The sequence below is a fragment of the Haloferula sargassicola genome, from assembly GCF_040362925.1.
GTDB lineage: Bacteria > Verrucomicrobiota > Verrucomicrobiia > Verrucomicrobiales > Akkermansiaceae > Haloferula > Haloferula sargassicola.
Genome location: NZ_BAABRI010000001.1, coordinates 171322 through 226169 on the forward strand (window position 1 = coordinate 171322; position 54848 = coordinate 226169).

At 65.3% G+C, this 54848-nt stretch carries 55 protein-coding genes (2 of these 55 only partly in view); 26 read left to right on the forward strand and 29 right to left on the reverse strand.

Annotated features, from left to right (window positions below; genetic code table 11):
• From ABXH26_RS00705 to thiD, 5 genes are all read right to left on the reverse strand, one after another.
• Positions 1–331, reverse strand: the 5' portion of a protein-coding gene (locus ABXH26_RS00705; RefSeq protein WP_353565097.1) for a four helix bundle protein. It extends 65 nt beyond the left edge of the window; only the first 331 of its 396 coding nucleotides appear in the window; the start codon lies at positions 329–331; the stop codon falls past the left edge of the window.
• Between the two features lie 44 nt (positions 332–375).
• The gene (pheS, locus tag ABXH26_RS00710) at positions 376–1392 is read right to left on the reverse strand and encodes a phenylalanine--tRNA ligase subunit alpha (RefSeq protein WP_353565098.1); all 1017 of its coding nucleotides are present in this window, start codon (positions 1390–1392) and stop codon (positions 376–378) included.
• 183 nt (positions 1393–1575) lie between these two features.
• Complete coding sequence (rplT, locus tag ABXH26_RS00715; RefSeq protein ID WP_353565099.1) at positions 1576–1944, reverse strand: 50S ribosomal protein L20; 369 nt, start codon at positions 1942–1944, stop codon at positions 1576–1578.
• A gap of 145 nt (positions 1945–2089) precedes the next feature.
• Positions 2090–2299 (reverse strand): 50S ribosomal protein L35, encoded by a 210-nt coding sequence (gene rpmI / locus ABXH26_RS00720; RefSeq protein WP_353565100.1) that lies wholly within the window; start codon positions 2297–2299, stop codon positions 2090–2092.
• 140 nt (positions 2300–2439) lie between these two features.
• Positions 2440–3234, reverse strand: coding sequence for a bifunctional hydroxymethylpyrimidine kinase/phosphomethylpyrimidine kinase (gene thiD, locus ABXH26_RS00725; RefSeq protein ID WP_353565101.1), 795 nt, complete (start codon positions 3232–3234; stop codon positions 2440–2442).
• A 57-nt stretch (positions 3235–3291) separates the two neighbouring features.
• Between thiD and ABXH26_RS00730 the strand changes: the two genes are divergently transcribed.
• Positions 3292–3666, forward strand: coding sequence for an ApaG domain-containing protein (locus ABXH26_RS00730; protein WP_353565102.1), 375 nt, complete (start codon positions 3292–3294; stop codon positions 3664–3666).
• A gap of 11 nt (positions 3667–3677) precedes the next feature.
• On the opposite strand, the gene ABXH26_RS00735 is transcribed toward ABXH26_RS00730, so the two are convergent.
• Complete coding sequence (locus ABXH26_RS00735; RefSeq protein WP_353565103.1) at positions 3678–4223, reverse strand: 5-formyltetrahydrofolate cyclo-ligase; 546 nt, start codon at positions 4221–4223, stop codon at positions 3678–3680.
• Positions 4224–4287: 64 nt separating this feature from the next.
• Here ABXH26_RS00735 and ABXH26_RS00740 point away from each other — a divergent pair, with 64 nt between their 5' ends.
• The 5 genes from ABXH26_RS00740 (at position 4288) to ABXH26_RS00760 (ending at position 9996) form a co-directional block, all read left to right on the forward strand.
• Positions 4288–4824 carry a hypothetical protein gene (locus ABXH26_RS00740; protein WP_353565104.1) on the forward strand — a complete coding sequence of 179 codons (537 nt, stop codon included), beginning with the start codon at positions 4288–4290 and terminating at the stop codon, positions 4822–4824.
• An 80-nt stretch (positions 4825–4904) separates the two neighbouring features.
• Positions 4905–5774, forward strand: a complete 870-nt coding sequence (ilvE, locus tag ABXH26_RS00745; RefSeq protein WP_353565105.1) for a branched-chain-amino-acid transaminase — start codon at positions 4905–4907, stop codon at positions 5772–5774.
• A 69-nt stretch (positions 5775–5843) separates the two neighbouring features.
• Positions 5844–6359: a UvrB/UvrC motif-containing protein gene (locus tag ABXH26_RS00750; RefSeq protein WP_353565106.1), complete on the forward strand. Its 516-nt coding sequence runs from the start codon at positions 5844–5846 to the stop codon at positions 6357–6359.
• Between the two features lie 17 nt (positions 6360–6376).
• Positions 6377–7483 (forward strand): protein arginine kinase, encoded by a 1107-nt coding sequence (locus ABXH26_RS00755; protein WP_353565107.1) that lies wholly within the window; start codon positions 6377–6379, stop codon positions 7481–7483.
• A complete protein-coding gene (locus ABXH26_RS00760) occupies positions 7480–9996 on the forward strand; it encodes an ATP-dependent Clp protease ATP-binding subunit (RefSeq protein WP_353565108.1) in 2517 nt (838 codons plus the stop codon). Before ABXH26_RS00755 ends, ABXH26_RS00760 begins: the two co-directional genes overlap by 4 nt.
• Positions 9997–10052: 56 nt before the next feature.
• On the opposite strand, the gene ABXH26_RS00765 is transcribed toward ABXH26_RS00760, so the two are convergent.
• From ABXH26_RS00765 to ABXH26_RS00800, 8 genes are all read right to left on the reverse strand, one after another.
• Positions 10053–10430 carry a hypothetical protein gene (locus ABXH26_RS00765; protein WP_353565109.1) on the reverse strand — a complete coding sequence of 126 codons (378 nt, stop codon included), beginning with the start codon at positions 10428–10430 and terminating at the stop codon, positions 10053–10055.
• Complete coding sequence (locus tag ABXH26_RS00770) at positions 10427–11611, reverse strand: mandelate racemase/muconate lactonizing enzyme family protein (protein ID WP_353565110.1); 1185 nt, start codon at positions 11609–11611, stop codon at positions 10427–10429. Before ABXH26_RS00770 ends, ABXH26_RS00765 begins: the two co-directional genes overlap by 4 nt.
• Positions 11612–11667: 56 nt before the next feature.
• Complete coding sequence (locus ABXH26_RS00775) at positions 11668–13038, reverse strand: sulfatase family protein (RefSeq protein WP_353565111.1); 1371 nt, start codon at positions 13036–13038, stop codon at positions 11668–11670.
• 5 nt (positions 13039–13043) lie between these two features.
• Entirely contained in the window at positions 13044–14159 is a 1116-nt protein-coding gene (locus ABXH26_RS00780) for a family 43 glycosylhydrolase (RefSeq protein ID WP_353565112.1), read from the reverse strand.
• A gap of 10 nt (positions 14160–14169) precedes the next feature.
• Complete coding sequence (locus ABXH26_RS00785; RefSeq protein WP_353565113.1) at positions 14170–15780, reverse strand: arylsulfatase; 1611 nt, start codon at positions 15778–15780, stop codon at positions 14170–14172.
• A 92-nt stretch (positions 15781–15872) separates the two neighbouring features.
• On the reverse strand, positions 15873–17267 hold the full coding sequence (locus tag ABXH26_RS00790; RefSeq protein WP_353565114.1) for a FecR domain-containing protein: 1395 nt from the start codon (positions 17265–17267) through the stop codon (positions 15873–15875).
• Positions 17267–17812, reverse strand: coding sequence for a sigma-70 family RNA polymerase sigma factor (locus ABXH26_RS00795; RefSeq protein WP_353565115.1), 546 nt, complete (start codon positions 17810–17812; stop codon positions 17267–17269). Before ABXH26_RS00795 ends, ABXH26_RS00790 begins: the two co-directional genes overlap by 1 nt.
• A 30-nt stretch (positions 17813–17842) precedes the next feature.
• Positions 17843–19306, reverse strand: a complete 1464-nt coding sequence (locus tag ABXH26_RS00800) for a sulfatase (RefSeq protein WP_353565274.1) — start codon at positions 19304–19306, stop codon at positions 17843–17845.
• Positions 19307–19441: 135 nt separating this feature from the next.
• On the opposite strand from ABXH26_RS00800, the gene ABXH26_RS00805 reads away from it, so the two are divergent.
• Positions 19442–20191, forward strand: coding sequence for a DUF502 domain-containing protein (locus ABXH26_RS00805; RefSeq protein WP_353565116.1), 750 nt, complete (start codon positions 19442–19444; stop codon positions 20189–20191).
• Here ABXH26_RS00805 and ABXH26_RS00810 read toward each other — a convergent pair.
• Positions 20188–21267 carry a hypothetical protein gene (locus ABXH26_RS00810; RefSeq protein ID WP_353565117.1) on the reverse strand — a complete coding sequence of 360 codons (1080 nt, stop codon included), beginning with the start codon at positions 21265–21267 and terminating at the stop codon, positions 20188–20190. The two genes, ABXH26_RS00805 and ABXH26_RS00810, sit on opposite strands and share 4 nt — an antisense overlap.
• On the reverse strand, positions 21264–22514 hold the full coding sequence (locus ABXH26_RS00815; protein ID WP_353565118.1) for an APC family permease: 1251 nt from the start codon (positions 22512–22514) through the stop codon (positions 21264–21266). Before ABXH26_RS00815 ends, ABXH26_RS00810 begins: the two co-directional genes overlap by 4 nt.
• Positions 22515–22976: 462 nt before the next feature.
• On the opposite strand from ABXH26_RS00815, the gene ABXH26_RS00820 reads away from it, so the two are divergent.
• Positions 22977–24017 (forward strand): PA0069 family radical SAM protein, encoded by a 1041-nt coding sequence (locus ABXH26_RS00820; RefSeq protein WP_353565119.1) that lies wholly within the window; start codon positions 22977–22979, stop codon positions 24015–24017.
• Here ABXH26_RS00820 and ABXH26_RS00825 read toward each other — a convergent pair.
• A complete protein-coding gene (locus ABXH26_RS00825; protein WP_353565120.1) occupies positions 24009–24653 on the reverse strand; it encodes a protein-L-isoaspartate(D-aspartate) O-methyltransferase in 645 nt (214 codons plus the stop codon). The genes ABXH26_RS00820 and ABXH26_RS00825 overlap by 9 nt on opposite strands.
• A 68-nt stretch (positions 24654–24721) precedes the next feature.
• On the opposite strand from ABXH26_RS00825, the gene ABXH26_RS00830 reads away from it, so the two are divergent.
• Positions 24722–25186 carry an EVE domain-containing protein gene (locus ABXH26_RS00830; protein ID WP_353565121.1) on the forward strand — a complete coding sequence of 155 codons (465 nt, stop codon included), beginning with the start codon at positions 24722–24724 and terminating at the stop codon, positions 25184–25186.
• A gap of 684 nt (positions 25187–25870) precedes the next feature.
• Here ABXH26_RS00830 and ABXH26_RS00835 read toward each other — a convergent pair.
• Positions 25871–26803, reverse strand: a complete 933-nt coding sequence (locus ABXH26_RS00835) for a type I phosphomannose isomerase catalytic subunit (RefSeq protein ID WP_353565122.1) — start codon at positions 26801–26803, stop codon at positions 25871–25873.
• Positions 26804–26943: 140 nt separating this feature from the next.
• On the opposite strand from ABXH26_RS00835, the gene ABXH26_RS00840 reads away from it, so the two are divergent.
• Positions 26944–29382 carry an FtsK/SpoIIIE family DNA translocase gene (locus ABXH26_RS00840; RefSeq protein ID WP_353565123.1) on the forward strand — a complete coding sequence of 813 codons (2439 nt, stop codon included), beginning with the start codon at positions 26944–26946 and terminating at the stop codon, positions 29380–29382.
• Positions 29383–29412: 30 nt separating this feature from the next.
• Here the strand turns inward: ABXH26_RS00840 and tmk are convergent, their stop codons facing one another.
• A complete protein-coding gene (gene tmk / locus ABXH26_RS00845; protein WP_353565124.1) occupies positions 29413–29994 on the reverse strand; it encodes a dTMP kinase in 582 nt (193 codons plus the stop codon).
• A 115-nt stretch (positions 29995–30109) separates the two neighbouring features.
• On the opposite strand from tmk, the gene ABXH26_RS00850 reads away from it, so the two are divergent.
• The 5 genes from ABXH26_RS00850 to ABXH26_RS00870 all read left to right on the forward strand — a co-directional run bounded on the left by ABXH26_RS00850 (position 30110) and on the right by ABXH26_RS00870 (position 33597).
• On the forward strand, positions 30110–30364 hold the full coding sequence (locus tag ABXH26_RS00850; protein WP_353565125.1) for a hypothetical protein: 255 nt from the start codon (positions 30110–30112) through the stop codon (positions 30362–30364).
• Positions 30325–31356 (forward strand): DUF4982 domain-containing protein, encoded by a 1032-nt coding sequence (locus tag ABXH26_RS00855; protein WP_353565126.1) that lies wholly within the window; start codon positions 30325–30327, stop codon positions 31354–31356. Before ABXH26_RS00850 ends, ABXH26_RS00855 begins: the two co-directional genes overlap by 40 nt.
• Before the next feature lie 176 nt (positions 31357–31532).
• On the forward strand, positions 31533–32258 hold the full coding sequence (locus tag ABXH26_RS00860; RefSeq protein ID WP_353565127.1) for an SDR family oxidoreductase: 726 nt from the start codon (positions 31533–31535) through the stop codon (positions 32256–32258).
• Between the two features lie 24 nt (positions 32259–32282).
• Positions 32283–32540, forward strand: coding sequence for a phosphopantetheine-binding protein (locus tag ABXH26_RS00865; RefSeq protein WP_353565128.1), 258 nt, complete (start codon positions 32283–32285; stop codon positions 32538–32540).
• A gap of 34 nt (positions 32541–32574) precedes the next feature.
• On the forward strand, positions 32575–33597 hold the full coding sequence (locus ABXH26_RS00870) for a lysylphosphatidylglycerol synthase transmembrane domain-containing protein (RefSeq protein WP_353565129.1): 1023 nt from the start codon (positions 32575–32577) through the stop codon (positions 33595–33597).
• Here the strand turns inward: ABXH26_RS00870 and ABXH26_RS00875 are convergent.
• Complete coding sequence (locus tag ABXH26_RS00875; protein ID WP_353565130.1) at positions 33594–34304, reverse strand: hypothetical protein; 711 nt, start codon at positions 34302–34304, stop codon at positions 33594–33596. The genes ABXH26_RS00870 and ABXH26_RS00875 overlap by 4 nt on opposite strands.
• Positions 34305–34390: 86 nt before the next feature.
• Positions 34391–38098 (reverse strand): glycoside hydrolase family 2 TIM barrel-domain containing protein, encoded by a 3708-nt coding sequence (locus ABXH26_RS00880; protein WP_353565131.1) that lies wholly within the window; start codon positions 38096–38098, stop codon positions 34391–34393.
• Positions 38099–38259: 161 nt separating this feature from the next.
• Here ABXH26_RS00880 and ABXH26_RS00885 point away from each other — a divergent pair, with 161 nt between their 5' ends.
• Positions 38260–39099: a formate/nitrite transporter family protein gene (locus ABXH26_RS00885; RefSeq protein ID WP_353565132.1), complete on the forward strand. Its 840-nt coding sequence runs from the start codon at positions 38260–38262 to the stop codon at positions 39097–39099.
• 9 nt (positions 39100–39108) lie between these two features.
• Here ABXH26_RS00885 and galK read toward each other — a convergent pair whose 3' ends face one another.
• The 3 genes from galK to ABXH26_RS00900 all read right to left on the reverse strand — a co-directional run bounded on the left by galK (position 39109) and on the right by ABXH26_RS00900 (position 43462).
• Positions 39109–40284: a galactokinase gene (gene galK / locus ABXH26_RS00890; protein WP_353565133.1), complete on the reverse strand. Its 1176-nt coding sequence runs from the start codon at positions 40282–40284 to the stop codon at positions 39109–39111.
• A gap of 155 nt (positions 40285–40439) precedes the next feature.
• Positions 40440–42140: a sodium:solute symporter family transporter gene (locus ABXH26_RS00895; RefSeq protein WP_353565134.1), complete on the reverse strand. Its 1701-nt coding sequence runs from the start codon at positions 42138–42140 to the stop codon at positions 40440–40442.
• Positions 42141–42295: 155 nt separating this feature from the next.
• On the reverse strand, positions 42296–43462 hold the full coding sequence (locus tag ABXH26_RS00900) for an aldose epimerase family protein (protein WP_353565135.1): 1167 nt from the start codon (positions 43460–43462) through the stop codon (positions 42296–42298).
• A 146-nt stretch (positions 43463–43608) separates the two neighbouring features.
• Between ABXH26_RS00900 and ABXH26_RS00905 the strand changes: the two genes are divergently transcribed.
• From ABXH26_RS00905 to ABXH26_RS00920, 4 genes are read left to right on the forward strand one after another with little or no spacing between them, the layout of a single operon-like run.
• Positions 43609–44052 (forward strand): GAF domain-containing protein, encoded by a 444-nt coding sequence (locus ABXH26_RS00905; protein WP_353565136.1) that lies wholly within the window; start codon positions 43609–43611, stop codon positions 44050–44052.
• Positions 44053–44083: 31 nt separating this feature from the next.
• Positions 44084–44551, forward strand: a complete 468-nt coding sequence (locus ABXH26_RS00910) for a Jag family protein (protein ID WP_353565137.1) — start codon at positions 44084–44086, stop codon at positions 44549–44551.
• Positions 44548–45015 carry a DoxX family protein gene (locus ABXH26_RS00915; protein ID WP_353565138.1) on the forward strand — a complete coding sequence of 156 codons (468 nt, stop codon included), beginning with the start codon at positions 44548–44550 and terminating at the stop codon, positions 45013–45015. Before ABXH26_RS00910 ends, ABXH26_RS00915 begins: the two co-directional genes overlap by 4 nt.
• A gap of 6 nt (positions 45016–45021) precedes the next feature.
• Positions 45022–45369, forward strand: a complete 348-nt coding sequence (locus ABXH26_RS00920) for an acyl-CoA thioesterase (protein ID WP_353565139.1) — start codon at positions 45022–45024, stop codon at positions 45367–45369.
• Here the strand turns inward: ABXH26_RS00920 and ABXH26_RS00925 are convergent, their stop codons facing one another.
• The gene (locus ABXH26_RS00925; RefSeq protein ID WP_353565140.1) at positions 45370–47106 is read right to left on the reverse strand and encodes an ABC transporter ATP-binding protein; all 1737 of its coding nucleotides are present in this window, start codon (positions 47104–47106) and stop codon (positions 45370–45372) included.
• A 138-nt stretch (positions 47107–47244) separates the two neighbouring features.
• Between ABXH26_RS00925 and ABXH26_RS00930 the strand changes: the two genes are divergently transcribed.
• The 3 genes from ABXH26_RS00930 (at position 47245) to ABXH26_RS00940 (ending at position 49147) form a co-directional block, all read left to right on the forward strand.
• The gene (locus ABXH26_RS00930; RefSeq protein ID WP_353565141.1) at positions 47245–48045 is read left to right on the forward strand and encodes a hypothetical protein; all 801 of its coding nucleotides are present in this window, start codon (positions 47245–47247) and stop codon (positions 48043–48045) included.
• A gap of 32 nt (positions 48046–48077) precedes the next feature.
• Positions 48078–48893, forward strand: coding sequence for a hypothetical protein (locus ABXH26_RS00935; protein ID WP_353565142.1), 816 nt, complete (start codon positions 48078–48080; stop codon positions 48891–48893).
• A gap of 65 nt (positions 48894–48958) precedes the next feature.
• Positions 48959–49147, forward strand: a complete 189-nt coding sequence (locus ABXH26_RS00940; RefSeq protein WP_353565143.1) for a hypothetical protein — start codon at positions 48959–48961, stop codon at positions 49145–49147.
• 14 nt (positions 49148–49161) lie between these two features.
• Here ABXH26_RS00940 and ABXH26_RS00945 read toward each other — a convergent pair whose 3' ends face one another.
• Entirely contained in the window at positions 49162–49602 is a 441-nt protein-coding gene (locus ABXH26_RS00945) for a 23S rRNA (pseudouridine(1915)-N(3))-methyltransferase RlmH (RefSeq protein ID WP_353565144.1), read from the reverse strand.
• 80 nt (positions 49603–49682) lie between these two features.
• On the opposite strand from ABXH26_RS00945, the gene ABXH26_RS00950 reads away from it, so the two are divergent.
• Complete coding sequence (locus ABXH26_RS00950) at positions 49683–50006, forward strand: EF-hand domain-containing protein (RefSeq protein WP_353565145.1); 324 nt, start codon at positions 49683–49685, stop codon at positions 50004–50006.
• Positions 50007–50015: 9 nt separating this feature from the next.
• Here the strand turns inward: ABXH26_RS00950 and ABXH26_RS00955 are convergent, their stop codons facing one another.
• Together ABXH26_RS00955 and ABXH26_RS00960 are read right to left on the reverse strand one after the other, a co-directional pair.
• The gene (locus ABXH26_RS00955; protein WP_353565146.1) at positions 50016–51404 is read right to left on the reverse strand and encodes a glycine--tRNA ligase; all 1389 of its coding nucleotides are present in this window, start codon (positions 51402–51404) and stop codon (positions 50016–50018) included.
• Between the two features lie 372 nt (positions 51405–51776).
• Positions 51777–52835, reverse strand: coding sequence for a sulfite exporter TauE/SafE family protein (locus ABXH26_RS00960; RefSeq protein ID WP_353565147.1), 1059 nt, complete (start codon positions 52833–52835; stop codon positions 51777–51779).
• Between the two features lie 94 nt (positions 52836–52929).
• Between ABXH26_RS00960 and ABXH26_RS00965 the strand changes: the two genes are divergently transcribed.
• The gene (locus tag ABXH26_RS00965; protein ID WP_353565148.1) at positions 52930–53859 is read left to right on the forward strand and encodes a calcium/sodium antiporter; all 930 of its coding nucleotides are present in this window, start codon (positions 52930–52932) and stop codon (positions 53857–53859) included.
• A gap of 93 nt (positions 53860–53952) precedes the next feature.
• On the forward strand, positions 53953–54495 hold the full coding sequence (locus ABXH26_RS00970; RefSeq protein ID WP_353565149.1) for a DNA-3-methyladenine glycosylase I: 543 nt from the start codon (positions 53953–53955) through the stop codon (positions 54493–54495).
• Between the two features lie 39 nt (positions 54496–54534).
• On the opposite strand, the gene ABXH26_RS00975 is transcribed toward ABXH26_RS00970, so the two are convergent.
• Positions 54535–54848: the 3' portion of a DUF4139 domain-containing protein gene (locus ABXH26_RS00975; RefSeq protein WP_353565150.1), read on the reverse strand. Its footprint extends 1102 nt past the window's final position; only the last 314 of its 1416 coding nucleotides appear in the window; the start codon falls outside the window, past its right edge; the stop codon is at positions 54535–54537.

A 54848-nucleotide genomic window follows, 5' to 3' on the forward strand; every position in this document is an offset into this window, starting at 1 on the left:
GCTCGGTCAGATCGTGGTGAAGAGAGGATGCGAGAGCCGGATTAGTCAGCGAGCCGGTATCGGTGAGGGTTTCGAGATGATCGGTCGTTTCGAGAACAGAAGCGTAAGCGAAGTCGAGGAAACGCAGATACTCAGCCTTGTAGCGGCGGCGGCCATAGCCTTCGACGATGTTGGATTTGACCGACTTCATGCTGCGTCGGATCTGGCTCCCTTCCTCGTAGAGCTCGAATTTAGGCAGCTCGGTCAGAGTCATCCGATGGATCGTGATGACCAACTCCCGGGCCATTTGCCAGACCTTGAGCTTCTTGTGTCCGAAGGGAGCTGTTTCCATGATATCTACCATCTACGATCCACCATCTACGATCTCAGCCGGCCTCACGCGAACTGTCGGAGGAACCTCACATCGTTCTCAATCAGGAGGCGGATGTCCTTGATGCCCCAGCGGATCATGGCGAGGCGGTCGAGGCCCATGCCGAAGGCGAAGCCGGTGATCTTTTCCGGGGAGAAGGCATCGTCTTTCCGGCCACTGTCGATGCTTTCGAAGACGGCGGGGTCGACCATGCCGCAGCCGGCGACTTCGATCCACTTGGGGACCTGGCCCTTGGCGTGGAGTTTGACGTCGATCTCAAAGCTGGGCTCGGTGAAGGGGAAGAAGTGGGGGCGGAAACGGACTTCCGTTTCGGCACCGAACATTTCGCGGAAGAAGTATTCGAGCGTGCCCTTGAGGTCGCCGAGGGAGACGTCGGTATCGACGTAGAGGCCTTCGAGTTGGTTGAAGACGGAGAGGTGGGTGGCGTCGATCTCGTCGCGGCGATAGGCCGAGCCGGGGGCGATGATGCGGACCGGCGGAGCCTGGGTTTCCATGGTGCGGATCTGCACGCTGGAGGTGTGGGTGCGGAGCAGCTTGCCGGAGTCGAAGTAGAAGGTGTCCTTCTCGTTGCGCGCAGGGTGGTCGGCGGGGGTGTTGAGGGCGTCGAAGCAGTGGAACTCGTCCTCGATCTCGGGGCCTTCGGCGAGGGCGAAGCCCATGCGGCGGAGGACTTCGATGGCCTGGTGGCGGATGAGGGTGAGCGGATGCAGCGAGCCGTGATGGACGGCGCGGGCGGGCAGGGTGGAGTCGATGCCTTCGAGCGCCTTGGCATCGGCGATGGCCTGGAGGGCGAGCTGTTTTTCCTCGAGCGCCTCGGTGATGGCGGTGCGGGCGGTGTTGAGGAGCTGGCCGATCTCGGCTTTCTGCTCTTTCGGCACGTCGCGCATGCCGGCGGAAACTTCGGTAAGCGTGCCTTTTTTTCCGAGGATGCCGACGCGGGCGTCTTCGAGCGAGCGGGCGTCATCGGCGGCGGCGATGCGGGCGAGGGCTTCGGCCTGGATGGCTTCGATCTTTTCCTTCATGGCGATGCGGGGCGCAGGGGATAGCGGGCGGAAGAGCGGCGGTCAATGGATAGGGAGCACAGGCATCCCGCCTGTGAGGATGGAACGGGACCCACAGGTGGAACGCCTGGGCTCCTTTACGGAAAAACGCCGCCCGGGGAAGTCCCGGACGGCGTTCTTGGAGTGGCTTGAACCGTGACCGGGTCAGGCGGCCTTCTTTTCGAGGGCGGCCTTCGCTTGGGCGACGATCGCCGAAAAGGCGGCGGCGTCGGTGACGGCGAGGTCGGCGAGGATCTTGCGGTCGGCTTCGATGCCGGCCGCCTTGAGACCCTCGATGAAGCGGGAGTAGGTCAGGTCCTCGCTACGGACGGCAGCGCTGATGCGCTGGATCCAGAGGCGGCGGAATTGACCCTTCCGCTTCTTGCGGTCGCGGTATTCGTAGGTGTGGGCCTTGCGGACGGCGTCCTTGGCGTAGCGGTAGAGCTTCGAGCGGAATCCGCGGAAGCCTTTGGCACGAAGGAGCACCCGCTTGCGGCGGGCGCGCGAGGCCGGGCTGTTGGTAGCGCGTGGCATTGGTGCTGGTCAGGTCGGACAGGCCGTTGGTTGTTCTTACCTCCCGCAGTCTCGCTTGTCCGTTGGTGCCCCGAGGGGCCAGGCTGCGATGGAGGCCGTCCGAGACGCGGACGGGGGCGTGGTTGTGTCGCTACGTTCTACAGTGTCAGGCGAAAGGAAGGTTCTCCTTCACGTTCTTGATATCGGCGTCGGAAACCAGCGTCACCTTACCCAGGTGGCGCTTGCGCTTGCGGTTCTTGCATTGGAGCAAGTGCCGCTTGCCTTGTTTGCGACGCAGGACCTTCCCTGTGCCTGTCACCTTGAAACGTTTGGCGACAGCCTTCCGGGTCTTTGCTTTTCCTGCGATCCGTGGCATGGGGCGGCGAAACTAGGGGCGGGCCCGGGCTTGGCAAGACAAAACTGGGGTGTTTTCCCAAGAGGCGGGCTGCCGGGGGGAGTTGCAGGATGGACGGGATGGGGAGGATGGACGGGATGGTGGTTTCTTTCCGGGGGGGCTCAGCGGGAGAAGGTGGTGCCTTGGTTGAGCATGGGGATGCCGCCGGGGGAAAGGGAGGCGGCGAGGGTCCGGCCGAGGTAGTCCTTGGCCGCGGCGACGGCGGCGGGGAGCTCGAGTCCGAGGGCCAGGCAGGCGGTGATGGCGGCGGAGAAGGTGCAGCCGGTGCCATGGCCGGCCTCGGTGGCGATGCGCGGGGCGGTGAACCACTGGCGGAAATCCGGGCCGTGGAGGAGGTCGGCGCAGTCGGGGCCGACGAGGTGGCCGCCTTTTAAAAGCACCGACCCGCCGAGCTGACCGGCGAGTTCGGCGGCGGCGGACTCCATCGCATCGCGGTCGGGGAGCGGTCGGCCGACGAGGCGGGCGGCCTCGTCGAGGTTGGGCGTGAGCAGGGTGCAGCGGGGAAAAAGCGCGTCGCGGTAGGCGGCGATGGCCTCGGGGGAAACCAGCGGGTCGCCGGTGGAGGCGATCATGACCGGATCGACGATCAGCGGGATGTCGGGATGCGGGCCGAGCAGCTCCGCCACGAGCCGGACGATCTCCGCGTTCGGGAGCATGCCGGTTTTCACGGCGGCGACCGGGTAGGTGTCCAGCAGGATGGCGAGCTGGTCGCGGACCACTTCGGTGGGAAGGATGTGGACCGAGCGGACTTCGAGAGGAGTTTCGGCGACGATGCAGGTGGGCACGGTGAGGCCAACGGTGCGGAAGTGCTGGAAGGTCTTCAGGTCGGCCTGCAGGCCGGCGCCCGCGGAGCTGTCGGAGCCGGCGATGGTGAGGACTACGGGGATATGCGGCATGGCGGAACGAATTCGGGATTGGCAATCGGCGGGGAAGTGCTTCTAGATTGAAGGATCATGCGGGAACTCAAAAAGCTGCGGGTCAAGGTGGATGACGTCGTTTACATGCCATCCCTCGATGCCCCGGCCGGCAAGCCGCATCCGTTCGTCTATTTCATCTCGATTCAGAACGACTCCAGCCAGGAGGTGACGATCGTCGGCCGCAAGTGGGTCGTGCGCGAGGGGGACGAGACGGTGGTGGTGGAGGGAGACGGAGTGGTGGGCCAGATGCCGACCCTCGCTCCGGGCCAGCATTTTTCCTACAACAGCTACCATGTGACGGCCGAAAACGGCGTCGCCGAAGGGGCGTTTTTCGGCCGTACGGCCGGGGGTGAGGTGGTCTTCACGCGCATTCCCCGCTTCACGCTGGAGCTTCCGAGCTGGGTGCAGTAGCCGCCGCGGCTTCACCCGAGGTCGAGGATGTGGTGCATGGGGATGTCGTGCGCTTCGACCGGCAAGGAATCGACCAGCCGGCAGGGAAAAGCCGCGCCGATGAGGCGGGCGTTTCGGGCCAGCGACAGGGCGCGATCGTAGAACCCGCGGCCCCGGCCCAGGCGCGAGCCATCACGCCCGAAACCGAGCCCGGGGCAGACGATGACGTCGAGGCTGGCGGGATCGATCACCGGGGAGTGCGGGTCGGGCTCGCGGATACCGAAGGCCCCGCTGGTAAGGTCATCGATCGAGCGGACGTGGTGAAAGCGGAGCTCGTGGTCCTCGACCCGCGGCAGGTACCACTGGTGAGGGCCGCGGACGACGAGCGGGGTGAGGTCCGGCTCGTCGTGGAGGGGGGAAAAAAGGGCGACCCTGCCGGCGGGGAGCTGGTCGAGCCGGCGCAGCAGGGCGTCGGCGAGCAGGCGTGAGGTTTCCTGGGGCCGGGGATCGAACTGACGGCGCAGCCAGGCGCGCCATTGGGTTTTGTCGGCGTGGGGACCGGGAGTTGTCGCTTGCATCGTGGAACCTCCCCGGGAATACGTAACGGCCGTGGGGAAGTCAGGGCAAATCGTCGCGTTGGGGTTGGCAGCAGCCTCCCTGTGCCGCGCGGAGGAGGAGGCGAAGTTTCACTGGAAGGCGCCGGAGATCGGTGCCGGCGAGTTCAGCGACGCCCTGGGCATGCTGGCGCGCGAGCGGGAGGACTACGCGGAAAACCTGGCCGGTTATGCCGTGAACCTGATCGCCCGCCACAAGGCCTCGGACGATTCGCTGCGCCGGGCGCGCCGGTTCGTGGCGCTCTCGATGCAGCTGGCTCCGCGCAACCGCCGGGCGCTGGTGGCCAACTATCAACTCAGCCACGGCATCGTGCCGGCGCCGGTGGAGAACTCCTACGATCCGGAGGTGCTGGCGAAGCTCCTGTTCACCCGTGCCGCGCTGCTCAAGCAGCAGGGCGGGCCGGAGAACCTCCTGCTGGCCCGTGCCTTCATCGAACTGGCAGCGGAGCTGGATCCCCGCAACGACGACGCCGTCTATGCGAGCGAGCTCCAGCGGCTGGACCACGGGGGGGTGGACTGGGACAAGCTGGCCGGCGGCGGAGGCGGACAGGCCGGCGGGGAGTGATTTCCGAAAGGACGGACCCTCCGGCGGCAATCGCATGCTTGCCAGCCCCCCGGGGCCCTCTAGGCTCCGGCGGACAGCGAATGAAGATCTGGCTCGACGGTGAATTGGTGGATGAATCCAAGGCGAAGATTTCGGTCTTCGACCACGGGTTGCTTTATGGTGACGGCGTTTTTGAGGGGCTGCGTTTTTACGGCCGGCGGATCTTCCGCCTCGAGGAGCACGTCCGCCGCTTGTTCGATTCCGCCAAAGCCATCCTCCTCGACCTGCCTTGGAGCGCCGAGGAGGTCTGCCGTTTCACCTGTGAAACCGTCCGCGCCAACGGATTGAAGGACGGCTACATCCGCCTCGTGGTGACCCGCGGCTCGGGTGAGCTGGGATTGAATCCCTATCTGTGCCCGAAGCCGAGCATGTTCATCATCGCCTCGACCATCAAACTCTACCCCGAGGAGAAATACCGCGAGGGGATGGCGCTGGCGACCTGCGCGACCCGCCGCCCGGCACCCGCCGCGCTGATGCCGCAGGTGAAATCCCTGAACTATCTCAACAACATCATGGCCAAGGTGGAGGCGATCCAGTCCGGAGCGCTGGAAGGCATCATGCTCAATGAGCAGGGCTACGTGGCCGAGTGCACGGGCGACAACCTTTTCGTGATCCGCGACGGGAAAATGACCACTCCGCCGGTGTCCGACGGGGCGCTGGATGGCATCACGCGCCAGGTGATCCTGGAGCTGGCGCCGAAGGTGGGCATCGAATGCGTCGAGAAGTCGGTGACCCGCTACGACATCTTCACCGCCGACGAGGTGTTCCTGACCGGCTCGGCCGCGGAAGTGATCCCGGCATCGAGCCTCGACCGGCGTATCATCGGCTCCGGCAAGATGGGCCCGTGGACGGAGAAATTCATCGAAGCTTTCCGTGAATTGACCCGCACGACCGGCACCGCGGTGGATTGAGGATTTTCCCGGCATCCGGGGCGATTTCGTTTCCAATCCCGGGAGCCGGTCCTAGGTTTTTTCCTAAGGATGGACTGCGACAAATGTGGCAAACCGGCGAAGGTCTTCCTGACCCAGCTCGTGGGCGGTCAGGTGAAGAAGATTTCCCTCTGCAACGACTGCGCCCAGGATAGCGGCGTGACCGATCCGACCGGCTTCGCGCTGGCCGACATGCTGCTCGCACCGGGATCCCCGGCGAGCGCGCCGCTGGCTCCCCGGCCGCCTTCTTCGGGCCGCCGCTGCCCGGAATGCGGGTTCACGCTCGAAGACCTGCAACGGGTCCGCCGCTTCGGCTGCGGAACCTGCTACGACACCTTCCGGTCCGAGGTCGATCAAATGATCCGCGGCATGCACAAGGGCACCGAGCACCGTGGCAAGGTGCCCGACGGGCTCTATGAACTCCAAATGCGCCGCCAGCGGCTCGAGGAGCTCCGGCAGCGACTGGAATCCGCCGTCGAAGCCGAGAATTACGAGGAAGCCGCCGGGATCCGCGATGAGATCCGCGAGCTGGAAACCCAGGGGGCCGACGCCGGAACCAGCCGATGATGAGGTTTTCCACATTGATGAAGCACCCGGCCGACTGGATGACGGGCGGCTCGACGGACAACTCGATCGTGCTCACCTCCCGCATCCGGCTGGCGCGAAACCTGGCCCACCATCCTTTTCCCGGCTGGGCGAAGAAAAACCAACGTCGGCGGGTGATGGAGCTCCTGCAGCCGACCGTTGAAGCCCTGCCGGCGATGAAGGACGGCTTTTCCAAGGAGCTCTCGGACCTCGATTCGATGCACAAGCAGGTCATGGTCGAGCGCCATCTGATTTCCCGCGAACACGCCGCCCGCGGCGAGGGCAGCGCGGCGGTGATCGAGCGGCGCCAGAGCGTGGCCATCATGATCAACGAGGAGGACCACCTCCGGATGCAATCGATCCGCCCCGGGCTCGACCTCGGCGAGGCGTTTTCGTCCCTCTCCGCGCTCGACGACCAGCTCGCCGACGAGGTGGAGTATGCCTTCGATGGCAAGCTCGGCTACCTCACCACCTGCCCGACCAACCTCGGCACCGGCATGCGCGCCTCGGCGATGCTCCACCTGCCCGCGCTGGTGCTCAGCGACCAGATCGGGCAGGTCCTGCAGGCGGTGAACAAGATCGGCCTCGCCGTCCGCGGAATCTTCGGCGAAGGTTCCGAGTCGCTCGGTCACCTGTTCCAGATCTCCAACCAATCGACCCTCGGAGAGAGTGAGGAGGCGATCCTCGAGCGGCTCGGTCGGGTCATCGCCCAGGTCGAGAAAAACGAGCGCTACGCCCGCGAGAAGCTGATGGAGGATGACCCGGACATGGTCCGGGACAAGATCGGCCGCGCCTACGGCCTGCTCCGGCACGCTTGGCTCATTTCATCCAAGGAGGCGCTGGAATACGTCTCGATGCTCCGGCTGGGGGCGGATCTCGGTTGTTTCGAGGATGATACCGTGCGCATCTGTGACGAGCTGCTAATGGATATCCAACCGGCACACTTACAGCTACATAGCGGCCGCAAGCTCTCCCCGGAAGAACGCGATGCGATCCGCGCGGAAATTGTCCGCTCCCGGTTGCAAAGCCTCGATGCCCCTGATACCGGTAAGATAGAAGATCAAAACAACGGGGAAAACCCGCCACCCGACCTCGGACTCGCATGAACAATTTCACCCCAAGAGCGCAACAGGTCCTCGCCCTCGCCCGCAAGGAGGCGGACCGATTCAATCACAGCTACGTCGGCACCGAGCACCTGCTCCTCGGCCTCATCAAGCTGGGACAGGGCGTCGCCGTGAACGTCCTCGAACGCATGGGCCTCGACCTCGAGACCGTCCGCATGGAGGTCGAGAAGGAAGTCGGCACCGGCAACGGCCAGAAGGTCTCCGGCGCCATTCCCTACACCCCGCGCGTCAAAAAGGTCCTCGCGCTGGCCAACAAGGAGGCCAAGGCGCTCAACCACAGCTACGTCGGCACCGAGCACATCCTGCTCGGGCTGCTGCGCGAAGGCGAAGGCGTCGCCGCCCGCGTGTTGCGCCGCATGGAGGTCGATATCCAGCGCACCCGCAACGAGATCCTGGCCGAGATCGATCCGAACTTCACTCCCGATTCGGAGGACGACGACGATGACGACATGGACGTCTTCGAGGACGAAGGTCCGGAAGGCGAAGCGATGGGAGAAGGCAAGACCAAGACCCCTGCGCTGCGCGCATTCGGACGCGATCTGACCAAGCTGGCCAACGACGGCGAACTGGACCCGGTGATCGGCCGCCAGGGCGAGATCGAACGAGTGATCCAGATCCTCTGCCGGCGCACGAAAAACAATCCCGTCCTCATCGGCGAAGCCGGTGTCGGCAAGACCGCCATCGTCGAGGGCCTCGCCCAGGAAATCTCCAGCGGCAACGTGCCGGAGATTCTTCGCGACAAAAAGGTGATCACCTTGGACCTCGCCCTGATGGTGGCAGGCACCAAATACCGCGGCCAGTTCGAGGAGCGGATCAAGGCGGTGATGGACGAGATCAAGAAGGTCAAGAACGTCATCCTGTTCATCGACGAGCTTCACACCATCGTCGGAGCCGGCTCGGCCGAGGGCGCGATGGATGCGTCGAACATCATCAAGCCCGCGCTTTCCCGCTCGGAGCTGCAGGTGGTCGGAGCCACGACGCTCAACGAATACCGCAAATACATCGAAAAGGATGCCGCCCTTGAGCGCCGATTCCAACAGGTCAAGGTGGACGAGCCCTCGGTGGAGGATGCCATCGAAATCATGAAGGGCCTCCAGGAGAAGTACGAGAGCCACCATAAGGCGAAGTTTTCCGAGGAGGCCGTCGAGGCCTCGGTGCGGCTCACTTCTCGCTACCTCACTGGTCGCTATCTTCCGGACAAGGCGATCGACGTGCTCGATGAAGCCGGCGCCCGCGCGCGCATCGGCCAGATGACACGCCCGCCGGAAATCAAGCAGCTGGAAGCGAAGATCGAGGAGATCAATCGCTCGAAGATCGCCGCCATTTCCGACCAGGATTTCGAAAAGGCCGCCTCGCTTCGCGACGAGGAGAAGAATGCCAAGAAGGATCTCGAGCACACGCTGGAGACGTGGCGGACCAGCTCGGAGGAAACCATCGTCGATGTCGGCGAGGACGAGATCATGTCCGTCGTGTCGAAGTGGACCGGCGTGCCGCTCCAGCGCATGGAGGAGAAGGAGGCCGAGAAGCTGCTGAAGATGGAAGGCCAGCTTCAAGGCACGGTCATCGGCCAGGACGAGGCCGTGGTCGCCATTTCCAAGGCCCTGCGCCGCTCCCGTGCCGACCTCAAGGATCCCCGCCGGCCGATCGGCTCGTTCCTGTTCCTCGGCCCGACGGGTGTCGGCAAGACCTACCTGGCCCGGAACCTCGCCGAGTTCATGTTCGGCGACCCCGAGGCGCTCATCCAGCTCGACATGTCCGAGTACATGGAGAAGTTCACCTCGAGCCGGCTGATCGGCTCGCCTCCCGGCTACGTCGGCTACGAGGAGGGCGGCCAGCTTTCCGAGGCGGTGCGCCGCCGGCCGTATTCGGTGGTGCTTTTCGATGAAATCGAGAAGGCCCACCCGGACGTGATGAACCTGCTGCTCCAGATCCTGGAAGAAGGCATGGTCACCGATTCGCTGGGCCGCAAGATCGACTTCCGCAACACGATCATCATCATGACCTCGAACGTCGGGGCCGCGAGCGTGAAGCGCCAGACGGCGCTTGGCTTCGGCGCGATGGCCGAGGACGAGGCGGACTTCGAGAACATGAAGGAGAAGATCATTGAGGAGGCGAAGCGGCACTACCGCCCCGAGTTCCTCAACCGGCTCGACGAGCTGGTGGTCTTCCACATGCTCGAGAAGAAGGACCTCGACAAGATCGTCGATCTCGAGGTGGCCAAGCTGCTCAAGCGCCTGCGCGAAAAGGAGATCGCCATGGAACTCGATCCGTCCGCCCGCGACCTGCTGGTCAAAAAAGGCTACGATCCGAGCTACGGGGCCCGCCCCATGCGGCGCGCGGTCGAGAAGTTCCTCGAGGACCCGCTTGCCGAGGCCATCCTCCGCGGCGACGTGAAGGCCGGCGATTCCGTCAAGGTCGTCTGCCCCAAGGACAGCGAGCAGCTGACCTTCGAGCCCATCGAAACCAAGGCCGAGCCGGACGAGGCCGAGGTCTGACCGGCGAATTGCCTGAATGGATTTCCATCGGGGTGGTCTGGGGACCACCCCGATTTTTATTGGACGAAATCGTCGATGATGCCGGCGGCCATGCTGACGACGATCAGGATCAGAAGCGCCATGGCCATCCATGATGCGACAGTGCGGTAGCGGCATTCGGCGCCGCAATCTGCGCAGCGGTCAATCCGCTTGGAAAACGCGGTGTGAATGAGCAGGGCCAACCAGCCGAACAGCAAAAACTGCAGCGCTCCCATCCTCCGCTTCAGGACGGTTGGCCGCGAGGTGTTGAGGCTTCCGCAGGCACGGCAGGCCGAGCCTTCTGGGACGAGCTTGTCGCCGGGATCGGCGGCCGGCGGTTGATACGGGGTTTCCGATTCGACGGCTCCGAAGCTTCCCTGCTGCGGCCCGTCTGGCAAGCCGGCTCCTGACGTCACACCAGGAGCTTCATGCCGAATCCCGGGGCGTCCGAGACGGTGACCTTGCCGTCTTCGAGGGGGTAATCGCCGAAGTCCACGTCTTCCGACTCGCAGGTCACGCCCTCGATCGTGCAGCAGTTGCCGAGGCCGGCGGCGAGGTGGATCGTGTAGTTCGTCTTGAAACGATCGCCCCAGGCGTGGGGACTGGCTGCGGTGCCGCATCCGACCAGCTTGGGCATCAGTTTCCGCCACGCGGTGAAACCGTAGCTCTGGGTATCGTGCAGGATCGCGTCGAGGATGTGCTCGCGGGCGAGTTCGAGGCAGAAGGCCGGATCGGGGTCGGCCTCGCCGTCGGCGACGAGCGTGTTTTCATAGCCGTTGCCATGCATCCAGTCGCGCAGCTGCTTGGTCTTCTCCCGGTCCTCGCGGAAGGGCTCCTCAAACCAGAACAACGGCACGCCACGGATGCCTTCGAGAAAGGCGATCGCGTCCTCGACGCTGTAGGCGTCGTTGGCATCGACCAGCAGCTCCACGCCCCGATCCTTGAAGGTATCATGGATGCGACGGACGATTTCGATGTCGGTTTTCAGCCCCTCGTCGTGCGGATACCATTTTCCGCCGCGGCCGATCTTCACCTTGAGCTGGCGGTAGCCGTGGTCGAGGTCCCAGGCGCAGTTCTCGATCACCTTGTCGAGCCCGGCCGGGTGGTCCTTGGGCTCCAACTCGTCGAAGTAGATCATCCCGCTGTAGAGCAGGCTTTCCTTCGGTCCCTTGGCGCCGAGCATTTGATACACGGGCTGGTCGAGGATGATGCCGGCCAGATCGTGCAGGGCGAAATCGAGGAAGTGGAGCTGGGGGTTGAGGATGCCGCTGGCGGGATCGATCAACTCCGACACGCGCTTGCCGCGGATGAGATCGGTCAGTCCGTCGTCGGGCCGCCAGGCGCTGCCCCAGCCGGTCGCGCTCTTGTCGGTGTGGACCACGGCGGCGGTCAGGCGATGGTGCTGGCCGTGGACATCGAGCCGCGAGTTCTTGCCGACGAGCCGTGGCCAGCTGAAACGGACCTCCTTGAATTCGATCTGTTCGATGCGGTGCTCGGCCAGTGTTTCGAGGGCGTCGCTTTCGGCCGCCGACGAGCGGCCGATCAGGGCGGCGGTGGCGGCGAAGCTGGTGTTTTGGAGGAAATTCCTGCGTTTCATGGGTGGGGGATACCCGGGGGGCGTGGATGAACTTGCATCGGATCACGGTCCGCCGGTCACTTGCGGAAGCGGCTGTCCTGATGGTGGCGGGCCTCCTTTTCCGTGGCCATGCCGCGGTCGCCCTGCTGCTTCATCCACGCGTCGAGGGCTTCGGAGAGCTTGGCTTTCCTCGTGGCGAATTCCGGATCACCGGCAAGATTGTGCTGCTCCAACGGGTCGCTCTCGAGGTCGTAAAGTTCCTCGCCCGGACGATGGTAGAGAAAGTCGATCTTCTTCTGCAGCTCCGGATCGTTGGCCGCATCTTTTTTCCACGACTTCAACGGCTGGGAGCGGTGGATGCCGTTGATTTCGTAGGTATTCTCCGGGACCAGGTTGCGGATGTATTTGAAACGCCGGTCGCGGACCGCGCGCATCGGATAGGGTTCGCTGAATCCGAAGATGCCCACCGTGGTATGCTGGGCATAAATGAAGTCGTGGAGGGGATCGTTTCCACCGCACAGGATGGAGGTGAAGTCCTTGCCGTCGAAGCCGAGCTTTTCCGCCGAGTCCGGCCGGCCGGGCGAGATACTCGCGGGGTCGATGCCGGCGATCGAGAGCACGGTGGGGGTGATGTCGGTGTATTGCAGCAGCACGTCCGAGCTTGAACCCGGTGCCACCCTGCCCGGCCAGCGGACCAGCGTGGTGGCGCGGATGCCGTTGTCGTAGAGCAGCCACTTGCCGCCGTACGGAAACGACGAGCCCTGCTCGCTGACGAAGATCACCACGGTGTTGTCCGCCTGCTGGGTTTCATCGAGCAGCTTGAGCAGGTCGCCGACCTGCTGGTCGAGCTTGCTGACCTCGCCATAGTAGCGGGCGAGCTGTTTGCGGGTCTGGGCGTTGTCGTGGAGATAGGGCGGGACCTTGATCCGGGCAGGATCGTACTTCGGCCCGCGGGTCCACGGCGAATGCGGATCGTTGGAGGCAAAGACGAGGAACCACGGCTGGTCGGCATTGCGATCGACGAAGGCGCGGGTTTGGGTCAGGTCGTCCGCGCCCTCGATGTGCTCGTAGGGGTAGCTGGCCTTCGGGCCGACGTGTTCCTTGTTCTGCAAGGCCACGCGATAGCCGGCCTCCTTCAGGTGCGTGAAAACGCTGCGGGTGCCGTTTTCGACCCAGGCGTGGTTCGGATAGGCGCCGGAGCGGATGGGAAACAGGCCCGTGTAGAGCGCGTTGCGGGTCGGCGAGCAGGTCGTGGCCGGCGTGAACATGCGGGTCAGCCACATGCCCTCCTTGCGCAGGGAGTCGAGGTGCGGCGTGCGGACATCCGTGTTTCCGGCGAAGCCGAGATCCGACCAGGTGAGGTCGTCGGCCACCATGAGCAGGAAGTTCGGCCGCTCCGCGGCGCGGACGCCGAGCGCCAGGAGGAGCAGTAGGAAAAAGGTGCGCATGGCGGTCAGGGTTGGAACTTCTGGTTCTCGTCGGGGCCGGGCGTGGCGTAGGCGGGATCGAGCGCACGGATGAAAACCTCGCCGTCGCTGCCGACTTCCAGCGGCACGATGGTGGTGCCGCGGGGGTTGATGGTCTGGGCGGTCCGGGAGAGATCGCGGGACTCGATGTCTTTCCGTTCCAGCGGGGGCGCGTTCGCGTTGAAAAAGGCGGTGCACCACCATTTGCCGTCCCGCGTCTGGAACGGCGTGCCGTGGCCGAGGAAGCGGCCGGCAAACTTCCGCGGGCCGTAGGGACCCGTGATGTTACGGGAAGTGCAGTAGTAGAGGTTGTAGGAGCCCTTGCGCATGCGGTCGGTCGACCATGCCGTGCCGAGGTGGACGTAGCGGTCGCCGACCTTGATCATGGTGGCGCCCTCGTGGCCGATGCGGGAGATCGGCTTGCCGTCCGCGCCGGGGCGGGTGCCGGCGGGATCGATGCGGACCGGCTTGGCGGTGAAGCGGGACAGGTCCGCGGACAAGGGGGCGAGCATCGTGTTGCTCCACAGCATCCACCAGCGTCCGTCATCGAGGAAAAGCGAGGGATCGTGCTTGCGGCCGAGCCGATTTTTCATCGGATGCGTCCACGGGCCGGACAGCCCGGCGCCCGAGGTGAGCGCGAAGTTCGCCTTGGCCTCCGGGCAATGGACCAGCGCCCAGCATTGCCGGTCCGGCATCCAGTGGATCTCCGGCGCCCAGACCAGGTCGCCGGGATCCTGGTGCCAGCTGTCCTTCATGGTGAAGGGCGTGCCAAGGGACTCCCAGTCGATCAGGTCCTTGCTTTTCCAGACCTGCACGGTGCCGCCGACGATCGAGTCGTTGCCGAGTCCGATGTTGAGCGGATCGGTTTTCTCGCGTTCTTCGCCGGGGTTCGGAGTGGTGCCGGTGAGGTAGTAGAAGTCGTCCGGGCCGAGCGTGATGTAGGGATCACGGATCCAGCCCTCCTTGATGAACAGGGCGCGGTCGCGCGCCTCCAGGCCGGCTTCGATCGCCTCCCGCGGCATGACCTTTCGAAGCTCCTGAATCTCACCGAGACCAGGGAGGGTGACCAGGGCGAGCGCGGTGAGGGTTTTGATGAAGCTCATGGCGATGGGATCACTTCCTGCCGCCGGGCTTCGGATAAACGTGGGCCCGCTCGGCCCAGCCGCTCCATTGCCGGGACATCGACTTCACCCGCTCGGGCATCTCCGCGGCCAGGTTGTGGAGCTCGGTGCCGTCGTCGGTCATGTGATAGAGTTCCCAGCGCCTGGGCTTCAAACCGCTGGCGGGCGACACGTTGCGACCCACGAGCTTCCATTCGCCGTCGCGGACGAAGGCGTTGTTCTCGTGTTCGATGAAGATCGGCTCGTTGCGGGCGAGCGGTTGGCCATCGAAAGCCGGAGCCAGCGAAATGCCGTCGATCGGCGTGATCTTGTGGCCTTCGAAAGTCTTCGGATAGGTCGCCTTGGACACATCGATCAAGGTTGCCATGACATCGATGATCTGGGCGGGCTCGCGATACCAGTCGCGGCCCTCTTGGATCCGCTTCGGCCAGTGCGCGATGAAGGGCGTGTTCGCGCCGCCTTCGTGGGCGAAGTGCTTGTAGAGCCGGTAAGGTGTGGCCGAGGCGTTGGCCCAGGCCTTGCCGTAGCTGGGGCGGGTCAGGTCGGTCTCCGGCGCTCGATCGGTGCGCGGATCGCCGACGCCGAGCAGGGAAACCTCGGCGCAGGCTCCGTTGTCGGCGAGGAAAAGGATGAGCGTGTTTTCGAAGTCACCGGTCTCCTTCAGCGCCGCCATCAGATCGCCGATTTTCTGGTCCACGCGGTCGATCATCGCCGCGTAGGCGCCCATGCGATCGGTGCATTCGTGTTGTTTTTTCGGTTTCAGGGAGTCCCACGCGGGCACCTCGGCATCGCGGGGCGAGAGCTCCCATTTCGCCGGAATCAGCCCGGATTCCTTCTGCCGGGCGAAGCGCTGTTCGCGCAGCTTGTCCCAGCCCATCGAGTATCTGCCCTCGTATTTCTCCAGCTCCTCATCGTGAGCGTGGTGAGGCCAGTGCGGCGCGGTGAAGGCCAGGTAGAGGAAATAAGGGTCGTCCTTGGAGGGTCCCTCCTCGTGGTCACGGATGTACTGGATGGCATGGTCGGCGAAGGCGTCCGTGGTGTAGAACGGGCGGTCGGTGGTGCTTTGCGGGTGCGGGTCCGGCTTGTTGCCATCGTACATGATCCGTGCGCCGTACGGGTGAAACTGGTGCACGGCTCCCGCGAGACAGCCGTAGTAGCGGTCAAAACCCCGCTGCAGCGGCCAGTCGGCCGGGTCCTTGCCGGCGAGATGCCATTTTCCGCACATGTAGGTCGCGTAGCCCGCGGACTTGGCGACCTGGGCGAGAGTCACGCACGAATCGTTGATATTGCCTTGATAGGCGGGCGGGACCGATCGGTCCGTGTCGGCGTTTTCCCCGGTCATGTGGCCGATGCCGACCTGGTGCGGGTGCAGGCCGGTCATCAAGGTGGCGCGGGTCGGGCAGCAGCGCGCGGAATTGTAGAACTGGGTGAATCGAAGCCCGTGCGAGGCCAGGGAGTCGATGTTCGGAGTATCGATCTCGCCGCCGTAGCAGCGGAGGTCGGAGTAACCCATGTCATCAACCATGATGAGCACCACGTTCGGTCGGTCGTCGGCAAAAACGGGCAGGGCAAAGAGCGCGAGAAGGGCGGGAAGGAATCGCATGAGAAAGCAGGCTGGGTTTTTCGGGAAACAAAAGGGAGCGGCAGGTTGATGCGACGACCGCCGCGCGGGCGGGCGGAGCCGCGGTGGGGCGGTCAGTCCTCGGCCGTGATGACGCGGATCTCATCGACCGATTCGCCGGCCCAGAAGATCACGGAAACGGTGCGCCGGTCGGTGGAAAGCTGGACGCCATCGGTCGGATTCGGCGGCTGGGCTCCTTCCAGCCCCCGCATGGACAGATCCTCCTCCGTCGCCGGCAGCGGGGCGGCCGAGGTGTAATGGTCGGAGGCGTCGAGCTTGTCCGGCGAGGTCACGATGGCGAGGACCGGCCGGTCAAAGGTGACCGAACCCTCGAAGCGCTTGAAATCCGTCACGTCCACGATGCCGACGGGATTGTAGCGCAGCAGGAAGCTGCGGCCGCGGCGGCCGGGGGGGGAAATGAGAGGATGGGGACCGCAGACCGTCCCGCCCTCGTAGAGACCGGGCTCGGTGATGTCGGCATCGATCGATTGCGGAAGCTCGATGTCCCTCAGCTCGGGGATGACGATGATATGGCGGTCATCCTCGTGCGCGGCGACGATTTCGGGCGTGTTCGGCGGAGCGGGAATGACGGCACCGTGGGTGTTCTCGATGCCCGAGGCCAACGGCCAGGTGCGGGAAAAGGCCGACGGCTCGAAGTCGAGGGTTTCGAGCTCCTGCCGCGAGGAGGCGCGCACCGCCTCGCCCTTCGGCACGGTGCGGAAGGCTCCTTGGTTGGAGACCTCGACCTTGCCCTCCAGCACCAGGAAATCCGAGGTGCCGTTCTTTCCCACCGAGACTCCGAACGAGGTTCCGAGATCCTTGAGCTGGGCGGTCCGGGTGTTGATTCGGAAACCGTGGGCGGATTCCGGGCACCAGGCGTTGAGGTTGCCTTGATGGAGGTCGATCTGTTCGCCGGAAGTGATGGTGAACGAGGCGGGCGACTCGACCGCCACCACCGCGCCGTTCTGGAATTCCAGCCGCATGCGTCCGGCATCGAGGTGGATCTCGCGGCCTGCCTGGACGGATTCGGTCCTGGCTTTTCCGCCGCCGGCATCGGGCAGGGAAATGGCGACCGCGACCGTCTTCGCGAGGCTCGGTGTGCTGCGTTTCAGGAACAGCACCGGCACGGTCGCAAGCAGGACACAGGCGGCGAGCGCCAGCGAGGTGAGCGTCATCGTGCGGCGCCGGGCGCGCTGGATGCGGCCAGCCACCCGTGCCGGAAAATCATCGGGGTTCTCATCGCCCACGGCCCGCAGGTGCGTGCTCATGGCGGCGAGGAAATTGCGGTCGCTCAGCTCCGGCCGCAGCTTGGCGATCTCCCCGGAGATGGCGAGCTGCCGCCGCGCTTCCTGGAGCAGCCGGGGGTCGTTGCGGATCAGATCGACCAGTTGGGCGCGCTCTTCCGCGTCCAGCTCGCCGTCGAGCAGTTCGGAGAAAAGTTCGTCGAACAAGGGATTCGGGGTGCTCATCAGGAATTCGGATCCATTTGGGCGGAGTTGAGGCAGGCCGCCAGGTTCTGGCGGGCGTTGAAAAGGACTTTTCGCACCGCGACCGAGGTCATCGACAGCTCGGCGGCGATTTCGGTGGCATTGCGGTCGCGGAAATACCGCGCCTCGACCACCTTGCGCGTCCGCAGGGTGAGCCGCTCCAGGCAGCCGCGCAACGCCTGATGCCGGACTTCGGCGTCGCCCAGCTCGCCCGGCTCGGGGCCGATCGGGGCGGCCTCGATCAGCAGCGTGGTGAGGTTTTCATCGATCAACCGCTGGCGGCGGCCGGACTTGGCCATCTCGTTCATCACCAGATTGCGGGCGATCCGGCGCAGCCACGGGCCGGCGTTCGCCGAATCGTCCAGCTCGTGCCATTTCCGGTAGGCGATGAGGAAGGTCTCCTGCGCCAGGTCATCCACCCAGGCGAAATTCACGCCGAGCGAGCGGATGAAATACCGCAGGCTGGCATGCTGCTCGCGGACCACGGCGTCGAGCTCGGCAAGGCGGCGGTTTCGATCGGCTTTCACGAGCGTGGACGGGTTTTCGCGGAGCGGGCGTCAGGGTTTGACCGCCTCCGGATATTGGGCGAGGAGGGACTTCATCTTCTCTATCACCTTCGGCTTCTTGGCGGCCAGGTTCTGGGTTTCATCCGGATCCCGCTGGTAGTCGTAGAGCTCGTATTTCGCCGTCTTCGCGGGTGCTCCGACCTTTTTCCACTCCACCATGCGGTAGCGGTCGGTGCGGATGGCGCGGCCGAGCAGCGCGTGCGGGAAGGCGTGGTAAATGTGGTCGGTCACCTTGGCCGACGGATCCTTGAGGACCGGCAGCAGGTTGTTGCCGTCGATCGGCTGCGGGCCGTCGGGCTTCGGCAGGCCGGCCAGGGCGGCGAGAGTCGGGTAGATGTCCACGGTTTGCGCGAGCGCCTCGGTGGTGGTGCCGGGCTTGGTGACGCCCGGGGCGCGGAAGATCAGCGGGATGCGGTTGGCCTGCTCGTAGTTGGTGTGCTTGGTCCAGATGCCGTGGTCGCCGAGGTGCCAGCCGTGGTCGCCCCACAGCATCACGATGGTGTCGTCGGAGAGCTTCAGGCGGTCGAGCGTGTCGAGCACCTTGCCGATCTGGGCGTCGGCGTAGCTCATGGAGGCGTAGTAGCCGTGGATCAGCTGGCGGGTGAGTTCTTCGTCCGTCTTGCCGTCCGGCGGGACCGGCTTGTAGTTGGCGATCTCGCCGCCCTGCTTGTGGGCTACCGGCGGGCTGTCCTTCGGAAAGGTCAGCACCTTCGGCATCGGCAGCTTCTCGGGATCGTAGAGGTCCCAGTATTTCTTCGGTGCGGTGAAGGGCAGGTGCGGGCGCACGATGCCGACGGCGATGAAGAAAGGCTCGTCCGCCTTGGCGGCGGCTTCGAGGCGCTTGATGGCCTCGGCCGCGACCCGGCCATCGGCGTAGGCCTCGTCGGCGACGTCCGCCATTTCCCAAGCCGGTCCCTTCGGCAGTTCGCCGATCGGGCGGTTGAGGATGTTGTTGAAGTAGGCCTCCTCGCGCGTGAGCTTGCCGCCGGTGCTTTCCTTCAGTGCGTATTCGACTTCCTGGTCGCGGAAGGGCTCGACCGACCACGAGGACGGGTCGCCGTGATTGCCGTGGCCCACGTGGAAGGTTTTGCCGAGCGACTGGGTCTTGTAGCCGAACTTGGCGAAGTACTGCGGCAGGGTCACCGCGTCCGGCAGGACTTTCCGGAGGTTCTGGCCGAGGTGATACATGCCGGTCGAGGTCGACCGCGAGCCGAGCATGAAATTCTGGCGCGACGGCGCGCAGACCGCCTGGTTGCAGTAGGCCATGTCGAAACGCAGGCCGCTGGCGGCGAACTTGTCGATCGCCGGCGTGACCGCCACCGGGTCGCCGTAGCAGCTGGTCACCGGCTTGAGGTCATCGACGAGGATCAGCAGCACGTTCGGCTTCTTGTCGGCCGCCGAGGCGGCGGAAATGAGGGCGAGCAGAGGGAAAAACAGTCGCAAGGGGCGGATCATCATGGGTTGAAGTATAATGTGTCGGGAGACCCAAGTGTTTCAAGGAATCGACCGGAAGGCCGGATCCGGGGGCGCAAAATTCCCTGCTCCCGTCAGGGCCGCCGCTTGCCAATCCGGGCGGTCCGGGTATGGATCGTGCGCCTTCCGATGGACGACTCCAATCCCCACGCCTCTCCGCGATCCTCCGGACTGAAAAGAGCCTTCAGCACCCTGCTGGCGGGCGTGGCCTCGGTCATTCCGATCCTGGCCACGCTGTGGATCCTCGTCCTGATCTACAAGATCCTCGGCGAAGCCGGCGATGCGATCATCGACGGCCTCTACGATTTCCTCAACCAGCTCCGCGGCCAGCGGGCAGGCGATCCCGGGTTCTGGCGCTTCGAGTTTCCCGGCTCCGAGTTCCTCCGCGCCCTGTTGCCGGTGCTGATCGTGTTCTCGGTCGGCTTTGCGGTGACGAACTCCCTCGGCAGGCACATCCTCCAGTGGATCGAGCTGCGCTTCGAGCGGATCCCGGTCATCGGCTTCCTCTATTCCTCGATCCAGCAACTGGTCGAGGCGATCAAGGGCATGGGCTCGGAGCGGAATTTCAAGGGCGTGGCTTTCGTCGAGTATCCAAGCCCCGGCTGCCGGCTGGTCGGCTTCGTGACCGGCAGCTTCCATGACAGCCGCACCGGCACCGAGGTCACCTCGGTGTTCATCCCCACCGCACCGAATCCGCTGACCGGCTTCGTGGTGCTGATGGACAACGACCGCATCACCATGAGCGACATGTCGCTCGAGGAGGCCAGCAAGCTGATCCTCTCCGCCGGCCTGGTGGCTCCGGAGCTGGAGAAGGACCTCGGTGCCTCCTCCGCGTCCGGAGCCCCGATCGAGCGCGGTCAGATCTAGCGCCGGCGGTGGACCTGCAGGTTCGCCTGCTCGGGCCGCATGTGGTAGCCGGAGCCGAAGGGGATCGAAGGGCCCGCGCCGCCGATCGAGTCGTAGGCCGCGGCCAGTTCGGGCTGGCGGAACTTCGCGAACAAGGGGATCGGGCGCTCGTAGGTGCCGAGCAGGGTGGTGTTCCACGTGCCTTGGTCGAAGTATTTGTAGGGAATGCCCGAGTCATCCTGCAGCACCACGCCGGCCTTGTTCAGCACCCAGCTGCGGATCTGGGAAAACGACGAGTCGTGCGGCAGGTAGGAGGCCGCCTTGAAATACACGGCGCCCCCGGCGTAGCGGTCGAGCCACGGCTGGAACGAGCCGAAGCCGCCATTCGAAAGGTCGGCCGACACGTAGATGACCCGCTTGGAGCCGCCGCCGTGGACATCGCGGAAACGGATCTCCACGCCCTGGCGGCCGGCCGCGTCGATGCCGGACACGCTTTCCACCCGGTCGCCCATCAGCGCGAGCGAGGTCATCAGGATCGGCGTCACCGGCGGAGCCTTGCGCATTTCCTCGGTGATGAAGTAGCCGTGCAGGATCGGCTCCTCGAGCACGCTGGCCAGGCTGGAGAGCAGCGGCAGCGGGTTGCCGGCGGAAAGGTCGGGCACCGAGCCGGCCTTTTCGAGGCCCAGCAGGACGTAGGTCGAGGCCTTCGGGAACATCGAGGTCGCGTAGAGGATGTCCGGTCCGCCGAAGGGATAGACCACGGTCGAGGGCGAGCCCATCGCATTGCGGGTGGTGGTGTAGTAGTACTGCGCCTCCCGTACCGTGCGCCGCGCGCCGGCATTGCGCCAGCGGACGTCCATGGTCAGCGCGTGGGTGTGGTAGTCGCCGTCGCGCCGCTGCCACTCGGAAAGCTGGGTGCCGTGGAGCACCGGGCGGCCGGCGAGGAAGCGCGCGATGTCATCGACGGTCGCCTCGCCCTCCACGACTTGGAAGTCGCGGGCCGGGTTCAGGGCGGTGACGGTGCCGCCCTGGGGCGGGATTTCCTGGCTGCAGCCGAAAAGCAGCAGCGCGGGGACGAGCAGGATGAGGCGTTTCATGAGGAGGATCGGGGAAGCAGGAACCACACTAGAGCACAGGCCAGCGCGGTGGCCAGTCCGGCACCCACCGCCACAGGCTCGGCGATGACCGAGCGGACGATGACGAAGGCGGTGAAGGCGAGAAAGATCGCCGCCGCGACGATGGGTTTTTTCCCTGAAAGGCGGAACACGCCGGCGGCGACCAGCAGGGTGCACAGCGTCAGGCCGGTCTGGGTGTAAACGACGAGCTCGCGGAAGCCGGTCAGCAGCGTGAACAGGATGGCGAGCGCCGTCTGGATCATCAGCGGCACCCGCGGGGCACCGCCGCCCGGGGTCAGGAAACGGAGCGCGGGGACGTTGCGACCCATCGCCGCCAGCACCCGCGGGCCCGCCCACAGCATGGCGCTGACCGAGGCGAAGAGCCCGATCGCGAACAGGCACGACACGACCCGCCCGGCGTCCTTGCCGAACAGCTGGGTGGCGGCGATTTCCCCGACCGCGTTCTGTCCCTTGAGCGCCTCGACCGGGGCGGCGAGGAGAAACGAGACGTTCAGCGCGATGTAGAGCAGCGTGACGAACAGCGTGCCGCCGACCAAGGCCCGCCGCACCGTGCGTGCCGGCCGCTCCCACTCCTCCAGTCCGTACACCGCGGCGTTCCAGCCCGAATAGGAGTAGAACACGAAGTAGAGCGCCACCGCGAAGGCCGGCGACCAGATGCCGGCCAGGTCGCGGGCGGGCTGGATCGACCACGGGATGTCGCCTTTTCCCGGCAGGAACATCGTGGCTGAGATGAAGGCCGCGATGAGCGCCAGCTTGATGCCGGTGGCGACGATCTGCACGCGGGCGCTGGTGGTCGGGGAAAAGGCGTGGGCCAGCGTGCCCAGCAGGATCACCGCGATGGCGGTCGTTTTCACCGGAACGTCCGGAAACGAGGCATGGAGGTACTCGCCGAGCGCGATCGCGCTGGCGGCGGTCGGGGCGGCGAAGCCCACGATCGCCGACAGCAGCCCGGCCATGAACCCGAGCGCCGGGTGGAAGAGGACGGTCAGGAAATGATGCTCGCCCCCGGAGGACGGGTGCGCCTCGGCCACCGCGGCGTAGCAGAAGGCGCCGCACAGCGCCACCGCGCCGCCGATCGCCCACAGCAGCGCGATCTGCGGGCCGGAAACCAGATCGAAAAGCTGGTAGCCGAGCGAGGTGAACACGCCCGTCCCGATCATCGAGGCGATGACCAACGCGGTGGCGGCGGTTTGTCCGGGCTTCGGCACGCGCTACTTCAATCGACAAGGTGCGGGGCCCGCCAAGGCAATTCGGCCGACCCGGGGCGGCGGGCACCGACACGAAGGGGGGGGCGGCGGGCGTCGACACGAGGGGGGCGGCGGGCATCGACCGCCGGGCAGGAAGGTGGAGCCGGCCACCAGGAAAAGCCCCTTCGAGTTCCCGCGACGAGTCTCTCCGAACCCCGCCGGTAGGGACGCGAACTCGTGAAGGGGGCGGCGGGCATCGACCGCCGGGCAGGAAGGTGGAGCTGGCCACCAGGGAAAGCCCCTCCGAGTTCCCGCGACGAGTCTTTCCGAACCCCGTCGGTAGGGACGCGAAGTCTCCCCACATCCCGCCGGTAGGAACTCCAACCAAGTCACCCTGTCATCAATCTGCCACCGCCCAGCCCGGCGGTCGATGCCCGCCGCCCCATTCTTGCATTCCCTCATCAATGTGTTCAAGTGAACGGCATGCGCGGGCGTGGAGCAGAGGACAATCCGGCCAACCGCTTCGAGCCGATGCGCGTCGAGGTGGACGAGGACGCGTGGGTCGATGACGACCCGCGGCCGCTGCAGACCGAGTTCTTGCGCGACGCCTCGCGGGAAATCCTGGCCCGCAACACCGCCGAGGACCTGTCCTTCGACTACGGCTTAAACCCCTACCGCGGCTGCGAACATGGCTGCAGCTACTGCTACGCCCGTACTTACCACGAGTATCTCGGCTTCTCCGCGGGCCTCGATTTCGAGTCGCGGATCGTGGTGAAACACGACGCGCCCCGCCTGCTGGAAGCCGCTCTGGCCAAGCCGGGCTACCGGCTGGGCAAGATTTCCATGAGCGGCGTGACCGACTGCTACCAGCCGGTGGAGCGCAGACTCGAGCTGACCCGCGGCTGCCTGGAGGTGATGGCGACCTTCCGCCAGCCGGTGGTGATCATCACCAAGAACGCGCTGGTCACCCGCGATCTCGACCATCTCGTGGAACTCGCGAAGTGGAACGCGGTGGCGGTTTACCTCTCGATCACCACGCTCGATCCGGCGTTGGCACGGATCCTCGAACCGCGGGCCTCCAGTCCGCGGGCGCGGCTGGAGGCGATCCGCACCTTGTCCGAGGCGGGCGTTTCCTGCGGGGTCAGCGCCGCACCGATGATCCCGGGTCTCAACGACCACGAGCTGCCGGCGATCCTGAAAGCCGTCAAGGACGCCGGCGGGCGCTTTGCGATGTATTCGATGGTCCGCCTGCCCGGCGCGGTCGCGGGAATCTTCGGCGACTGGCTGGACCGGCATCGGCCGGGCGCGAAGGAGAAAATCCTCGGTCGCATCCGTGCCGCCCGCGACGGGCGCTTGAACAGCAGCGTGCCGGGCGTGCGAATGAAGGGAACCGGCGAAGCCGCGGGGCAGATGCGGGCGCTGTTTCACGCGACCTGCCGCAGGCTCGAGCTGCCGACGAGCCCGCCGGAAGTGACGGGCGAGCATTTCCGCCGCCGGATGCCGGGGCAGGGCGAGCTATTCTGAGGGCGGGCCCTGCTGACGGGGCACGAAGCGGACCGCGTCGTGGTCGCTCACATCGAAGCCGCCGTCCTCCCGCCGGTGATAGACGCGCAGCACCTGCAGGTCGTCGTTTCCCACCGGGGCGACCAGGCGCCCGCGGGGTGCGAGCGAGTCGAGCAGCGCCTGCGGCACCTCGGGCACGGCGAAGGAGATCAGGATGCCATCAAAGCGCCGCTCGCGGTCCGGCCAGCCTTGGAGGCCGTCGCCCTGCTGGATCTCGATGTGGGTGAAACCGAGGCTCAGCAGGTTCTGGATGGCGATCGTGGCGAGGTCGCGGAACCACTCGATCCCGCACACGTCCTGCGCCACGTGGCCGAGCACCGCGGTTTGGAAACCGCAGCCCGAGCCGATCTCCAGCGCGTGTCCGTTTTCCGGGAGTTCGAGGAGTTCGACCATCTTGGCCACGATGTAGGGTTGGGAGGCGGTCTGCCCGTGGCGCAGCGGTAGCGGTCGGTCGTCGTAGGCCATGCCGCGCTCGCTTTCGGGCAGGAAATCCTCCCGCGGCACCGCACTGAACGCATCGAGCACGCGCGGATCGTGGATGCCGCGCTCGATAAGCTGGCTGTGGATCATGAGGTTGCGTTCAGCGAGCGAGTTCACGGGGCCGACGCTAACACACCGGCCGGATTGCGCTTGCGGGAATTCGTGTCACGCGGGATGGAGTCGGCATGCGCTATTGGCTGATCAAATCGGAGCCCGACGTGTTCGGGATCGACGACCTCGAACGCGTCGGCCGCGAGCCGTGGAACGGAATTCGCAACTATCAGGCCCGGAATTTCATGCGCGACGACATGGAGGTGGGCGACCTGGCATTGTTCTATCACTCGAACGCCAAGCCGCCGGGCGTGGTGGGGATTGCGCGGGTGGTCAGCGAGCCGTATCCGGACGATCTGCAGTTCGACGAAAAATCGGACTACCACGATCCCAAGTCGAACCCCGACGATCCGCGCTGGCTGATGGTCGATTTCGAGTTCGTGAAGAAGTTTCCCGGAATGGTCAGCCTGGATCAGCTGAAGGCCGAGAAGGTGCTGGATGGCATGCTGGTCACGAAGCGCGGCACGCGGCTGTCGATCACCCCGGTCGAGCCAAAGCATTTCAAGAAGGTCTGCTCGATGGCCGGAGTGAAGATGTGAAAGGGGGGGCGGCGGGCATCGACCGCCGGGCAGGAAGGTGGAGCCGGCGGGTGGGGAAGAGCTCCTTCGAGTCCCCGCGACGAGTCTCTCTGAATCCCCGGGAGGGACGCGAAGTCGTGAAGGGGGCGGCGGGCATCGACCGCCGGGCAGGAAGGTGGAGCCGGCGGGTGGGGAAGTGTTTCTTCGAGTCCCCGCGACGAGTCTCTCTGAATCCCCGGAAGGGACGCGAAGTCGTGAAGGGGGCGGCGGGCATCGACCGCCGGGCAGGAAGGTGGAGCTGGCGAGCGGGGAAGAGCTTCTTCGGGTCCCCGCGACGGGTCTCTCTGAATCCCGCCGGGAGGGACGCGAAGTCGTGAAGGGGGCGGCGGGCATCGACCGCCGGGCAGGAAGGTGGAGCCGGCGAGTGGGGAAGTGCTTCTTCGAGTCCCCGCGACGAGTCTCTCTGAATCCCGCCGGGAGGGACGCGAACCCAGCCGCGCGGCGGTCGAGCTGCGAGGGCCCAGCCCGGCGGTCGATGCCCGCCGCCCCGCTTCCCAGCAAGTCTGGAAGCGCACGGCGCAGCCGACGCTTCTTCGAGTCCCCGCGACGAGTCTCTCTAAATCCCGCCGGGAGGGACACGAACCCAGCCGCGCGGCGGTCGGGCTGCGAGGACCCTGCCCGGCGGTCGATGCCCGCCGCCCCGCTCTACGGGAGGGTGGTCCGCAGGAGCGTCGCGCGGCCGTTGGCGGTCAGCTTGCCGGGGCCGCGAGGCATCAGAACAAAGGCACCCTTTTTGAAAATCCGGCCGTCGTGCGAGGTCACCTGGCCCTCGGCCACGGAGAAGATCGAAAAGCGGTCCTCGTCGAAGTTGCCGGCCGTTTCGGCGGGCGCGAGCACGATCTTTTCCACCCGGAAATGCTCGCAGCTCGCGATCACGGTGCCGTCCGGCGTGTCCATGCCGGGCTCGAAGTCGTCGAAATCGATGCTCTTCAGCGATTCCTCCACGTGCAGGTCGCGGGGCTTGCCGTCGAGCCCGACCCGGTTCCAGTCGAACACCCGGTAGGTGGTGTCGGAGTTCTGCTGGATCTCGTGGATCAGGAAACCCGCGCCGATCGCATGCAGCCGGCCGGATGGGATGAAGATGGAGTCGCCGGTCTTCGGCTCGATGGCGTGAACGACCTCGGCCACGGTGCCATCGGCCAGCGCTTGGTCGAAGTCCTCGCGGGTGACGCCGTTTTTCAATCCGACGTAGAGCTTGGCACCCGGATCGGCCTGGGCGATGTACCACATCTCCGTCTTCGGCTCACCACCGAGCGAGGGGGCGAGGTCGGCCGGCGGGTGGACCTGGATCGAGAGGTCGTCGCGGGCATCCAGCACCTTGATCAGCAGGGGAAAGCGGGGGGAATCCGGCAGGCCCTCGCCGAAGATCTCCTCGCGCCGGGTCGTCCAGAGTTCGTGCAGCGTGCTTCCGGCGAGCGGTCCGCCGCGCACCACCGATTGTTCCTTTTCGCGATCGACGATTTCCCAAGCCTCGCCGTAGGGGGCGTCGTCGGGGAGGTTGCGGAAATAAGCGGTCTCCAGCATCCGGCCGCCCCAGACGCGTTGCATGTAAAGTGGCTTGAAGGTGATCGGATCCATGGCCGCGACGGTGGCGCGGAGCCGCGGGCGGCGGAAGGCGAAATTCGGGCAATTGGCTAAGATTCCCTGATTTTCCAGTCCCGGAAAACAATCTTGCGAGGGGCGGGCCGGCGGGGGATGCTGCGGGCCGCGCACCCCTGATGGCGAAGAAGGACAATCGAAAACGAGGCCAGGCCGCGGAGGCCCCGAAGTGGTCGAACGAACTGATCGGCATCGGCTTGATCGGCCTGGGGCTGGTGCTGTTCCTGGCCGTGGTTTCGTTTTCCCACAAGGATCTGCCGGTGTGGGGCATGGGCGAGAGCCTGGCGCCCCACGCGGAGGCGCAAAAGCCGCGGGGAAATTTCATCGGACCGCTGGGCACCGTCATCGGGCTGGCGCATGCGTTTCTTTTCGGCAAGGCCGGCTTCCTGCTGCCCGTGGCGCTGATCTGGTTCGGCGTGATCAAGCTGGTCTTCAATGGCCGGCTGTGGCCGCGCACGGGGATCGGCTTCGTGGTGATGCTCCTGAGCGGGGCGGTGTTCCTGCACGCCGGCTGGGCGGATCCGGGGGATGCCCCGGGAGCTGGCGGGGTTTTCGGGCGGCTGATTTCGGACCAGCTGATGCGCCCGATCGTGGGGAAAACCGGCACCGTGATCATCGCGGCCGTGGCTTACCTGTTCGCGCTGATCCTGGTGGTCGGCCAGCGGCCGCTGCGCTTCATCAAGGGCACCGCCGCCTTGTCGGCGGAGGGCGTGGGCAAGGTGTCGGAGATGATTTCCGAGCGCAAGGAGCGCGGCGACAAGGAAGCGCGGCTCAAATTCGAACGCGAGCGGGAGAAGGAAAAACGGCGCGAGGAGCGGAAGAAAGCCACGCCCGCGCCGAAGGTCGGGGAGGCGCCGCAGGCTGAGCTGCCGCTGCGCGAAACGCCGGCGCCGCAGATCATCGATGCGTCCCAGCGCCGGGTCGAGCCGCCGAAGCCGGGCGACAAACCCTTCGAGCGCAGAAGGGGTCACGCCTCGCTGCCGACCGCCGGCTTCGAGGACTACGATCTGCCGGGCTTCGACCTGTTGGACGCGGTCGAGGAGGTCGAGGACGCCACCGAGGCCAACCGCGACGAACTGCTGGCGGTGCAGAGGACCATCGTCGAAACGCTGCGTTCCTTCGGCATCGAGACCACCCCGGGCGACATCACCCGCGGGCCGACCATCACCCGCTACGAGATCTACCCGAGCGTCGGGCTCCGCGTTTCCCGGATTTCCCAGCTGGAGGCGGACATCGCCCGCGCCACCAAGGCGGAGCGGATCAACATCCTGGCACCGATCCCGGGCAAGGACACGGTCGGCATCGAGCTGGCGAACTCCGACAAGGTCGCGGTGCCGCTGCGCGAGCTCCTCCAGGACCAGGAATTCCGCTCGGCGAAAAAGAAGATCCCGCTGGCGCTTGGCAAGGACGTCTATGGCAAGACGGTCATCGGAGACCTCGCCGCCATGCCGCACCTGCTCGTCGCCGGCGCGACCGGATCGGGCAAGTCGGTGTGCATCAACTCGATCATCGCCTCGATGCTGTTCAAGTTCGGCCCCGACGAGCTGCGCTTCATCATGGTCGATCCGAAGGTGGTCGAGATGCAGCTCTACAACAAACTGCCGCACCTGGTGGTGCCGGTGGTGACCGATCCGAAGAAGGTCGTCGCGGCGCTCAAGTGGGTGGTGAATGAAATGGAGAAGCGCTACCGCGTGTTCGCGAAGTGCGGCGTGCGGAACTTCGATGGCTTCAACAGCCGGGTGCGCGAGGAAAAGCCCGCCGCGCCCGAGCCGGAGGAAGCTGCTCCGTGGGAGGACGAGGAGGTCGATCAGGAGGAGATCGAATCGATCGCCGCGGCCTTGGAAAGCGGCGAGCTGGGGCCCGAGGCGGATGAGGACGAGCTGATTCCGGAGGACGACGAAATTCCCGACCGCTATCCCTACATCGTGGTCATCGTCGATGAGCTGGCCGACCTGATGCAGACCGCGCCGGCCGAGGTGGAGATGAACATCGCCCGCATCGCCCAGAAGGCGCGGGCGGCGGGCATCCACCTGATCATCGCCACCCAGACGCCGCGGGCGGACGTGGTGACGGGCATCATCAAGGCCAACATCCCGTGTCGCGTGGCCTTCCAGGTTTCGTCGCAGCTCGACTCACGCGTCATCCTCGACACCAAGGGCGCCGAGAAGCTCGTCGGCAAGGGCGACATGCTCTACCTGCCGCCGGGATCGGCGAAACTCGAGCGCGCCCAAGGAGCCTTCGTTTCCGATGAGGAAGTCGAGCGTCTGGTCAAGCACTGCTCCGGGCAGGCCGAGCCGAACTTCGAGGAAGACATCCAGCAATCCATCGAAAACGCCGCCAACGGCGATGGCGAGGAGGAGGTGTCCGACGCGGATGAGGAGATGATCATCAAGTGCATCGACGTCGTCCGCCAGGAGCAGAAGTGCAGCACCAGCCTGCTGCAGCGGCGTCTGCGCCTCGGCTACACCCGCGCGGCCCGCATGGTGGACATCCTCGAGCAGCGCGGCATCGTCGGCCCCGGCGACGGCGCCAAGGCGCGCGAGGTGTATGTGAAATGATGGAGCGCCGATGATGAAATCGGCATCGCCTCATCGGCGCTCCGCCAAGGCTGACTTGATCTGCTCGTGAACGTTTTCCATCGGCACGCTGGCGTCGATGAGCTGGGCGAAGGGCTCGGTCCTCAGGGAAAGGAAGATCTCCCGGCACTTCTGGAGGGCGCCGCGCTTTTCAAACTCGTTGGCGGTGTCGCCGCGGCCGCCGATGCGCTGAAGGGCGAGATCGACGTCGAGATCGAGGATGAAAAGGTGGTCGGGAAGCGGGGCGAAGGCTTCGTTTTTCCGCCGGATCTCGTCAATATCGAGGCCTCGCGAGCCCTGATAGGCCATGGTGGAGAAGTAGTAGCGGTCGAGGATCATCACCTTGCCGGCGGCGAGGGAGGGGGAGATGAGCTCTTCCACGTGCTGCCGGCGATCGCGCAGGAAAAGCTCGAGTTCCTCCTCCGCCGTGGCCCGTCCGGTGGCGGCGGATTCGCGGAGGCGCTTGCCCCAGGGGCCGTCGGTCGGCTCGCGGCTGGTCACGACCTCGCGGCCTTGTTGGACGAACCAGTCGGCCAGCAGCTGGACCTGGGTGGACTTGCCGGTGCCGTCGATGCCTTCAAGGACGATGAACATGCCGCAGCCTCCGGGAGCGGGCGCAAAACTGCCAAGAGGGAAATGCGTCGCACCGTCACGTCATCCCCCATTGAGGGGGTTGCCACGGGCATCGATCCCGGATCGAATCTTTGGGATGAAAGGGTTGTGGATGATCGCGCTGGCCGGCTGGGCCGGTGCCCGCGATGTCGAGTCGCTCGACCGGGGCTGGCGGTTTTTCCAAGGAAATGTCGCAGGCGCGGAGGCGGCGGGCTTTGACGACAGCACGTGGAGCCGGGTCGACACGCCGCACGATTGGAGCATCGCGGGCAGTTTTGAAAAGGACGCCGCGGCCGGTGGCTCAGCGGGCTGGTGCGCGTGTGCCACGAGAACGATCCGACCCGGCCGGTGACGCAGGCGCTTTTCCGGCCGAACGTCACCCAGGATTACGACAACGGCCTGGCCGACATGCTGGACGTGATTGGCACCAACTATCGCGACGCCGAGTTGTTGCAGGCGTGGAAGGACAAGCGGGGGCGAAAGATCGTCGGCACCGAGCAGGGCCACGAGCGCAGCACCTGGTTCGAGTGCCGCGATCACCCGCAGCACGCCGGGCAGTTCTTGTGGACGGGGATCGACTACCTCGGTGAATCGCGCGACTGGCCGGTCACGACCTACAATTCCGGCCTGCTCGACCGCACCGGCTGGATCCAGCCGCGCGGCTGGGAGCGCCGCAGCTGGTGGAGCGACGAGCCGATGGTGAAGCTGTTTCGCCGTGTCGGCGCGACCGAGGCGACCCCGCCGGACCCGGGCTACGAGGTGATCGAGTGGAAACGCCGCCAGGTGCTGTTTCCCGACTGGAACCCGGAAACCGAGGGCCCGCAGCGTGTGGAGGTCTACGCCGAGGCGGACGAGGTCGAGCTTTTCCTCAACGGCCGCTCGCTGGGGACGAAGAAGGTGAAGGACGACATCGCGCTGAACTGGGAGGTTTCGTTTGAAAAAGGAGCTCTCAAGGCAGTGGCGAGGATCGCGGGCAAGGAGGTGGCCAGCGACCAGCTCACGACCGCCGGCGAGCCGGCGAGACTGGTGGCGCGCGGCGATCGGGTGAGCCTCGGGCGGGACTTCGAGTCCGTCGGCCACGTGGAGGTCGAGGTGACCGATGCCGAAGGCCACGTGGTTCCGACGGCGAAGAACGAGATTCACTTCGACGTCTCCGGGCTGGGGAAGCTCATCGCCGTGGACAATGGCTCGATTGTCAGCCACGAGTCGTTCGTGGCGGATCATCGGCGCGCGTTCCAAGGCCGCTGCCTCGGCATGGTCCGGGCGACCGGTGAAGGAGAGATCATGGTGCAGGTGAGTGCCGAGGGCCTGGCGTCGGCGGAAGTGACGCTGTCATCGCCTTGAGCGCTCGATACGCCACGCATGTAGTTCCCCCTTCAGGGGGTTGCGCTGCCAGAGCCATGCCGGTCCGGATGCCGCCATCCGCAACCCCCTAAAGGGGGAACAACAGGCAGCCGGTGGCGGGCCTCAAACTGCCGGTGGCGGGCTTGCCATCCGGGGGTGGGTGGCGAGGATGGGGCGTGCGAAGCATTCTGATCACCGGAGGAAATGGCGGGCTCGGACTCGGGATCGGGCGGTATTTTCTGGAAAAGCAGGACGACGCCCAGGTCTGGCTGGGAGTCCGCTCGAACCGCGGGGCCGCGACCGCTCTGGCGGACGAATTCGATGGGCGCTGCCGGCTGGTTGATCTGGAAGTGACCTCCCGCGAGGCCTGGGAAGCCGCCGTTTCCACGATGACCGAAGCTCACGGTCGTCTCGACGTGCTGGTGAACAATGCGGGCATGCACCGCGACGCGCTGCTGGCCACGATGGACGACGACGCATGGCACTCGGTGGTCTCCTCGAACCTCGACTCGGTGTTTTTCGGTTGCCGCGCGGTGATCCCGACCATGATGCGCCAGCGTTTCGGGCGGATCGTCAACATCGCCTCGCTGAGCGCCATCCTGCCGCCGCTCGGACAGACCAACTACGCCGCGGCCAAGGCCGGCGTGGTGGCGCTGACGCAAACGCTGGCCAAGGAGGTGGCGCGGGCCGGCATCACGGTCAACGCCGTGCTCCCGGGCTACATCGAGACCGAGGCCCTCGCCCCGATGGACGAGGAGGCGGCCAAACAGGCCAAACGGGGCATCCCCATGCGCCGCTTCGGCCAGCCGGCGGAAGTGGCGGCTGCAGTCGCCTTTCTCGCTTGTCAGGATGCGGGCTACGTCACAGGTTCCGCCCTGAAGATCGATGGCGGCATCTTCTGACGCAACACACTGATTCTTGGAAACATGGCTCAAGGCGAGGAACTGAGGACCCGGATCAAGGAGGTGATGGTCGACGAGCTGATGCTGGATTTCGAGCCCTCGGAGATCGAGAACGAGACGCCGATTTTCGGCGCCGAGGGGCTGGGGCTGGACTCGGTCGATGCCCTCCAGCTGGTGGTCGCGATCGAAAAGCACTTCGGCTTGAAAGTCGGCGACGCCGAAAAGGCGAAATCGGTGCTGCAGAGCGTCGAGACCATCGCCCTGGCCATCGAGGCGCAGTGAGCGGGGCCCTTCCGCCGCGGGCAGGATCGAGGCGATGAAGAAGGCCCTGTTTTTCCTGCTGAAGCTGGCACTCACCGGAGCCTGCCTGAGCTGGGCGCTCAAGGGGGTGGACTGGAGCAGCTCCATCTTCACCAAGCCCGGCGAGCTGGCCTGGCGATGGGCCGTCCCCGGCGTGTTGCTGGCGGGCCTGACCGCGGTGCTGACCGCGACCCGGCTGTGGCTCCTGCTGCGCGCTCAGAACATCCGGATTTCCCTCCTGCGGGCGATCGAGCTGACCCTCATCGGCAACCTGTTCAACCTCGCGGCCGTCGGTGGCATCGGCGGCGATGCCGCGCGGATCTTCCTGCTCATCCGCGACCATCCGGAACGCAAGCTGGCGGTCACCATGACGGTGCTGTTCGATCACCTCGTCGGGCTGGTGGCGATGTCGCTGGTCTTCTTCGCGCTGACCGCCGGACGCTTCGACGCGCTGGCCAGCCAGAGCGTGGAAACGCGCGGCATCCTGCGTTTCTCGTGGATGTTCTTCACCGGCGGGCTGGTGATGGTGTTCGGGATGTTCATCGCCTCCTACCCGCCGATCCACGATCGCATCCACGCCCGTGGCCGGCATTGGAAGATCGCCTTCCTGCGGCAGCTGCCGCTGATCTACGACGTGTATCGTAAAAAGTGGCGGCATGGCCTGGTGGCGCTGCTGGTCGCGGCGATGATGCTGCCCATTTACTACGCCACCTTCTGGTGCGGGGCGCGGGTGGCGGGGTCGGAGGTCGATCCCGGGCCGATCCTGACCGCCATGCCGGTGGTGGACATGGTGAGTGCCCTGCCTCTCTCGGTGGCGGGCCTCGGGGTGCGCGAGAAATCGCTGCAGGTGCTGATGGAGGACCTGACCGGCATGGCGCCCGATGTGGCGGTGGCGGCGTCGCTGGTGGGCTTTCTTTTCACCCTGGTATGGGCGATTCCCGGAGCGCTTCTTTTCCTGCACAGCGGAGGCAAAGCCACGCTCAGGGCGATCCGGAGGATGGAGGAAGAGACGCCGCCGGATGTCTCCGCGGCGGACTAGGACCGGCCCCGCCGCAGCCGCCGGATGGCGAAAAAGGCGGCGAGTCCGAGGGTCACCAGTCCGCCGGCCGCGATCGGAAGCACGGGGAAGGGGAGAGGGGCCTGGAAACGCATCTCGACCGGCGCTGCAAGCGCCTGGCCGAGCGTTCGATGCCAGATCAGCGTCCGGCCGCCGTCGAGGACTTGGTCGGCGTTGTTCGACCTCGAAGCGGTCGGCAGATGGACGATGTAGTCGAGCTTCCGCTCCCGCCGCTCGCTTGGCGTGATGGCGAACTTGGCCAAGCCAAGCGCATCGCTCAGGTCGAGCTGACGGTGGAAGTCGATTCCCATGGCGGAAACCCGGACATCGAAATCTCCCGCGAGTTTTTCCATACCCGGCACCGGGGCCTCCGAGGACGGATGCTCCGACAAGGTCGCCAGATCCCGCAGCGATGGCGCGGTGGCGGTCAAGGTCAGCGTCTGGTCTCCGCCGTCCGTGGGCGGGTGAACGGTCAGGCTTTCCAGGACGACCTGGGGATTCGAGGCGAACCACGAGTCCAGCGATGCGCGCAGTTCCGTTCCACCGCCAGCGAGCGAAACCGCGCGGGCGGGGACGGTGAGGTCGATCTGGAGCCGGCCGGAGCCATCGCGGTGGACCCAGACTTCCTCCCGCACCTCGAAGCAGGAAGCGAGCAGCAGGATGCCGAAAAGGAGGAGCAGGTGACGCACGGCCGCGAGTGAAGCGGAAAGCAGGCATCGCGGGCAAAAAGAAACCCGGACCGGCGGGGCCCGGGTGGAATCAAGCCCGCCTTGGCTCACTTCGCGGCCTCGAGCACGAAGCGCCAGTGATACTCACCGTTCGGCCAGAGGATGTGCTGCGGCAGCGGCAGCGCGCCCCAGGAGTTCTCGCCGCCGGCACCCTGCTGGGCGTGGTCGAGGTTGAGCGTCACGAAGTCCCGCTCGGGGATGTCGCAGGGGTGGGCGAAGTCCTCGAGGTCGCTCATGGCGAAGGGCCAGAGGCTGGCATCGAGCGTCCCGCCAAGAGCCGTGAAGGCGAGTCCCTTGCCGGCGGCATCGGTCACCTTGCCGTGGCGCACGCCGGTGCGATTGCCGGTCTCCTGCGGCTCGACGTAGGGGAACCAGGATTGGTCGGTCTTAACGGTCCAGGCCCCGATTTCGCCACCGCGATGACGGTCGCTCATGGTCTCGTGCGGGCCGAGGCCGTACCACGAGAGCGTGTCGATCGACTTGGCGAGGCGGCACTGCATGCCGATGCGGGGGATGCGGCCGAGGGGCTCACCCTGCTTCGCGCGCGGGCGGATGGTGGCATCGACGGTCAATCGACCCTCGCCATCCACCCGGTAGACCAGCTTGCCTTCGGTATCGCCCGCCGGAATGCCGAGGGCGAAGTGGAGTTCCACGGCGTCGGTCGTTTTTTCCACGTAGTGGGAGCGGACGGTGGCGTTCGGGCCCGCTTCCTTCCACACGGCGCAGACGCGCTGGTAAGCGTGGGACGGATTGTTGTCGGTGCCGTTGTCGTTGTCGGTCGGCGCGCGCCAGAAGTTCAGGGTGAGCGGCGCCTCAAGGAGGGGCGCGCCAGCCTGCGTGATCTGGACGACGGCACCGTTCACGCTGCTGAATTCGATGCTGAAATCCTCGCCTGTCACGGTGATCGAAGCGTCGCCTTCCGTCACTTCGGGGGCTTCCTTGGCGGCGGGAGGCAGCGCCGTGAGCCCGCCGGGGGACAGCACGAAGCGGCTCCAGGCGAGGCGATGCCCGGCACCGGCCCAGGGTGTGTCGGTCTTCAGTTTGAGGTCCACGGCCAGCACCGTTTCCTTGCCGGGGGAAATGGAAATCCCGGAGAGGTCGAGTTTCACCACCGCCGAAGACCGCGGCGCGACCGACGGCAGCTCGGCGGTCCGGTCAAGCGAGCCTTCGCCCTCGACCAGGACCCCCCAGGTCATCGCAAGGTCGCTGAGGTCGGTGAAGAAGCGCTTGTTGGTGATGCGCACCAGCCCGGGGCCGACGAGATCAAGGTCGATGTCCGCATAGCACTTCTTCACTTCGGGAAGCTGCGGGGTCGGCTTGCGGTCGGACGTGACGATGCCGTTGCAGCAGAAGTTGCCGTCGTTCGGCATGTCGCCGAAGTCGCCGCCGTAGGCGAAAAACTCCCGTTCGCCGGGAGCTTGGGAGAATCTGGTCAGGTCGATGTCGAGCAGGGCCTCGCCCCCCTGCAGGTCGGCGGGGTCGAGGGCCTCGCCGCCGATGCGCACGCGGTGGATGTCGCCGTGGAAAAGGCGGCTCGTTTCTTCGCTGTTGAAGCCGATGCCGACCGGTTGGCCGTCGTAGCGCACCTTGCCCATGAACGGCCGGCTGGCGACCTGCTCGCCATCGATCACGAGGCGGAGGTGGCCGCCATCGAAGATGCCGGCGACCGTGTGCCGCTGGCCTTCCCAGCCCCGGGGCAGGGGGGCGCTGACCGCTTGCCAGGTGGAGTCGAAAATGAAGAACTCGAGCTGACCGTTCCGGCCGATCTTGAGGGCCCACGAATGGTCACCCTTGGAGAGGATATCGTTATGGCCGGAATTGGTGTCCGGAGTGACTTCCGCCACCAGTGTGAAGGCTCCGCCGGGGCGCAGCGAGGCGTGGTCGGCCACCGTGGCATAGCCCTCGACCCTGCCGCGGCCGGCTTCCGCCTTGCCTGCGAAAACGACCGGGTGGCCGTGGGATGAGGTGTCGGTAAAGATCGCGGGAGCCGGCTTTTTCGCCCGCAGCCCCTGGTCGATGAAATCCCAGATATAGCCGCCTTGGAGAAGTCGTTCGTTTTCGAAGAGGTCCCAGTACTCGCCCAGGCCCCCGGTCGAGTTGCCCATGGCGTGCGAGTACTCGCACTGGATCAGCGGCCGCTGCTGTTCGAGCGGCTTCTTTTCCTCGTCGCGGGCATAGTTTTCGCACCCACGATGGGTGGCGTACATCGGCGAGTAGAAATCGACGTGCGCCTTGCGGCCACCCTGCTCGTAGTGGACCGGGCGGGAGGATTCGTGCTCCTTCACCCACTTCGAGGCGGCTTCGAAGTTGACGCCGTCGCCCGCCTCGTTGCCGAGCGACCAGACGATGACCGAGGGGTGATTCTTGAAGGCTTCGACCATGTTGCGGACGCGGTCGATGTGGGCCTCCTGCCAGGACGGGTCCTTGGCCAGCGACTCCGGCCCGTAGCCCATGCCATGGCTTTCAATGTTCGCCTCGGAGGTGACGTAGAGGCCGTATTCGTCGCACAGTTCGAGGAAGCGCGGATCGTTGGGATAGTGGCTGGTGCGGATGGCGTTGATGTTGTTCCGCTTGGCGAGGAGGATGTCCTCGCGCATCCGCTCCTCGCTGAGGTAGTGACCGGTGTCCGGGTCGTGGTCGTGGCGGTTGACGCCCTTGATCATCACCGGCTGGCCGTTGACGAGAAGCTGGCCGTTCTGCACCTCGCTGCGGGAGAAGCCGATCTTCGTGCCGAAATAATCGACCGGCTGGCCGTCGCCGTCCTTCACGGTGAGGAGGAGCTGGTAGAGCACCGGGCTTTCCGCCGACCATGGCTTGATGTCCAGCCCGTCGAGCTTGAGCGAGGCGCGCTCGCCCGCCTTGCCGCTGAGGGTGGAGTTGATGATTTCCCGGCCGCCGCCGAGCTCGCTGATCACGGCCTGCACCGACCAGCCGGCATCCTTGCCATCGAGCTGGCGCACTTCGGTTTCGAGGGTGAGGACGCCCTTCTGGTAGGAATCATCCAGCCCGCCGCGGGCGAAAAAGTCCCGCAGCTGGAGTGGCGCGGACGAGTGCAGGTAGACATCGCGGAAAATCCCCGACAGCCGCCACATGTCCTGATCCTCCAGGTAGGAGCCGTCGGAATAGCGGTAGACCTCGACCGCGACCGTGTTTTCCCCGTCGTGGAGGTATTTTGTGATGTCGAATTCGGCCGGGGTGCGGGAGTCCTGCGAGTAGCCGACCTTTTCGCCGTTGATCCACAGGTAGAAGGCGGAATCGACGCCGTTGAAGGTGATGAAGGTGTGGCGGCCCTTCCATTCCCCCGGCAGCGTGAAGGTTTTGAGGTAGGAGGAGACGGGGTTGCGGTCCTTGGAGGTGTTCCAGTCCCGCGGCGGCTCGCCCATCACGTGGGGCGGGTTGCTTTTGAACGGGTAGGTGGCGTTGGTGTAGATCGGGATGCCGTAGCCCTGCAGCTCCACGTTGGAGGGGACGGGGATGGTTTTCCATGAAGAGCTGTCGAAGTCCGGCTTGAAGAAATCGGCGGGTCGCTGGTCCGGATTTCCCACCCAGTGGAACTTCCAGTCGCCGTTGAGCACCCGGCACCACGGGGACTCCAGCCGTTTTTTCGAAACCGCGCCCTCGGCGGTGGGGAACGGCATGGAGATCGCGCGGGGCTCTTCCTTGTTGATGCGGAAAACGTGCTGGTTTTCCCAATCCGGCGCGGCCTGGGAAGCGAGGGTGGAGCCGAAAAGGGCCGTAAGCATGAGGGTCTTCATGGTCGATGGCCGCCATCCATCGCGTTGCGTCCGGAGGCTGACAAGGTCAATGATACGTTTCCTATCCGAAAGGGGGGGGCATGCGCGGTGCGCCCAAGCATCGCTTGCGGCCGGCGGAGGAGCGGGGATAGTCGGAGGAGCCGAATTCCGCCCCTGCCCGAATGAGCGTCGATCCCCGCAAGGAAGAAGAACACGAAGCCCAAGAGATCCAGGAGCGGACGTCGCCTCCCGGCAAGGTGGTCTACCAGGCGATCTATCGCGAGGCGAAGCACGAGCTGCAGCGCAAAAGCCTCGGCCTTGCCTGGTCGGGCCTCGCGGCGGGGCTGTCGATGGGCTTCTCGATGCTGGCCCAGGCTTTTCTCCGGCACGCCATTCCCGGGTCCGGCTGGGAGCCGCTGCTCACGCCGCTGGGCTACACGGTCGGCTTCCTGATCGTGATTCTCGGCCGGCAGCAGTTGTTCACGGAAAACACGCTCACGCCCATCCTGCCGCTGCTCAACACCAAGAAGTGCGAGGTGCTGTGGAACGTGCTGAGGCTGTGGGGCGTGGTCCTGGTCACCAACCTGCTGGGCGGGGCGATTTTCGCGGTGGTGGTGGCGCGCACCCACGTGGTGGACCAGGAAATCCGAGACGCCTGCGTGGAGATCTCCCGCACCACGCTGGAGCACGGTTTCGGCACCACGCTGCTACGCGGGATTTTCGCCGGCTGGCTGATCGCCTTGATGATCTGGCTGCTGCCCTTCGCCGAGTCGGCCCGGGTGTGGGTGATCATCATCATCAGCTACCTCATCGGCCTCGGCCACTTTCCCCACATCATCGCCGGCGGGGTGGAGGCCTTCTACCTGGTCGCCGGCGGCGGCGTGGGTCTGATGAAAGCCCTGACCGGCTTCGTGCTGCCGACTTTGATCGGCAACACGATCGGCGGCGTGGCCCTGGTGGCCGCGCTGGTCCACGCCCAGCTGGTGGCCGCGGAGCGACAGGAGCTGCTGGAAGACGAGTGAGGCCGAGCCTCAAAAAAGATGCGCGCCGCGCGAGGGCCGCGAGGCGAAGATCTCGGGCTTGATGCCGGTGGCCTTCTCATACTCGGCGGCCATGGTTTCCGCGATCTCGGAGGCCCGGCCGGACTCGCACAAGGTGACCGTGGAGCCACCGAAGCCGCCACCGGTCATGCGGGCGCCGATCACGCCGCCGGAGCGGCCGATCGAGCGGGCGATCTCGACCATGATGTCGAGTTCCTTGCAGGAGACCTCGAAGTCGTCCCGCAGCGAGTCATGGCTGGCGGCCATGAGCGGGCCGAGGGCTTCGAAGTCGTTTTGCTTCAGCGACTTTGCGGCGCCGATCGTGCGCGCGATTTCGCTCACGACATGGCGGGCGCGGCGGTTGACGGGTTCGCCGAGTTCGTCCCACTTGGCCTCGACGTCGGACATTTCGACGTCACGCCACGACGGCTTGCCGAGGATGGCGAGGCCGTCCTCGGTGTTTTTGCGGCGGGCCGCGTAGCCCCCGTCGGAAAGCTCGTGGTGGACCATGGTGTTGGCGATCAGGACGGTGAGGTCCGGGTTTTCAAACGGCACCAGCTCGGGCTCGCCGCTCTGGCAGTCGATGAGCACCAGCCGGTTGGCCTGGCCGAAGGCGGAGGCGAACTGGTCCATGATCCCGCACGGTACGCCGGCGAAGTCGTGCTCGGCCTTTTGCGCGAGCAGGGCCTTTTCCTTGGTCTCCATGACCGTATCGAGCAGGCCCTCCAGCAAGGTGGCGGCAGCACATTCGAGAGCGGCGGAGGAGGAAAGACCGGCCCCGAGCGGAACCGACGAAACGATCCAGGCGTCGAAGCCCGGGATGTGGTGCCCTCGATCCTGGAACCCGCGGATCACGCCGCGGATGTAGTTGGCCCACTTCGGGATGCCGGGCTCCTTGCGCTTGGAAAGATCCAGGGTGACCAGGTCCTGCCCGGTGGAGCCGATGTGGGCCTCGGGGGTGCCGTTGGCGCGGGCGGCGAAGACGATGTAGCGCTCGATGGCGAAGGGCATCACGAAGCCGTCGCAGTAGTCGATGTGCTCCCCGATCAGGTTCACGCGTCCGGGTGCGGCGGCATGGAGGGTCGGCTCGGAGCCAAAGGCCTCCCGGAAGGCGGTGGAGGCGTCGGAGGCGAGGTCGGCGAGCGGTGGGTTGAGCGGAAGGGCCATGGCGCGGGTCGTGGGTGGTTGCGGGGCAGAGGTTGGAGGATGGGGCCGGGCGAGCAAAGGGGAAAGCGGGTCACGCGCGGCGAAGATCGTGCATGAAACGCAAAAGCCCCGCCCGGCGGGATGCCGGGCGGGGCGGGGAATCGTCGCAAGGGCTTTTACCAGAACACGATGTAGAGGATGATCGTCATGACGATCACGGCGGCACCGGTCAGCTTCGCGATCGGCGAGGAGTCCAGGTTGATGGCCTTGTTTTCCGGCAGGATGATCGGGCTCGGCAGCGGCTTCACCGCGGTCATGACCGCGCAGTAGATCATCACGATGATGAAGCAGATGCCCATCCGGTCGAGGAACGAGATGCTGTCGGCGAACCACAGCCCCTTGGCCACGATGATGTCGGCGAGCGAGAACTTGATCAGACCGTAGAGAACGGCGTTCAGGATGATGCCCGACCAGCCGAGGAAACGGGGCGCGCGCGGAACGAGCACTCCGAACAGGAAGACGGCGAGGACCCCAGGCGACACGAAGCCTTGGAATTCCTGAATGAAGGTGAAGATCCCGCCGAACTTCGGATTGGCGAGGAAGGGCGCGATGATCGCGGCGATCACGACGAACAGGACGACGAAGACCTTGCCGGTGACCACCAGTTGCTTCTCGGTCGCATGGGGCTTCACCTTGTGGAAAAGGTCCATGGTCGCGATGGTCGAGGCGGAGTTGAGCATCGAGGCCAGCGAGGAAACGACGGCGCCGAAGATGGCGGCGAGCACGAACCACGAGATCCACGGGTGGGGCTTGATCAGGTTCTTGAGGAGGAGCGGGAAGGAGGCATCGAAATCGTAGCCACCCCCGGCCTTGGCCATTTCAGCCGAGAACATGTTGAAGGCAAGAATGCCGGGGATCACCACCACGAAGGGCACGATCAACTTGAGGAAGGCGGCAAAGATGATGCCTTTCTGGCCCTCGGCGAGCGACTTCGAGCCGAGCGTGCGCTGGATGATGTACTGGTTGAGGCCCCAATAGAAGAAGTTCGGGATCCAAAGACCGAGCACCAGCGCGGTCCACGGGATGTCCGGATCGGTGAGCGGGCGCTTCATGTGCAGCTTGCCCCCGACCTCCGCGGCGCCGGCGTTGAGCATCTGGAACCGCTCGAAGGCGCCGGCCTGGGCGAGCTGGTCGACGGTCACGTCCTTTTGCGTGGCGGTCGGAGCGAGGGTGGCGGGGTCCATGTTTCCGAGGTGCTGGAAGGCGAGCCAGGCCACGACCGCCCCGCCAAGGATCAGCGAAGCTCCCCATACGAGGTCGGTCCAGGCGCAGGCCTTGAGACCGCCGACGAAGACGTAGGCTGCCGCGATGAGGGCGATGATCCAGCAGGCGCTGGTCAGATTCCCCAGCAGCGGGACATCCGGATAGTAGACCGACACCACCTTGGCGCCCGAGAAGATGACCGAGGCGGTCGGCACCCCCACGAGGATGATCAGGGTGGCGATCGCCATCACCATTCGGGAGAAGAGGCCGTAGCGGTATTCAAGGAACTCCGGCGCGGTGTAGATGCCGGCTTTGAGAAACTTCGGCAGGAAGATGAAGGCGACCACGACCAGTGTGATGGCGGCCATCCACTCGTAGGAGGCGATGGCCATGCCGAGGTGGTCGGCGGCCTGGCCGGACATGCCGACGAACTGCTCGGTGGAAATGTTGGCGGCGATCAGGGAAAAGCCGACCAGCCACCAGGTGAGGCCGCGGCCGGCGAGAAAGTAGCCGGAGGCACCGCCACCCTCCGAGTCACCGGAGGTTTTGTTTCCCTGGTAGATGCCGAGTCCGATGACCGCGACGACGAAGATGGTGAAGAGGATGATTTCCATGGGTTCCGGATTTCCTGAGTGGTCGAAGGCGCGCCATTCAAGGGAGCGTATCAAACCGCCGCAAGCGCGGAGTGTGTGCTCCGCGAGGGCTCGGGGTTAGATAAAAAAACCGCCGGGGGCTGCCCCCGGCGGTTTTGCCATCGAAATGTCGGAAGTTACTCGGCGGAGAACTTGAGGACCATGAGGTGGCGGTAGGTCTCGCCGGGCTTCAGTTCGGCCGAGGGAAACTCGGGATGGTTCGGCGCGTCCGGGAAGTTCTCGGTTTCCAGGCACAGCGCGGTGCGGTGCTGGTACTTCACGCCGTCCTTGCCGGCCACGGTGCCGTCGAGGAAATTGCCGCCGTAGAACTGGACGGCGGGCTGGTTGCTAGAGACTTCGAGCACGCGGCCGGACTTGGGATCCTTGACGCGGGCGGCCAGGGCCAGGCCGTTGGTGTCCGGGTTGGTGAGCACCCAGCAGTGATCGTAGCCGAGGCCGAGCTTGAGGGCCTCGAAGTCTTGCTCCACCCGGTCGCCGATCGCGGTCGGCTCGGTGAAGTCCATCGGGGTGTCGGCCACCGGGGCCATTTCGCCGGTCGGGATCAGGCCGGCGTCGGTCGGCAGGTAGTTCTTGGCCGGGATCATCATGATGTTGTCATTGATGGTCGTGTTCGGCTCGCCGGAGAGGTTCCAGTAGCTGTGGTGGACCAGGTTGACGACGGTGGGCTTGTCGGTGGTGGCGGTGGCTTCCCATTTCAGCTCGTTGGCGTCGGTCAGGGTGTAGGTGACGTCGGCGGTCAGGGTGCCCGGGTAGCCCTCCTCCCCGTCCTCGGAGACGTATTCGAAGGTGATGGAGTGGGGTGCCTCGGCGTCCTTCACCGTCCACAGCCGCTTGTTGAAGCCCTTGTCCCCACCGTGGAGGTGGCAGGGGATGCCGCCGGGCTCGTTGTTGGTCGCCAGGGTGTATTCCTTGCCTTCGAGGGTGAACTTGCCGTGGGCGATGCGGTTGCCGAAGCGGCCGACCGAGGCTCCGAAGTAGGGATTGCCCTCGCTTTCGTAGCCTTCGACCGAGTCAAAGCCGTAGCTCACGTCCTCGAGCTTGCCGTCCTTGTCGGGGGCGGTCAGGGAAACGAGGGTGGCACCGAAGTCCGACACCCGGGCGGTCATGCCGGAAGCGTTGGTGAGCGTGTAGACGTGGGCCTCGCGGCCGTCGGCGAGCTTGCCGAAGGACTCGGCCGGAAGGTCGCCGGCCGCGGCGTCACCGGAGGCGGACGAGGGCGATTCCTTGCAGGCGACGAGCGAGGCGACGGCGCCGAAGAGAATGAGTTGATTCAAGGCTTTCATGTTCTGGGTTGGGATGTGAAGCCAAGGCTCTACCCGAGGGATGCCGGCCATGGGAAGGGCGGATCGTGTGAGTGTCGGGAAAAGCCGTACGGTTGCCGGAGATTCCGGCTTTCGCCCGGCCGCGGGCGGTGCTTGGGTGGGCGCACATGACGGAGGACTTGCAAACGGACGCCCGCGAGTGGCTCGGCAGGGTGCTGGAGGATTTCGGCTGCCAGACCGGCACGCTTCATCGCTCGCCGGACGGGGAGTGGCTGGAGCTGGTGGTGGCGATCGGGGTGCCGGAAAGCCTGATGCCGGCGATTTCCCGGATCCCCTTCGGCAAGGGGATCGCCGGGGCGGCCGCGGCCACCCGCGAGCCGGTGGAGCTGTGCAACCTGCAGCAGGACCTCGGCGGGGTGGCCAGGGAAGGCGCGCGCCAGACAAAGGTGGCCGGCTCGCTGGCGGTGCCGGTGTTTTCGCCGGATGGCGGAAGGGTGATCGGCACGCTGGGAATCGGGATGCCCGAGCCGCACGACTTCAGCGAGGCGGAAAAGGCGCGGCTGGCGAAGGTCGCGGAGGAAGTCGCCGGGGTTTGGGCGCACGACGATTGACCGACCGCCGAGCCCTGTTAGTTTAATCGTCATGACACCCGAGGCGGCGGCAAAGAAGATCCTCGACACGATGCTCGGTCATCTGGGTTTCCCGGTGACCATCGAGCTTCAGGAGGTCGAGGACGGTCCGTGCCTGCAGATCCTCACCAGCGAGAGCAAGCACCTGATCGGCAAGGACGGAGGGCGGCTCGATGACCTGCAGTATCTCGTCAACCGCATCCTGCGGAAGCATTTCCCCGATGCCCGCCGTATCAAGGTCGACTGCGAGCACTACCGGGCGATCCAGGAGGATCACCTCGTGGAGGAGGTGCAGGGACTCGTCGAGCGCGTGAAAGCCTCGGGCAAGGCCGTGAAAATGCGCCCGCTCAATGCGTATTACCGCCGCTTGGTGCACAACGCGCTGGTGGGGGAAAACGAGGTGGAAAGCGTGTCCCCGTCCGGCGACGACCGGCTGAAGCGGATCACCCTGCGGCTGAAATCTCAAAACAAGGAGGCATGAAAAAATTTCTATTCGAATGCGGGACCCGCGACGCGGTGGCATCCGGCGGCCTGCTGGTGCTGCGGGTCGGTTTCGGCCTGATGATGCTGATCGGTCACGGATCCGCGAAGATCGGGATGTTCGAGACCGCCAAGGACAGCTGGCCGGTGCCGGGCCTGCCGCTGCTGTCCCTGATGTCCCCACCGGTGGCCATGCTGGCCACCATGGCCGCGGAGGTCGGCTGCAGTGCCTTGCTGGTGCTGGGCTTGCTGACCCGGCCGGCGGCCTTCCTGCTCGGCTTCACGATGCTGGTGGCGGCTTTCCAGGTCCACGCCGGCGCGCCGTTTTTCATGACCGGCGAAGGACCGTCCAAGGAGCCGGCGATGCTGTATTTCCTGCCCTGCCTGGTGCTTGTGATCTCGGGCGCCGGGTTGTACTCGATCGATTCGCTCGCCTACCGCGAGAAGAAGCGGAAATTCTTCTGAGCCCGCATGGAAACCCAGCGCCTGGTCCTGCCGGAGGATCTCAATCATCTGGGGTTCCTCTTCGGGGGCCGCTTGCTGGCATGGGTCGATGAAGCGAGCTGGATCGCCGCCAGCCTCGACTACCCGCATTGCCAGTTCGTGACCATTGCCATGGACCGGGTCGAGTTCCGCCATGCGGTGCGCCAGGGGACCATTCTCTCGATCACCTGCGAGCGGGTGAAAGAGGGAACCACCTCGGTGTGCTACGACGTGAAGGTCCACGACCGCCGCAACCTTCGCGCGTCCGCCATTTTCACGACCCACGTGACCTACGTGAGCGTCGATGACTCCGGCCGCAAGCGGGCGATCCGCTGACTACGGAGCGGCTTGCTGGTCGAGGAAGGACTTGCGGCAGAGCTCGGCGTACTTGCCTTCGCGGGCGAGCAATTCCTCGTGCGTGCCGACCTCGATCACCCGGCCGTGTTCGAGCACGTAGATCCGGTCGGCGTTCTGGATGGTCGACAGGCGGTGGGCGATCACGAACGCGGTCCGGTTCTTCATCAGGGCATCGAGTGCCGCCTGAATGTCCTGCTCGGTCTGCGAATCGACCGAGGCGGTGGCTTCGTCGAGCAGCAGGATGGGGGCGTTCTTGAGCAGGGCGCGGGCGATCGACAGGCGCTGCTTTTCACCACCGGAGAGCTTCACGCCGCGCTCGCCCACGTTGGTGTCGAGCTGCTTGGGCAGCTTGCGGACGAAGTCGGCCGCGTGGGCCGCCTCGAGGCATTGCCACAGGGCGGCTTCGTCGGCATCGCGGCGACCGAGGACCAGGTTTTCGCGGACGGTGCCGTTGAAAAGAAACGGCTCCTGGGTGACGTAGGCCAGCTTCTCGCGCAGCGCGGGCTTGGCGAGGGTCGCGATGTCGAGATCGTCGATCGTGATCCGGCCCGAAGTCACTTCATAAAAGCGGTTCAAAAGGGACAGCACGGTGGATTTCCCGGCGCCGGTCGAGCCGACCAAGGCCACGGTTTCCCCCGGCTGGGCGAGGATTTCCACTTCGTGAAGGGTCGGCTGGTCGCCATACGAAAAGGTGACCTGCTCGAACCGAACCGCCGCCCGGATGGTGGCCGGCAGGGTTTCGCCCTCGGCGGCATTCGGCTCGTCCTCCGAGTCCATGATTTCAAACACCCGGTCTGCCGCCGCGCGCGAGGAAAAGACCAGCTGATTGAGTTGGCGGAGCTTCGACACCGGTTCGTAGAACAGGCTCAGGAGCAGGAAAAAGAAGGTGATGTCGCCCACCGTCATCCGGCCCTCGATGATGGCCTGCGAGCCGAAGCCGAGCACCAGCACGTAGCCGAGCATGCTCACGAAGGACATGCTCGGGTTGTAGACCGCCCACCATTTCATGAGGTGCAGCGTGGCCCGCCGCACCCGGTCGGAGAGCCGGTTGAAATTCGCGTGCTCCTCGCCCTCGGCGGCGTAGGACTTGATTTGCCGGATGCCGGCGATGTTGTCGTGCAGCAGGGAATTCAGCGACGAGGTGGCGTTTCTTTCGGCCTTGTGGCGGTGCCGCGCATCCTTGGAATAGACCCACGCCCCCACTACCAGCAGGGGGATCGGCAGGGTCGCCCACAGCGCCACCTCCCAGTCGGTCAGATACATCACCAGGCCCACGGCGATGAGCTGGATGGTGGCCACCACGCCGAGCTCGATGCCATCGATCAGCACCCGTTCCATCGAGGTCACATCCTCCACCACCCGGGTCATGATGTCGCCCGTGCGGCGGCTATCGAACCAGTTCAGCGGCAGCCGCTGGATCTTGCGGTAGAGGTCCGAGCGGATGTCGAAGATGACGTTCTGCTCGAAGTGGTTGTTGACGAAGATCCGGGCACAGTTGAGGCCGTCCTTCAGGAGGTAGCCGCCGGCGGCCAGCAGCACCCAGAAGAGCAGCTCGTGGTGGCGGTCGGGGCGGGGGACCACGTCATCGATGACCACCTGCGCGATCTTCGGGAAAAAAATGACCGAAACCGCCATCAGGGTCGCGCAGAAGAATTGCGCCGTGGCGAGTCCCGGATAGCGTTTCAGGTAGGTGAATACTCGTAGAACGGAGTGCATATCGGCCCGGCACCGATGGTTTGGGGGCCATCTCTTGTAAAGACACCTTTGCAATTGCCGCATTTAAGGGTTGCGGGGGGGTATTCCGGCTACCTAACTTCCGGGCCCAAGAACCCCACCTTCCATCGAAAAAACTCCATGGCCAACATTTTCGCCATCATCAGTGCGGTCCTTCTCGCCGCTTCCGCCTATCTCGCCTTCAAGAACAAAGCCGCGCTGGAAACCGAAGTCGATCGACGGGTGGAAGCCGAGCAGAATCTTGGAAACAACCAGATGCGCCTCGCCGACCTCCAGGGGGAGCGTGACAGCACCATCGCCACCCGCCAGGACGTCGAGTCGCAGACCGAAGCCCGCCGCGAGGAGGAGACCGCCGCTCAGACCAAGAACGCGGAGATGAAGTCGGACCTCGACAGCAAGAAGTCGATCTCCAAGGAAAACTCCGACCAGATCGACAACATCAAGGAGCAGCTCCAGGAAGTGGGCGACCTTGATGAAGTGGCCGGCAAGATCCGCGGCCTCAAGGAGGACATCAACGAGCTCGAAGACCAGCAGGCCGCCCTGCAGGCCCAGCGTGCCAACCTGCTCTCGGAGCGCAACAGCACCCAGGAAGTCATTTCCGGCTACAACCAGGTCAATCGCGACTACTCCAACAAGAACTCGTTCTTCGACAGCGCCTCCATCAATGCCATCTACGGCCCGTGGGGCTTCGTCACCATCTCCGCCGGCAATGCCGCGGGTGCGGTGGCCGGCTCCACCCTTGAGGTGGTCCGCGGCGGCGAAACGATCGCCAAGCTCCGCGTCCGCACCGTCGAGGCAGGTCGCGCCTCCGCCGATGTGGTGCCCGGCTCGATGGCCGAGGACACCACGCTCATGGTCGGAGATCAGGTTCGCCCGGCCGCCGCTGAGTCGACTTCCCCCAGCGCCAGCCAAGGCAACTGAAGCCGCCCGCCAAAAAAACTTACCCGACACACATGAAAGCCCTCATTTACGTTCTCGCCATCCTTGGCATCGGAGCCGGCGCTTATTTCTCCAACGCCAGCAAGCAGGCGCTCGACGCGCAGTTCGAGAAGCACCAGGAGGTGGTCGATAGCAACCGCCGCGTCCAGGCCAGCATCGACAAGACCAAGACCGAGCTGGACGACGAGAACACCAAGCTCACCGGCGCCAACGAGACGCTGGCCGAGGTCGATGCCAACATCTCCAAGCTCAAGTCCGACCAAGCCTCGCTCACCCGCGAGATCTCCACGGTCGAGGGCGACATCGAAGAACAGAAGGCCGAACTCGACAAGGCCAACCGCGCCCTCACTGAAGTCCAACGGGTCTTCCAGGAACTCGACATCCCCGGTGATGTGAACATGGACACGATCCAGGAAAACGTGAAGTCGCTCACCGACCGGCAGAAAGAGCTGGCCGCGGAGGTGGATGAGCTGAACAGCACCATCGAGTCGACAGAGAAGAGCATCGTCCAGAACCGCGACGAAATCACCCGCCTCGCCCGCCGCAAGTCCGAGCGTGACCGCCGCATGAGCCGCAACTCGATGTCGTCGATCGTGACCGGCGTCGATCAGAACTACGGCTTCGTGATCGTCGGTGCCGGCACCAACAGTGGCTTCAAGCCGCAGTCGAAGCTGATCGTGACCCGCAACGGTCGCCGCATCGCGGAGGTCACCCCTTCCAGCGTGGAAGCTACCCAGACGGTGGCGGAAATCGACTTCGACACCCTCGCCCCCGGCGTGGTGATCCAGCCCGGCGACCGCGTGATTCTCTCCGCGCCAGCCACCAACTGAGCCCATCAACGATTCTTCACCTCCGTGCGCTTGAAACGCACGGAGGTTTTTTTATGCTCCCGTCCATGCGCCCCTTGCTCGTTCTCCTGTTGGCCGCCTTCACGCTTCCCTTGGTTTCCTGCATGAAGGATCCGGATCTCGATCCGCAACCGAAAACGCCGCCGACATCCTCCAGCCAGCTGCCTTTCAATCGGCCGATCTCCGGCCAGGGTGGTGGTCAGATGAGCGCGATGCCGATGGAGCCCCGGCGCTGAGTCGGGTGCCTCGCTCAGCGGTGGTAGGGCTCTCCCTTGCGCAGCGTGGCCACCCGGTAGAGCTGCTCCAGCAGCACCACCAGCGCGATCTCGTGCTGGAGCGTCAGGCTGGAGAGCTGCCAGATGCGGTCGCTGGCCCGCCGCAGCGCCTCGGTATGGCCGTCGGAGGCACCGATGAGGAAACTCACGTGCTTGAGGTCTCCCCGCTGCTCCCATTGGCCGAAGGCATCGGCCCACTGCTGCGTGGTCAGGGCCTTGCCCCGTTCGTCCAAGGCGATCCGGAGATGTCCCTCCGTGCGGTCCAGCAGGTGGGCCGACACCGTTTCGGAATCCCCGGCCTTCAGCACCACCAACTCGAAGTTGCCGTAGCGCCGCAGTCGCTTGAGATATTCCTCCACGCCGCGGCGGGCGTGGTCGAGGGCTGGCTTGCCGGCGACGAAGACTCGGATTCGCATCGCGGCCAGTGAATGAAGCCACCCTCGTTTTGGCGAGTCGGGGCTTGCGGAAGGTGATTTCGCGGAGAGAGTTCGCGCACATGAAACATCTCCTCCCGTTGCTCCTGCTGGCCCCCGGCTGTGCCCATTTCGGTGCCCATACGGAGGAGGCCCACAACCGCAAGGTGATGGCCCTGCAGGAGAAGTTCGACCGCTTCGACTACAACGCGAACGGTGAGCTGACCCGCGGGGAAATCGAGCAGGGGATCCTGGAGTCGGACGTCAAGGGCGTGACGCCCGAGGAACTCGACCTGCTGATGAAGCACTACGACGTCAATGACGACGGCGCGATTTCCCGCTGGGAGTCGCAGCGCGCCATCGACACGCCGCTTCCCGAGGAACTCCAGGATCACCACGAGCACTGAGCCGGCCGCTCAGCGGATCCGGTCCAGCAGCCAGGCCAGCAGGCCGTCGATCGGCAGGCGCTCCTGCTCCATCGAATCGCGGTGGCGGACGGTGACGGTGCCTTGCAGCTCCGGGCCGTTCTCGCCGATGGTGTCGAAATCGACCGTGATGCAGAACGGCGTGCCGACCTCGTCCTGCCGGCGGTAGCGACGGCCGACGGCTCCGCCATCGTCGTAGAAGACGGTCATCCACGGCTGAAGCGTTTTCTGGATCTCGCGGCACAGCCGCACCTGTTCCTCGTTCTTCTTGAGCAGCGGGAAAATGCCGACCTTGATCGGCGCCATGCGAGGCATGAAACGCATCACGGTGCGGACGTCCTTCTTGCCCTTCTCGTCGGTCAGCTCTTCTTCGTCGAAGGCCTCGCAGATCATGGCCAGCACGGTGCGGTCGCAGCCGGCGGACGGCTCGACCACGTGCGGGATGAAGCGCTCCTTGGTTTCCTCATCGAAGTACTCGAGCGGGCGACCCGAGCCCTTCTGGTGGACGCTGAGGTCGTAGTCGGTGCGGTAGGCCACGCCCTCCAGCTCCTGGATGCCGAAGGGGAATTCGTATTCGATGTCGTAGGTCTTCTTCGAGTAGAACGCGCGCTCGCCGTCCGGCACGTCGAGGATGTGCAGCTTTTCCCGCGGCACGCCGATCTCCTCATAGAACTTGAGACGGGCTTCGAGCCACTCGTCGGTGAGGCGCAGGCCATCCTCGGGGCGGCAGAAGTACTCGATTTCCATCTGCTCGAACTCGCGGCTGCGGAAGGTGTAGTTGCGCGGGTTGATCTCGTTGCGGAACGACTTGCCGACCTGAGCGATCCCGAAGGGCAGCTTGATGCGGTTCGAGTCGAGGATGTTCTTGTACTGGACGAAGATCGACTGGGCCGTCTCCGGGCGGAGGTAGGCGAGTGCTTTCGGATCGTCATCGGTGGCCAGCGCGCCGAGCTTGGTGGAAAGCATCAGGTCGAAGGCCCGCGGCTCCGTGAGTTCGCAGTTCTTGTGTTCACCCGGCTTGCAGGAGGGCTTCTGGCCGCATTCGAGGTTTTCGAGATTGTCCGCCCTGAAGCGGCCTTTGCAGGCCTTGCAATCGACCATGGGGTCGCTGAAGCCCCCGACGTGGCCGCTGGCCTTGAGCACTTCCTGGTGGGTCAGGATCGCGCCGTCCATGCCGAGCACGTCGTCGCGCTCCTGGACGGTCTTGCGCCACCAGTAGTCCTTGAGGTTGCGCTTCAGTTCGGCGCCGAGCGGGCCGTAGTCCCAGCAACCGTTGAGACCGCCGTAGAGTTCGCCGGCTTGAAAGATGAAGCCGCGGCGTTTGCAGAGGGAGACGATCTTCTCCATGCGGACGGGGTCGGTGTGTTCCTTGTTGGCCATGGTTTTGCTGCGGGAAAATGGTGGGCCGGGAGGAAATCAGTCCGCCTCGGCAGGGGCAAGGCGCGATTGTTCGGCGGATCGCGGCGTCAATTGGCGAACGGCATTCGGAATTTTCCGAGTGGTCCCCGCCAATTGGAAAGAGGCATGGGCAGTTTTGGAAGGGGCCTTTGCCAACTGGAAGGAGGCATGGGCAGTTTTGGAAGTGGCCTTTGCCAACTGGAAAGGGGCAGGGGCGATTTTGGAAGTGGCCTTTGCCAACTGGAAAGGGGCAGGGGCGTTTTTGGAACTGGCCATTTCCAAATGGAAAGAGGCACGGGCAGTTTTGGAAGCGGCCTTTTCCACCCGGAATGAGCCCGCACCTGCCGAGGCCGCTCAGGGAAGCGGGGATGCCGCGACCTGCGCCGTCGGATTTTGGCGCAGCCCCCGTCGGTCGAAGCGGTTGCCGATCCGATGCAGCACCTCGAAGCCGAGGTTGAAAAGGAGTACGCCGCCGAGCGCGCCGGTCAGTCCGAGCAGGCCGAGGGCTGCCCATTCGTCCTTCACGGTCCAGAAGAACTGGATGATGCACAGCAGCGAAACGACGAACAGGGTGGGGGTGCGGCCGATCCGATCGACCACGAAGGCGCCGAGCGGAGCCCCGAGGGCGACGATCGGGGCGGCGGCCAGCCAGTTCTCGAAAACGCCGGGCTGCAGGCCGGTGGTCAGCTCCTTGGTCGCCACGCCGATCAGGGAGTTGGCGGCCATCAGGATCACCGAGGTCGGGATCGCGATCTTGAGGTCGGCCTGGCACAGCAGGACCAGCACGGCGTAAATGACCATATCGATCCCCACGCCGGTGATGGAGGCGACGGTGGCGCCGGCCAGCAGCCCGATCAGCAGCCCCGCGCGGCGGTCGAAGCGATGGGCGCCCGGTGCCAGACCCTCGTGGCGGGTGATTTCCCGCAAGCGGTAGAGGTGCAGCACGCCGAAGGAACACCAGACCACGGCGAACACGATCTTGATGACCAGCGCAGGAACGTGAGGGGCGAGGAAAAGGATCCCGAGCGGCGTGCCGACGAGCGATCCGAGCACCGCCCAGCGCAGCATCGGCCACTCGACCGGTTGGCGGCGGCAGGCGATGAAGATCGACGCGCTGGTCATGCCGATGCTCTGGATGGCGAAGCTGAAATCGCGTCCGAGCGTGGCGGGCTCGTGAAACAGCAGGGTCAGGATCGGGAAGCCGACCGTGCCGCCGCCCATGGGTGTGGAGCCGGCGCAGTACGAGCCGAAGATCATGGCGACGGCGATGCCGTAGTGGTCCCTGAGCGTCTGCCAATGGTTGCCGGAGATGACGATGGCGAGCCAGGTGCCGAAGAAGAGAAGCAGCCAGACGAACCAGGGGAGGAGCTGTTTTTTGCCAAGCGTCACGGCGGGAGAGGATGGATCGGGCATTCGCGCCGGCAAGACGGAAGACCGGCGGACCGGATGGAAACGGTGCGCCTAAATCCCAATCGCCGGAGGGCGGGATTCCCGGCATGAGGCAGGGATGCTTTCGGCCGCACTTCTTACCTTGTTGAGTTTCGGGCTCTTGTTTCTGGGGGCGGAATGGTTGGTGAGGGGAGGGGCGGGGATCGCGTTGCGGCTGGGACTTACGGCGTTGGTCGTAGGTCTGACGGTGGTCGCCTACGGCACCTCGTCGCCGGAGCTTCTGGTCTCGGTGAAAGCCGCGTGGGCCGGGCAGCCGGGAATTTCGGTGGGCAACGTGATCGGCTCGAACATTTTCAACATCGCGGTGATTCTCGGCGTGGCGTCGCTGATCCGGCCGATCCGCGTGCAGAGTTCGGTGATCCGGCGCGATGCGCCGGTGATGCTGGCGGTGACTCTCGGCGGCTTGGCGGTGCTGTGGGATGGCGCGGTTTCCCGGCTGGAGGGCGGGCTGCTGTTGGTCGCGAGCGTGGTCTACACGGTGTGGATCATCCGCGCGGCGCGGAAAGAAGCTCCTGGCGAGGACGAGGGACTTAAGCCGCTCGGCGTCGGGCGTGCCCTGTTTTTCATCCTCGGCGGACTGCTGGTGCTGGCGGCGGGTTCGCGCTTGTTGGTGGATAACTCGATCATCATCGCGCGTGCCCTCGGCGTCTCCGAGGCGGTGATCGGGCTGACGATCATCGCCGCCGGGACCTCGATGCCGGAGCTGGCGACCTCGGCGGTGGGGGCGTTCCGCGGGCAGTCGGACATTTCCCTCGGGAATGTGGTGGGCTCGAACATCTTCAACATCCTCTTCGTGCTCGGCCTGGCGGCGGTGATTCATCCGATCGCCGGAGCCGGCGTGCGGGGGATCGACCAGGCCTTCGTGCTGGGAACCGCGGTCGTGCTGGTGCCGCTGATGTGGACCGGCCGGGTCATTGGGCGCAAGGAGGGTGCGCTGCTGTTGGTTTCCTATGCCGCGTATCTGTGGCTGATGTGGCCGAAAGGATAGATCAGCGGGGGGCGAGGCTCATGGTGGCGATGGCCATCGCCCGTGTCCCGGATTCCGGTCTTGGCAAGCGGCATGGTGGGGCGAAGCTCGGTCATGCAACGCTGCCCGTGGGTGCCCGAGGACAAGCCGCTCTACGTCGAGTATCACGACACCGAGTGGGGCGTGCCGTCACGGGATGCAGGCCATCTTTTCGAAATGATCTGCCTGGAGGGCGCCCAGGCCGGGTTGTCGTGGTGGACGGTGCTGCAAAAGCGTGAGCGCTATCGCGAGGTGTTCCATCAGTTCGACCCGGAAAAGATGGCCCGCATGACGGACCGGCAGTTGGAGAAGCTGCTCGAAGATCCCGGGATCATCCGCCACCGGGGGAAGGTGCTGGCTTTCCGGCAGAATGCCCGGGCGTGGCTGGAGCTGGACGATCCGGTGGAGTGGTTGTGGAGCTTCGTCGGCGGCGAGCCGATCGTGAAGCGTCCGCGATCCATGGGTGACTACGCGGCGACCTCGGCGGAGTCGGACGCGATGAGCAAGGCGCTGCGCAAGGCGGGGTTCAACTTCGTCGGCTCGACCACCCTCTATGCCTTCATGCAGGCGGTGGGAATGGTGGACGAGCATTCAAGAGATTGCTTCAAGGGTTCGTAGTGTGCCTTCAGGCCGCACCACGTACCCTGGGTGGCAGGCCTACCAGGTGTAGTGGGCGGTGTAGGTGAGCTTCTTTTCCTCGTCGGGCTGGAGATTGACGGTGAACTCGATGGTCTGCGCGTCCTTCTTTTCGAAATCGGCGTTGGCGTCCCGGATCTCCCAGTTCGACCAGCGCCAGAGATGCTCGCGGACGAGGATCGACTTGGCTTCCTTCGACCGATTCTTGACGGTCACTTCCACCGATTCCCGCATCCACTTCTCGCGCTCCCGGCTTTCGAAGTTCGTGATCTTGCGCTCGCCGACCAGATCGAAGGCATTGCCGGTGTAGATGCTGAGGCGTTCGTTGCGAGGGG

Excerpts from the sequence above, each read along its gene's own strand:
- ABXH26_RS00790 (WP_353565114.1), bottom strand. The coding sequence starts at position 17,267 with ATGAGCACCCCGAATCCCTTGTTCGACGAACTTTTCTCCGAACTGCTC.
- ABXH26_RS00750 (WP_353565106.1), top strand. The coding sequence starts at position 5,844 with ATGGACTGCGACAAATGTGGCAAACCGGCGAAGGTCTTCCTGACCCAG.
- ABXH26_RS00925 (WP_353565140.1), bottom strand. The coding sequence starts at position 47,106 with ATGCACTCCGTTCTACGAGTATTCACCTACCTGAAACGCTATCCGGGA.
- ABXH26_RS00820 (WP_353565119.1), top strand. The coding sequence starts at position 22,977 with ATGCGCGGGCGTGGAGCAGAGGACAATCCGGCCAACCGCTTCGAGCCG.
- ABXH26_RS00830 (WP_353565121.1), top strand. The coding sequence starts at position 24,722 with ATGCGCTATTGGCTGATCAAATCGGAGCCCGACGTGTTCGGGATCGAC.
- ABXH26_RS00940 (WP_353565143.1), top strand. The coding sequence starts at position 48,959 with ATGCGCCCCTTGCTCGTTCTCCTGTTGGCCGCCTTCACGCTTCCCTTG.
- ABXH26_RS00950 (WP_353565145.1), top strand. The coding sequence starts at position 49,683 with ATGAAACATCTCCTCCCGTTGCTCCTGCTGGCCCCCGGCTGTGCCCAT.
- ilvE (WP_353565105.1), top strand. The coding sequence starts at position 4,905 with ATGAAGATCTGGCTCGACGGTGAATTGGTGGATGAATCCAAGGCGAAG.
- ABXH26_RS00915 (WP_353565138.1), top strand. The coding sequence starts at position 44,548 with ATGAAAAAATTTCTATTCGAATGCGGGACCCGCGACGCGGTGGCATCC.
- ABXH26_RS00895 (WP_353565134.1), bottom strand. The coding sequence starts at position 42,140 with ATGGAAATCATCCTCTTCACCATCTTCGTCGTCGCGGTCATCGGACTC.
- ABXH26_RS00800 (WP_353565274.1), bottom strand. The coding sequence starts at position 19,306 with ATGATCCGCCCCTTGCGACTGTTTTTCCCTCTGCTCGCCCTCATTTCC.
- ABXH26_RS00960 (WP_353565147.1), bottom strand. The coding sequence starts at position 52,835 with ATGCCCGATCCATCCTCTCCCGCCGTGACGCTTGGCAAAAAACAGCTC.
- galK (WP_353565133.1), bottom strand. The coding sequence starts at position 40,284 with ATGGCCCTTCCGCTCAACCCACCGCTCGCCGACCTCGCCTCCGACGCC.
- ABXH26_RS00850 (WP_353565125.1), top strand. The coding sequence starts at position 30,110 with ATGAAAGGGTTGTGGATGATCGCGCTGGCCGGCTGGGCCGGTGCCCGC.
- ABXH26_RS00930 (WP_353565141.1), top strand. The coding sequence starts at position 47,245 with ATGGCCAACATTTTCGCCATCATCAGTGCGGTCCTTCTCGCCGCTTCC.
- ABXH26_RS00840 (WP_353565123.1), top strand. The coding sequence starts at position 26,944 with ATGGCGAAGAAGGACAATCGAAAACGAGGCCAGGCCGCGGAGGCCCCG.
- ABXH26_RS00970 (WP_353565149.1), top strand. The coding sequence starts at position 53,953 with ATGCAACGCTGCCCGTGGGTGCCCGAGGACAAGCCGCTCTACGTCGAG.
- ABXH26_RS00880 (WP_353565131.1), bottom strand. The coding sequence starts at position 38,098 with ATGAAGACCCTCATGCTTACGGCCCTTTTCGGCTCCACCCTCGCTTCC.
- ABXH26_RS00780 (WP_353565112.1), bottom strand. The coding sequence starts at position 14,159 with ATGAGCTTCATCAAAACCCTCACCGCGCTCGCCCTGGTCACCCTCCCT.
- ABXH26_RS00870 (WP_353565129.1), top strand. The coding sequence starts at position 32,575 with ATGAAGAAGGCCCTGTTTTTCCTGCTGAAGCTGGCACTCACCGGAGCC.
- ABXH26_RS00835 (WP_353565122.1), bottom strand. The coding sequence starts at position 26,803 with ATGGATCCGATCACCTTCAAGCCACTTTACATGCAACGCGTCTGGGGC.
- ABXH26_RS00900 (WP_353565135.1), bottom strand. The coding sequence starts at position 43,462 with ATGAAAGCCTTGAATCAACTCATTCTCTTCGGCGCCGTCGCCTCGCTC.
- ABXH26_RS00920 (WP_353565139.1), top strand. The coding sequence starts at position 45,022 with ATGGAAACCCAGCGCCTGGTCCTGCCGGAGGATCTCAATCATCTGGGG.
- ABXH26_RS00885 (WP_353565132.1), top strand. The coding sequence starts at position 38,260 with ATGAGCGTCGATCCCCGCAAGGAAGAAGAACACGAAGCCCAAGAGATC.
- ABXH26_RS00730 (WP_353565102.1), top strand. The coding sequence starts at position 3,292 with ATGCGGGAACTCAAAAAGCTGCGGGTCAAGGTGGATGACGTCGTTTAC.
- pheS (WP_353565098.1), bottom strand. The coding sequence starts at position 1,392 with ATGAAGGAAAAGATCGAAGCCATCCAGGCCGAAGCCCTCGCCCGCATC.
- tmk (WP_353565124.1), bottom strand. The coding sequence starts at position 29,994 with ATGTTCATCGTCCTTGAAGGCATCGACGGCACCGGCAAGTCCACCCAG.
- ABXH26_RS00910 (WP_353565137.1), top strand. The coding sequence starts at position 44,084 with ATGACACCCGAGGCGGCGGCAAAGAAGATCCTCGACACGATGCTCGGT.
- ABXH26_RS00965 (WP_353565148.1), top strand. The coding sequence starts at position 52,930 with ATGCTTTCGGCCGCACTTCTTACCTTGTTGAGTTTCGGGCTCTTGTTT.
- ABXH26_RS00865 (WP_353565128.1), top strand. The coding sequence starts at position 32,283 with ATGGCTCAAGGCGAGGAACTGAGGACCCGGATCAAGGAGGTGATGGTC.
- rplT (WP_353565099.1), bottom strand. The coding sequence starts at position 1,944 with ATGCCACGCGCTACCAACAGCCCGGCCTCGCGCGCCCGCCGCAAGCGG.
- ABXH26_RS00905 (WP_353565136.1), top strand. The coding sequence starts at position 43,609 with ATGACGGAGGACTTGCAAACGGACGCCCGCGAGTGGCTCGGCAGGGTG.
- ABXH26_RS00785 (WP_353565113.1), bottom strand. The coding sequence starts at position 15,780 with ATGCGATTCCTTCCCGCCCTTCTCGCGCTCTTTGCCCTGCCCGTTTTT.
- ABXH26_RS00945 (WP_353565144.1), bottom strand. The coding sequence starts at position 49,602 with ATGCGAATCCGAGTCTTCGTCGCCGGCAAGCCAGCCCTCGACCACGCC.
- ABXH26_RS00760 (WP_353565108.1), top strand. The coding sequence starts at position 7,480 with ATGAACAATTTCACCCCAAGAGCGCAACAGGTCCTCGCCCTCGCCCGC.
- rpmI (WP_353565100.1), bottom strand. The coding sequence starts at position 2,299 with ATGCCACGGATCGCAGGAAAAGCAAAGACCCGGAAGGCTGTCGCCAAA.
- ABXH26_RS00935 (WP_353565142.1), top strand. The coding sequence starts at position 48,078 with ATGAAAGCCCTCATTTACGTTCTCGCCATCCTTGGCATCGGAGCCGGC.
- thiD (WP_353565101.1), bottom strand. The coding sequence starts at position 3,234 with ATGCCGCATATCCCCGTAGTCCTCACCATCGCCGGCTCCGACAGCTCC.
- ABXH26_RS00955 (WP_353565146.1), bottom strand. The coding sequence starts at position 51,404 with ATGGCCAACAAGGAACACACCGACCCCGTCCGCATGGAGAAGATCGTC.
- ABXH26_RS00755 (WP_353565107.1), top strand. The coding sequence starts at position 6,377 with ATGAAGCACCCGGCCGACTGGATGACGGGCGGCTCGACGGACAACTCG.
- ABXH26_RS00775 (WP_353565111.1), bottom strand. The coding sequence starts at position 13,038 with ATGCGCACCTTTTTCCTACTGCTCCTCCTGGCGCTCGGCGTCCGCGCC.
- ABXH26_RS00770 (WP_353565110.1), bottom strand. The coding sequence starts at position 11,611 with ATGAAACGCAGGAATTTCCTCCAAAACACCAGCTTCGCCGCCACCGCC.
- ABXH26_RS00735 (WP_353565103.1), bottom strand. The coding sequence starts at position 4,223 with ATGCAAGCGACAACTCCCGGTCCCCACGCCGACAAAACCCAATGGCGC.
- ABXH26_RS00810 (WP_353565117.1), bottom strand. The coding sequence starts at position 21,267 with ATGAAACGCCTCATCCTGCTCGTCCCCGCGCTGCTGCTTTTCGGCTGC.